Genomic DNA, 57,671 nt, shown 5'->3' on the forward strand with positions numbered 1-57,671 from the left:
ACCTCCCTTGCTGCGTCTTCTCATACTGCTTCTTGGCTTTGTAAGCGAAAATGGCGTACACCAGAATCATTGCCGGGATAACCAGCCAGATGAATCCCCGGAAGAAGGCGAAAGGCGTTTCGAACAGGAATGCCCGCCAAAAGGCTCCTCCGCTCATGTCCCACAGTCCCGGCGTGTAATACAGGAGCTTCGGCTGCACAAAGGCCGTTACATCAATGACATCCGTTGAAATCAGCACCGCAAAGAGCGGAATAAAGCAGCAGGCGAGCTGCAACCACATCTCGGAGATTCGTTTGTACCGCGCCGCTTTGGAATCGACATCGGAGAAAATATCCCCGCTTCCCGCCGTCCCGATTTGCCTGAAATACTGCGTGCCCGAGCTTTTCGTTCCGGCTACATGCATCCATCCGCTGTCCTCGAACAGCGCCTTGTAATCCTCAAAGTCCTGCCTGCTCTTAAAACTGCGGTAATCGATGCGGTAATTTGCCTCCTCCGGATGCGATGCCGCGAACTCGTATGTCATGGATTTTCCCACCAGCACATGGCCCTTCCTGGCCATCTCGTTCAGCCATTGTTCCTCATGATCAAAATTAGTAAAAAACTTCATCTTTTTCATGACGGCACCCCCGTTTCTATCTCATGATCGTATTCGTCGTCTCCAGCATATGGCGCATTCGTTCGTAGTCCTGCTGCAGGATCGCCCGTCCCGCATCCGTAATGACATACACCTTCCGGCGGCTGTCCTCGCTATGGACCGGCATGATGAATTTCTGCTTCAGCAAGTTCTCCACCGCCCCGTAGAGCGTCCCGGCGGCCATGCGCACCTGGCCCGCGCTCAGCTCCTCCACTTTCTGCATGATTAAATATCCGTGCGCGGGTTCGAGCAAAGCGAGCAGTATATAATACACCGTTTCGGTCAGCGGCAGATTTTTGTCCCTGTTCAATGCAAAAGCCTCCTTCAGTTCAGTGCCGCTATATATCGTGCAACTGTATAGTTATACTATATATAGTTAAACTGTATATTGCAACATAAAAAAAGCCAAAACCTTCTAAAAAAGGCTCTGGCCTATACTTGTACCTTCCTGTTCCCCGCATTTCAAGCTGCCCGATCATTTCTTGCTGTCTTCAAGACGCCCGCTTCAAGCTTACTGTTCGCTCAAATCCGCAGCCTCCACACGCACGGTCACGCACCCGTTCCCCGGCGGGATTTCCAGAACGATCAGCCCGCTTTCGGCGTCCGGATATGGACGGATCTCTGCCTCTAAACGCTCTGCCCCCGCAGCGTGGATCATATCTTTATGGATCTGGCCTGCGTGAGGATGATAGACAACCGTCCTGCCGCCGGACGGAATAAACGCCATAGTAAGCGTTCCGGTATCATAATCATAATGGTAATCTTCAAGATCGCCGCCGATCAGCTGCGGGTAAGCGCGGCGGAGCGCCTGGCTGTAAGGAGCCTCCCGGAACCCGTCACACCAGCACCAGTAAGTATTGCTCCATAAGTATTTCTCGAAGATAGCTACCAGCTGCCGCGTCAGCTCCGCCGTTGCTGGATGATCCGTAAAAGCCCCCCACTCCCCGACCAGAACCGGAACATCCAGCCGCTCCTGCACCTTTCGATGCGTTGCAAAGATGAGCTCGACCCGCTCCCGGTTATAGATTTCGTAATGCTCCGTATCAACCACCAGATCGTAGCCGTGGGGAGCAAAGACCTGCCCTGGAAGAGAGGCACCGTCCTTGCTCGCAAGCGTCAGGCCCGACTCCACACCCATGTTGGCAAAATAGCTCGTCGCAAGCATCAGGAATCCGTCCGGCACGGATTCGCGAATGGCGGCAGCCGTCTTATCGAAGAACGGTGCAAGCACCTCCCGTTCAAACCGCTGTGATGCTTCCCTAGCGCTGTCCACCAGCGCTCCGTAAATGGCCATGTCGGCCATGCCCGCGAGGACCTCCTGCTTCTTCTCCTCATCGAACCAGAGCGCGGCCAGCTCCTCCATTGCCGGTTCCTCCACGCCCATCACCTGCTGGGCGTAGGCGGCGATGATGCTGCCGAATACCTCCTGGCCCTGCGTGCCGGGATAAGGCTCGTTCATCATGTCGCAGCCGATGACATTGGGGCAGTCCGCGAAAAACGCCGCCGAATGCCGCCACATCGCCGCATAATGATCCTGAAGGCCGATCCCGTCCGGTGCCGGTGCATTCGCCCAAAACTGATCCAAGGAACGGTTCACCGCCGGGCTCTCCAGATAGGCATCGCTCCATAGGCTGCCCTCAGCATGGGGAAGACCGTCGGTAAGCGTCGCCCATGCCGGAGCTCCATCGCCGAAGAGCTGGCTGTACAGATCCTGATGCATATCCAGGAATACGTAAATGCCCTGCTGCTCCGCCCAGCGGACCTGCTGCTTGATCCGGCTTAAATAAGCGTCGTCGTATACGCCCGGCTCCGGCTCGACGCCGTCCCAGATCAGTCCGAGCCGAATCACGTTAAAGCCCTGCTCCCGGAACCAGGCGAACAGCCCTTCGTCACAAGGCGTCACATAGCCTTTGGACTTTTCCTTGCAGACCAGGTTTACGCCGCTCAGGATCACCTGCTGTCCCTCTTCATTCACGATACGCTGCCCGTCGGCATGCAGCTTCTTCATCATTGATCTTCCCCTTCCGTTTCCCCGGCTTCGGCCACGGGAATGTACATCTCGATATAATGCTTGTTGTACTGGTTATACAGATTGATCTCCAGCGAGTCTCCAGCGATGCATAAGCCCCGGCGGCGGATAAAAGCCTTCATCTGCTCGTAATGCCGGTCGAGCTCGGCATAGCCCTCTCTGCCGATAATGGCGCACTTTCTTGCGCAATAGCAGGAGGGCAGCCTCCGAAAGGCTCCGGCGCCCTCCATTGGAAACGTTGACAGGATGCCGTTATGCAGGTAGCTGTGATACTGTCCCGCCTCCAGATTCCCCTTCGAGACGACCGATATAATATGGCAGAAGGCCAGCCACTCCTGGTGGGCGCCAATGCTCCGAACCTGCTGCTGAACCCGGCTGCCGAGCTTCTTGTCTTCGCTTTCCATGACGGAATCCGTCAGGAGCGCCCAGTACGGGCCCCGGTTCACCAGCTCGATCATATCCGTGTCCTCGAAGCGCCGGAACTGCTCATCCAGCACATCCAGCTTGCGGGAAAGCTGCTTCAGAAACGTAAGCTGGCGGCCGATGTCCTGCCGCTTGTCGGCGATCAGCATGCGCACGTCGTCCAGGCTGTCACTGGTCAGCAGGGCCTGAATGCGCTCGATCGGTACATCCATGGCCCGCAGCATGCGGATGGTGATAAGCGAATCGAACTGCTCGAGATCGTAGTAACGGTAACCGTTGCCGTCCCGGTCGCCTGAAGGAAGCAGGCCGATTTTGTCATAATAGCGCAGGGTATCGATGGGAATATCCAAAATTTTCGACACCTCTCCAATTGTGAATTTCAGCTTCAGCAGCGGACTATTCATCTTTCGGACCTCCTCTTCTGGCAAAGTTGCTGAACGCGGATATCTCCTCCTCTTTTCGCTTGTCAAAAGGGTACAGCGCCATCGGAATAAGACCGATGAACACGGTGACCAGCGGGATCAGCCCTGTCGCCACCCGGATGCCGAGCACCGCGGATTCGCTTTGCACGGGGGCCAGCCCATCGTAGCCGAACGCCCCGATCACGCTCATGAAAATGACCGTTTGCAGGCTGGAGAAGGCGATTATGAAGATGGAGAACAGGCCGTTGAACAGCCCCGTTTTCCGCACGCCTGTGACGCGCTCGTTCTCGTCGATCAGCAAAGCCCCGACCTGCGAGGTTGCTGTCCGGAAGTAATTGACCGTAAACACGATCAGCACATAGGAGAAGGCGGCTGCCCAAAGATTGTCTGCGAGAAAGATTCCGCCGTATCCGAGCACCGCGAAGCCCGTACCCAGGTATACGCTTTTTTTCGTGCCGAACGTTTTTACGATATACCCCATGACGGGCAAAAACAGGAGCGCGATCACGTGCGTGCTCACATCCACGACCGTTGCCGTCAGGCCGTCCGCATTCAGCACATCATCCATGTAATACAGATAGGGCGTAAAATAAAACCCGATCGGGCCCAGCGTAATAACCGAATACAGCACATACGTCAGAAACGGGCGGGACTTGATAATCTGCCACGCCTCCCTCCACAATTCCCGCGAGCTCAGCGGCTGATGCTGCAGGGTCTCATGCATGTGGGCATCATCCGGTAGCCCGCGCAGGGCCAGCACGAAAAATATCGTCTCCGCCGCAATAACCGCAGTGAAAATCGGAATGATGATCTCGCGCCTTCCGTCGCCGACAAGCAGCAGGGTCGGAATGAGCGTAATCAGAAAGGACATCGCCTGCGAGATGTAGTTCTGAATGATGTTGACGTCGACGCGCTCTTCCTTGGTCGGTGCCGCGATCAGCGTATAGGACTGATAGGCCACGCTGTAAGCGGTTGCAGCCGTGTCGTAAATAAACAGCTCCACCGTGTACAGCAGGAAAATAAGCCACTGGCTCCAGTCCGGACTGGATAGCATCATAAGGAACGAGGAGACGATCATGAAAGGAACCGTCACACGCATCAGATAGACGTATTTGCCGCGGTTCGGGTGATTCCTCATTTTGTCGATCCAGACGCCGATCATCGGGTCGTTCAAGGCGTTCCAAATGTTGTAGATGATGTACACCCAGCCTACATAGGTGGGACTTAGCCCGATCATGTCAGTGTAATACTTGATGAACACGTTATGAATGAGCACGCCGCCGACGGACAGAATAGGGCCCGGCAGGGCCAGCTGCCACTTCTGCTTCAGGGTCAGCCCGGTGCCGGTAAAGCGAAACGCTCCGCGAACGGAGCCTGCCATCTTCCGCAAGATGATCAAATGTCCTTTCCTCCCCGCTTTTTTATTTCGCCCGAGCCCTGCTGATGGATTGATTTGCCCCTATTATAAAGGATGGAGTTACTCCAGATTAAAGGGGTTTTCGGAAATATTTTTTCTTGAAATAAGAGCAGCCTGTATGAAGCTTCATACCAAAAAAACTGCCCCCGGCAGCAAGCCGGAAGCAGCATATAAGTGATATAAGAAATGAATTCACAGGGGCGCTTGGCTGGAAACGGCGGTAATCTTCCACCTGTGCTCGGATGGCTGCAGCGTAAAATACAGGCTGCCCCCCTCCGGGCCTCCCTCCACACGAATAAGGGCCCCGCTCCCTGTTTCGGACTCCGTTACATATGCGAGCTCGTCGCCGCCCTGGCCGAGATTCAGATGCTTTGCGGCCGGAAACGTCTGTGCCTGGCTGGTGGAGGCCAGCTGACGAATTTCGCTTTCCAGATAGTCTTGGTTTTTCATGTCATCAATCCAATTGCGCACGACATCCACGGCCGCTTCCGGATGCATGAACACACCCTTTTCGTTCTCGTATGACAGCTTCCACGTTTCGGGCTTCGAGCGGTTAAACGGCTCGTAAACGGTCACCACATGCTGCTGAAAATCATGGTACCGGTAGACCGATACGCTGTCGGATATCCCGTCGCCGTCCACGTCCTTCAGCAGCCGTTCCCCGCTATTGGTAGCATCCGGATAATTGTACATGACAAGCTCGGGCCGCCCCTTTACCAGCCGGTATACGCTGAAACCCCGGGCCTCATCCCCGTTTTCCGCGTTTACGACGATATAACGCTCATGTCCCTTTGTCAGCGGCTGGATCGATACGCTCACGTTCGCATGGTCGATCGCCTCGATCGGATCGGCGAGCTCTCCCGAGTTCAGATAGGCGTTCCCCTGCTGCTTCACGACATAATTTCGGCCCATATATGCGGCTATAAGTTCTTCCGTACCATCCCCGTCCAAGTCTCCGCGGGCCTTCACGTCCAGCTTCTCTGTTTTATTCGATGCCTTGGCCAAGTAAGCTGCGAAGCCGCCGTTTCCGGTTTCCCGGTCCTCTGCCGGAATCTCTCCCGCATCCTGAGCCAGCATCTTGCCGTTCACGACCGTACTTGCGATCGTTTTGCGGGTCCGGTCGCAGGCAACATCGATTTGCAGCTGCCTTCGCGTATCCATGATTCTGAAATCCCAATAGCTGTTAGCCCTGGCCAGTTCGCCGAGGAGCTTTAACATTTCAGCCCGGTTTGCGGCCTCCTTAGCGTCAAAAGGCAATTCCACATAGAAAACGGGATAGGTCCGATTCTGCTGCAGAATAACTTTTTCCATGCTCACGCGATGATTTGCAAATACGCTCTTCACGGGATGATCCCACGTGCCGGGGTCGGAAATGAGGACGTCCGGGCTTCCCTCCACCGGCGTCGTGCCTTTCTGCGCCTCGTCATGCTCCCGGCCGGTTTCCTGCGCAGCATTCCCCTGAACGGATTCAGCCCCCGCCTCCGCGCTCTTGGCGGGTGAGGGGCCAGTTGGTGCTTCTCCTTGACAGCCAGTCATTAGAAACAGTAGCACTGCGATACAAGCGGATAATTTTCTCATCGTTCTCCCTTTTTCATCCAAATGATTCTATTTCTATAATTCGTCCTTTCAGACGTAAATACCTTTACTTGGGGGTGATCGACGGCCATCCATTTGACCCGAAATCCGCAGCATCCGGACAGCCGGCAGACGCCCGATTTCGTGCCGTACCGCACGGTCCGATGACGGCATCGGCCCATAGGTAAGCCTTGAATCGCAGCAAGCGTCAGCAGCAGATGCTGAATCCAAATGCCCGACATGGAAGCAAGGCCAGAAGTGAACCTTCGTAAGCAGCAGCAAAAAGGACCTTTTCCTAGGGTCACCCGGGAAAGGTCCTTCGTATCAGGGACGACGTACTTGCTGAGAACAAACCTGCAATTCGCCCTCCGACCCGCTAATCGTTGATATACATCCGCTTCACCCTGCCGCCCAGGCGGCTCACGATCTCGTTGGTCACCGTGCCGCAGCGCTTTGCGATCTCGCCGGCCGTAATGGTTTCGTAGCCGTCCTGTCCGATCAGCGTCACCGTGTCCCCCTGCCGAACCCCGTTGATGAATGTCACGTCAACGGTAAGCTGGTCCATGCAGATGCTGCCGATGATATGTGCCCGCTCCCCATGGACGAGAACAGCGCCGCCATGCTCTGACAGCGATCGGGGTACGCCGTCGGCATAGCCGATGGAGACAGTCGCGATCCGGATAGGATCGGAAGGAACAAAGCGATGGCCATATCCGACCGGATGGCCGGCTTTCACTTCCTTGACCTGGGTCACGGTCGCCTTCAGCGAGAGCACCGGCCGCAGATCGGCGGGTACCCGTACTTCGTCGTCTTCTTGGCTCAGAAGCCCGTACAGCGCGATGCCTGGACGGGCGAGCTCATACCCGGCCTCAGGGTAATTCAGGATGCCGTAGCTGGCCTGGGCATGGGTCAGTCCCGGGTCGATTCCCGACAGCCTGAGCTGCCGGATGACATGGTCGAAACGCTGAAACTGCTCACGCGTGAAGTCGGTCTCTGCCGGGCCCAATTGATCGGACATCGACAGGTGGCTGAACGTCCCCGTGACCTTCAAATGCTCAAAGCGGTAGCAGTCCATGATCGATTGAATATCATCGTACGGCTCGCCCAACCGGTTCATGCCGGTATCGATTTTGACATGAACATGAAGGTCAACCCCGGCCGCCTCCAAGGCTCTGCCATATTCCCAGCTCAATAGCGTCTGGGTCAGACGGTAACGGGCAAGCTCGCAGGCAAGCTCCGGGGAGGTATATCCGAGGATGAGAATGTCGCCGGGAATGCCGTGCTCTCGCAGGCGAATCCCCTCCCCGATCTCCGCTACGGCAAAATACCGGATGCCGCCCAGGCTCAGCTCCTTAGCCGCCTCTATGCTGCCATGGCCGTAAGCATCCGCCTTGATTACGGCCATAAGGCGGGTCGTCCCGGGCAGCATCCGCTGCAGCTCCGCAGCATTGTGCATCAAATGCCCCAGATGAATCTCAGCCCACGCCCGCTGTCCGCCCGGAGCAGCATTCCGCTGTCGTCCGGATGGATGAACGGGTGCGTAAGCCGCGGGCGTCCTTTGATACCATGATCGCAGCTCGGGAAGAGAAGAATAGCCGGACAACAGCGGCACGACCCGTTTCGTATCATAACCGCCCGCCACGCCACGTCTGCTTTCCGAACCAAGCACCGCAAGCAGGATTAAGCCGGGCACCATGACCGACAATCCTCCCATAAGCATCAGCGCGAGATACCCGGTCATAATCCGTTCCCCGCTCCGTGTCGGTGAAACATCGTAATGATGCACCCGTTCACGTTATTACCTGATATCTCCACATGGGTGCCCGGCTGCATCCGGAGCTTGATCTCCAGCTCTTCTTCCGGCTCCGCCAAGAACATTTCGATCAGATATTCCTTATGCTTCTTGAACAGATGCGGCCCGTCCGGCGTAAACTGCTGCATGTATTGCGTGTATTCCTCCAGGCACATGCCGTACTGTTCCATGATCGTTGCATGCGGAACGCCGACATAACGAAAATGCCAGGGCTCGCAGGCGATATGGGTCAGATGCTCTTTTCCCTGCTTGTAGCGCTGAATAAATCCGTAATCGGCAGCCAGCCGCCGAAAATCCGCGAATACCCCATGCTCCGGAAAAGAGGGGCAGAGATAGTCGACGCCGGTGGTCAGCTCGCCTACATCCACCGCAAGCCCTGTCTGGTGCTCGCTCTCATCGGGCCGTGCCACATAGCTCGCGGTAAAGACGGCGCCATTCTCGGCGTAAGACTTGTCGTATATCCGCTGCTGCTGCATCCGTGTGCGGTAGCCGCTTACGATGCCGATGCTCTTCTCCGCATGGCAGGCGGCAATCAGCGCCCTAAGCTGCCGAAGGCATGTCCGTTCCAGGCGCATTGGGTTCTCTTCCGTGCTGGCAGGCGTAATGTGTTCAACGGCAGCCAGGTTCTGGCAGGGCATGGCGAGCCGCAGCCGATGCTCGGCGTTGACCAGAACCAAAGGACCGGAATGAATCATCCCGGGGTTTATGCGGATCACGCTTCCGCCGGTATGCATCATCATGACGCCCCCCTCGCTAACGCAAGCCGGATCAGCCGGTCCATCAGTTCCGGGTACGATACATGGCTGGCGCGCATCATGTTCGGATACCGGCTCGCCGCCGTGAATCCCGGCATGGTGTTGACTTCGTTAAACACGATGCGGCCGTCTGTGCCGATGAACATATCGACGCGCGCCAGGCCGCTGCAGCCCAGCGTGCGGTAAATCCGCCTTGCGGTTTCTTTGATCCTCGCCGCGGTTTCTTCCGCTATTCGGGCAGGGAGATGAATCGTCGATGAGATCAGGGAGTATTTTTCGTCAAAATCGAAAAATTCACCCTTCAGCTCGATCTCGTCGATCTCCCCGATCAACGGATCCACATCGCCTAGAACGGCGCAGCCGACCTCAAAACCGGCAACGTTCTGTTCCACAATGACCTTCGTATCATGTGCAAAGGCAGAGCGAATGCCCTCCATCAGCTCCAGCTTGTCGTAAGCTTTGGTAATTCCGAAGGATGAGCCGGAACGGGCAGGCTTGATGTACAGCGGGAAGCCGAGCGGCTCGGCCTCTTTTACCGCCGTATACAGATCTTCTCCCTCATACACGGTGATGGACAGGGCTGTGTCCACTCCCGCCGCCTTCACAAGCTGGCTTGCGATCCCCTTGTCCATGCAAACGGCAGAAGACAATGAACCGCAGCCGACGAAGGGAATTCCGGCCAGCTCCAGCAGTCCCTGCACCGTTCCGTCTTCCCCATTCCTGCCGTGCAGCACCGGAAACACCACGTCGACCGGGGTCAGGCGATATTCCGTGCCCGCCAGCTCCACAATGCCCGCCGCCTCCCGGCTTGGCGAAAGGAACGCCGGAAGGCAGCTCGGATGCGTCTGCCAGCGGTCTTCACGGATGTCCTCCGTGCCACCGCCGTACCGGAGCCAAGCGCCTTCCCTCGTAATCCCGATCAGCACCAGATCATATTGGGACTCGTCCAAATGATCGATGACCGAAGCCGCCGATTTCAGCGATACCCCATATTCCGTCGAGCAGCCGCCGAACAACACCGCGACCGTTTTCTTCTGTATGTTTAGCATCTGTTATCTCCCCAGTTCATACGGGCCGGACCTTGCACATCCCTGGACCGGCACCAAGATAACCTGATTATAAAGAAGGGAAATTAAATAATTTGAAACGAAAAATAAACGATGGTAAAGGAAAGCTAAAGAAAAGTTAAAGGCAGCTGTTCCTTCACGATATTCCCGCATTCGAACAAAAAAATACCGTCAGCGTGCTGACGGTATATCTTCGCCCTATGTGTTCGACTTATTGAACTAATGATCGGCAGCCTACCAAGGTCACCTGCTCCCGCATACCCTCCGGTACACGCACCTCAACTTCGACGCTGCTTGGCGCAGCTACGCGTACATGCATCGTATCACCGTTGACGCTCCAGCTCACGTCGATTCGTCCGCCCTGCGGCAAAGGCACGCTGCCGCGGGCCCAGGCCAGGTCGCACGGCTGCGGCTCGACGAGAACGCGGGTCCAGCCGGAGCCGGCACGCTTGACCCCGAGGATGCCTTGGCCCAGAAAATAGCCCGGCGCTGCCGACCAGGCGTGGCAGTGGCTGCGCGTCAATTGCTCCGGATTGGCCCGGTTCTCGGAGAAATTCGGGTACATCTCCCAGCAGGTTGTCGCATCATAGCGGAGCATTTGGCCGAAATTGAAGCGGATGTCGCTTAGCAATTGTTCGTACCGCCCCGCCTCCGCTAACGCTTCATAATAGAAGAAGGACATGAATGGGCTGCCGATTTGGACAAATGCCGCAGGAGGGCTCAGCAAGTACGAGCCGATAACTTCCTTGCGTTTATCCGAGGCAACCCCCGTAAGGAATGCGAGCACCTGGGTCTGCATGCTGATAATATCCGACCGTCTTCCGTCCGCATGAATGCAGTCCAGATACGCCTGCTGATCCTCTTCCCACAGATGAGCATTGATGGCAGCCGCCAGCTTTTCACCTGCGCCCTTCATACGCGCGATATCCGCGGCCTCTCCGCCTGCGATTCGCGCAAGCTCTGCCGCCTTGTTCAGCGTAAGCACGAGCATCAGGTTCTGGTGCGTGACGATGCCCTCATTCGGCTGGTCGATCGGCGCCCAGTCGAGCAGATTCCAGCCCCGCATGTCCAGGAGGCCGTCCGCATTCAGCTTTTGCAGGTAATGCTCCAGCGTGTAACGCACCTCCAGCCATATTTTCGCGGCGAATTCGGTATCGTTCGTGTGCTCCACGTATTCCAGGCAGGCGATGGCCCAGAAGAAGGTCCAGTTCGGAATGACGCTGCTCCAGCCGCTTGGCACCTGATCGATATACAGCGGCGACATCTCTTTCGAGCCGGGGACAAGGTTCAGGCAGCGTTTGACGATATCCAGCGACCCAAAAACGTAATAGTTGACCAAAGCCTCATTCCGGCTGTCCCCTACCCAAAAGACCTGCTCGTAGGACGGGCAGTCCACGAACGTATCTTCCATGCACAGCCTCGTCGTATGACGGCTGATGTTCCATATTTCATTGAGCAATGGGTCGGAGCATTGAAAAGCTCCTGCATTCGTAACCGGATACGTGCTTTGGTTCACGTACACCTCATACAGCTTCACCGGAACAACCGCCTTGCGCACCGTCAGCACCAGGTAGCGGAACCCGCGGCGCACCGGCGACAAATACCTCTGCCGTCCCTCCCGGCAGATATAACGGATCGTATTGTCCAAACCATAGGTATGCTGCCGGTAATCATCCCGCATATATTCAAAGCCGTACACATCCATAATCGTTCCTGCGGCAGCTTCCACTTCAAAGCCGATGAACCCCGATGTTTCTTGGCCCACGTCGATCACGATTTCACAATCCCCGGCTTCGTTCCCGAACATCGGCAGCACGGCCGGCTCCGGCGTCGGCAGGATCGCCCGCTCCAGCTGCGACGTTACGCTGTATGCCTCCGCCCCTATTGTCCAGACATTGGCGCCGAGCACGTCCTCCTCGCTGTACAGCGCGGCCGGAAACGGCTGAATCCATTCCGCCAACGCCTGAAGCTCCTCCATGTCGGCAGCACCCGCCGCCTTCAGGTAATCCGGATGATCCATCCGCAGAGGCTTCGGCTCCTGGTGGTCGATATGGACCGTCGTATCGAAGGGCCCGATGAGCATGAGCGGCGTGCCGGCTGGCTGCGGCCCAGCTGCTGCAGGCGTCTTCCACTTCAGCGGTACCTCGGCATGCGCCGCCAGGTGGAAGCCTCCTCCATGATCCCATGACGTCACGTCGATCAGCACAAAATGCGTACCCGCCGTGAGCTCCAGCGTGCAGTACCGTTCCGGCGAATCCCCGGACCAATCCGTACACAGCCTGCCATCCACCCACATCTTCTCCGTCCGCCGACCGGCCGGGAAGCCAAAGGTGACTGCGCCGGCTTCTTTCAAGTTCAGCTCGCCCGCCAAATACCCGACAAAGCTCACCGGATTGGCGTGCTCGACACTATCCGGCATCATGGCCGCGCGGAGATCCAGCACGGCGGACCATGCGGGGGCCCCGACCCGGCGTAATGACACGATGCGGGATGGATAGATTGTTTCTTCCGTCAAAAAAGGAATATCCCTTGGCATAAGCCGCTTCCACGGCTCGACCCCGGGCGGCCCGATGACCTTGGCCTGCTCCCAAACCGGGCCCGGGCCCTCCTCGCGATAGCTCACCGCGGTCCAGCGCTCATCCCACAGCCGCGCATCATACAGTTCGGCGAAGCCCTGCTGGCAGGACATCCGCGGCGATCGCGGGCTTTGGGCCTGCAGCCTGGAGGTCGCCCATGTCCCGTCCGTTCCGATCTGCAGGATGGGATTCCGTTCAGCAGCTTCGGCCTCCATCGAACGTACTCCATACTCCAACTCGGCGAGCAGTCCGCCCCGCCCGCGAATATAATAGAAATTCGACACGCCAAAATGCAGCACATGCACGGCGATCACGTTCTTTTCCCCGGCACGAAGCAGATGCTTGACCTCATACGAATCATAGAACTGCTCCTCTTTCCATGACCGCACCGGTCCCCGGCCCACCCTTTCGCCATTCACGTAAAGTACATACCGGGAGTCGGCAGCGATATGCAGCCAGGCCTCTCCCGGGGCCTCCTCCTCCGGCAGCACGAACACTTTCCGAAAGCAGCGCCATTCATTGCGCGGGCTTTCCTCCTCGCCTCCCCAAATCCACTGCGCGTTCCATGATCTCGAATCCATTCTGCCGATCAGCTCCCATCAAGCATATTGTAATCGCATTCATGACTACTCTGCTCTTACGTTTCACCGGCGGCGGGCCCCTTTCCTGCCGGAAGATTGAATTTAAAATTTCTATTCTTTCGGTGCGACAAAAAGACCGGATTCTCCTGAACCCGGTCTGTAAAGATGAGCCTTACTCGTTCCGCTACTTTCCAGCCTGCTGCTGCAGCTGTTTAAAGATTTCCTTCGTCCGCTCCGGATCCTTTTCATTATAGAAAATGTACCCGTTCCCCAGCTTGATGCGGATATACGGCGGGTTGTCCTTGAAAACATACAATCTCGTTTTGCCCAGTTCCTTCAAGCGGAAATGCCCCCGCGCATACTGTCCCGTGGCTTCGCCGTTCGTTTTGGCCCCGGAGGGAACGCTGTCAACGAGCGACAGTTCTTCAATATCACCGATATCAAAATCATAGGAATACATTGGATACTGAATGTCTACCCTGTGATTATCCGTCACGGCAAGCGTAGGCGATGTGAGCTCTGACCGGATCAGCATGAACGAGACCCCAAGGATCACCACGGCCGTCAACGCCGCCGTTCCCCATACCAACACTTTCCCGACCGGGGTCGCGGTATTGACTGTCGAGCCGATGCCTACGCGTTTGGGCACGAAAATGCTTTTGTCATGCGGGTTATGGTAAGTGAAGCCGTTCGCCCAATATTCATCCTCATCGGTATACACGATTTTTCCGTCCTGGGATAATACCTCCTGCTCCAAAATTCGGATTTTGCGGTACACGTAAAACACACCGCCGACCGGCAGCGCCGTGAACAGAAGCATGATCGCCAGCCAGATGCCGTCCATGGCCGTATTTTCATTGAGCAGGAGGATGTAAAGGAAGCCCAGGTGGATACTTTCGGCAATCGCCAGCCACAGCCACAGATAGGAAAGCGATCTTCGTCTCGCCTGATTCAATATCAGGTTGACCTCGGTGTTCATGCTGTATACTTTCGCCTTCATCCGGCGCATATGCAGCGAGATGCCGAGGAAGAGGGCCGTCAGAATGAACCCGCTCGCCGCGATGCCGGCAAGCTCCGTATCCTTGCGAATCGTCCACAAGAGCAAACCCGCATTCATCGCAAACGGAACCACATAAAGCCATAATGAAGCTGAACGCTGATTTTTGAGCTGAGCCACCCGCAGATCCGTCCAAATCACGCTCTTCTGGCCGACAAACCATTCATGTTGGCGCTTTAAGGCCAGCGTCTCCCGGAACGCCCTCCGAAAAGGAACCACCATGATGATCATGAATACCGTTAACCACACGAAGAAATAAAGAATTTGGTAAGGAAGCCAGCGATAAAGGACGACAAAGGGAACCAGCCCGATCGCAAGTCCAATGCCGGCCCGGGTTAGCGAGGCTTGAAATCGGACCTGTATGCGGCGGATTTCCGCGTGCTCCAGAGCCTCTTCGGGCAAAGTCACGGCAAACAGCATGCCTCCCCGGTACTTGGCCTGCGGCTTATACGTTGCAAGCAGCACGATATAACAGATCACGGCCGTGAATAACAAAATAAACGTTAACATTAGCAATCCAAACACCTCAATTCAGTCGTCGTTTAGGGGTGCCGATACATCATCGTGGAGAAGATCTGCGAGCAGAGCTTCTGGAACCTCGACTCGTTGATTCCCTGAATCGCCGCCTGCGCGATCAGGAGCTGAAGCTGATCCTGAAGCTCCGGGGACGGCTCCGACTGGTTCCGCGCTGATGGCGGACTCACTTTGGCCCCATGCCGGCGATCGATGACGATGTACCCTTCCTGCTTAAGCAGTGTATAGGTTTTGTTGACCGTCATCGTGTTGATTCCAAGCTCTTCCGCCAGTTGGCGCACGGTGGGCAGCTTCTCTTCCGGCTCCAGCTGACCCGTGGCAATGCCGATCACGATTTGGTTCCGCAGCTGCTCATATAAAGGCGTATCCCCATCCAGTTGTAAGGAAATCACCATCCACTTTTTCACTCCCTTGCCTATTACAATATCTCATTAAGTATTATATATTATAATACAAATAATACTTAAAGTCGAGGCGCCCGTTGCCCCATGCAGGCCCATATGATCCTTCTGGTGTGAACAAAAAAAGACACCGACATTCTGTCAGTGTCTTTGCACAGCATCTTTCGCCACAATCATTTGACGGTACCAAGCCAGGCGTTTTCCGCGCCGATCTAAAACGCGATCCATACTCCCGATTTATCGTCGGACACTTTGAACCTTGGATACCGGATGCACTCCGCATCCTCCTTCTCCAGGTCCACCAGCCACCTGGCATACGGCTCAAGCCCGTCCGAAGCGACGCGGCGCAGGAGCTTTTCTTCAAGTCCGTCCTGAACTCCCGGTTCAGCTGCCGGCCACTCTTCCGGATAAAACAGCCCATCCGTCACAAGCAGCACCCCCGCCAATTGGATGCGGTTGATTTTACCGCTTTCCAGATAGCGGTCTGCGTCCGGCAGTCCATTCAGCACGGAATATCCTTCATCGGTATTCATAACATCCTTGTTGCCGACAATTTGCGGAAGCACCTGCTCCCAGAGGGCCGCTCTGGTCCGGATGCCCGATGCGATGCCCTCTTTCCAGGTTGCCATGGACACTTGGCCCATATGCGAAACATGATCGCGCGTAATCGTCCGTACCTGGCCGTCCCGGTATAAAGCCATGATCATGCAGTCGCCTGCCTGCACATATTCGATATGGTGATCCGTAATCCGGATCAAAGCGGCCGCCGCCGTCCAAAGCTCGCTTTTACGATCCGTCCGAATTCCGCTGGCTCGCATCGCCTCCCCAAGTCTGGCATTCGCCTCGATCGTCAGCTCTTCCAGGCTGCGTTGATCTTCGCCTGGAAGCTGCTCGAAATATTGTTTAAGCAGCTGCGAAGCCAGCCTGCCGCCGGTCTCCCCGTCTCTACCCCGATAAGGCACCAGTGAGGTGGCACCGTCGATGACGCCGTATAGCCGCTGCCCCGGGTGGATGACGACGGCATCCTCATTCCATACTCCGGTCCCTTGGATGGAAATCTGATCTACTTTCATGATGGAATCCTCCTCGCCTCGCGCATGTTCCGAAATCATTCCGTCTCTTTGTCTAATGCACATGGTAGCACGTCTCCCCTTATTTGGAAAAGGCCCGTTCATCAAGGAACAGACCTTTATGAGAGTATTCCTATCCGCCAAAAGCTGTAAATGACGGATTTGCTCACAAAAGAAAAAACCCGATCCTCATGCGGAACGGGTCTTCACGGTGGAAACGAATCGTGGATGGCATATCTACAATTCGCCGCCGTTAAGGGCTTTTATCTTTATTTCTTGGACTGACTGGGGCTATTGTTCGTCAACACCGTCAGCATTCTTTGATCTTTAACCATTTTGGAATGACATTGGGGGCATACAGGCGCTTCGGAGAAAGCGAAATTATCCCGCATCCATCCCTTGCAGTTCTCGTTCGAACAAGACCATATATCCGTGAGTTCTGTAGGCAGATCTTCCAATGGTTTTTTTCGTGAGTTGTACATATGCATCCCTCTTTCTATCCAGTATAGGTTACGGCAATAAAACAAACGGTTGATGAGTGCGACCCAACTCTTGCAAAGAGAACTAAAAAAATGACCCCGAACAAATCTGTTCGGGGGCACCAAGCTCTAAATTAGAGTTTTACGACATTCTCGGCTTGTGGTCCGCGGCTGCCTTGCACGATATTGAATTCTACGCGTTGGCCTTCGTCCAAAGATTTGTAGCCGTCTCCAACGATTGCGCTGAAGTGTACGAATACGTCGCTTCCGCCTTCAACTTCGATGAAGCCAAAGCCTTTTTCTGCGTTAAACCATTTTACTGTACCTGTTTCCATTACCAATTACCACCTTTAATTTTATTATATGGCATTCTTATTCTTAAATAAAAATCACATATCGTACAAGGTTATTATGATCGCGAATAACCCTCTACGCTATGTGAATTCGTTAGGTCGCTATTACAATATCCTCATTATACCACAGTTTTATACGAATAGATACTTCCAGAACGTGTAAAATTAAAAAAAATTTTTTATGCCCGTTTTTCCGGCTCTTTTCGGGCTTGCATCAAGCTGTCCAGGGTGCGGCTGTACTGTACTCATGTATATCATCAAAAAGGATTAAACATGCGGCATCCAACAAAAACTGCCCCGATGTTTAATCCCTTGTCAAAATCTTCATTCGCCGCTGGATACGCAATACCCCACGAGGGCATAACGAAGGCCTTGCGCCAAACTCCCTAGCAGGAGGTCAGCTTAGCTTCTGGCCGCAGTTCGGGCAGAAGTTGGCCCCTTCGTTTTTCGCGCCGCAGTTCGGGCAGAAGTTCAACTTCTTGCCGCCCTGGGGGGCTGCGGTCTCCGATGATTCCGGATTTTTCGGAGCTTGCGGCTTTTGATCCTGATTTTGTTTTTGATTCTGATCCTGATTTTGATTTTGATTCATGTTCTTCATCATTTCGTTCGCCATGTTCATGCCCATCATCATACCCGCCATGTCCGAGGCCGCCCCTCCGCCCTGCAGCTTGCCGGAGGACATCGCGTCGGTCATGCTGACCTGCTGATATTTCTGCAGGTTGCCAATCATCTCATGGGAGGCCGTCTTCGTAATCATATCCTGGATTTCCTGCGGATAATTGAAGCTCATCACCTGGAAGCCCGTAATCGTCATGCCGTGACCCATCACTTCCATATCGAGGTCTTCACGGATGCCCTTGGCAATTTCGAACGCGTTCGCCTGCAGGTTGAACATGTCCTTGCCTTCCCGGCTGATCCACTTCATTAATAGCTGGTCGAGCACGGCCGTGATCCGGAGCTTCAAGTCCTCCACGAGATAGCTGTCCTTGATGCCCGCAACCTTATCAATCAGCGTGACGTAATCATTCACTTTAAAATTGAACGTGCCGTTGGCACGGATCGGCATGCCGCCCGGCAGTTGAGGCGTCGGGATCAGCACCGGATTTTGCGTTCCCCAGCGGACCGTGAATTCCTTCGTGTTCACGAACAGCACTTCCACCCGCATGCCGCTGTTAAAGCCGAACTTAAACCCTTTGAGCGTAGACAGGAACGGGATAATGTCCGATTCGATGCTGTACTCGCCCTCGTCCTCGAAAATCCCTTCGATCTTGCCGTTATTGAGGAAAATCGCGTCCTGGCCGGATCGGATGATCAGTTTACTTCCCTTTTTGATCTCCCGGTTGCTCCATTTCCAGAAAATCATGTCATCCCTGAACTCTTCCCACTCCACTACATTCGAAAACTGGTTTTTGAAAAATCCCATACCCTATCCCTACCCTTCTCTTAAAATGATCCTCTGCTGCCGCTGTGCGAATGGCCGCCTTTGGTCGTGCCGCCGCCACCTGAGCCGCTGCCCGTGTTCTTCTCGATTTTGCGTTTCGTCGTCGTCGTGCGGATGTACCGGTCCTGATGGTCCAGAACGCCCGACGTGCCGCTATCCTCATACGTCCGTCCGCTGACCGTGACACGCCCGCCGGAGCGAAAAGCCATGATGCCGACGATGATTCCTGCGATTGCCGCCGCTGCTCCAATTTGAAACCAGATATTGAACAGGATGTTGTCCGGGTTCACGCCCGGCTTATAGCCCATATATTTGTACGTCGTCTTGATGTATTTCCCGAAGGCGAGCCGATAATCTCCCTCCGATAAATCCGGGGTGATTTTGCTGCGGATTTTATCCAGTCTGGCGTCATCCAGGTACTGCTCCGCTTTATAAAACCCGGCGAGATAGATATCCCTATGGTACAGGTCCAGCGTTAATATCACGGCATTGCCGTGGGCTTTGTCATACCCCGGTGCCTGCTCGTCATAGAATTCCTCCGTCATTTCCTGCACGTCCCTGCCTTCGGGATTATCGGAAGTAAAAATGATGATGTCCGTTTCCCGTTTGGCGCCGTACTCATGAGCCATGGCGTTCAGTTCGGACCTGTCTTCCTGGCTGAGCAGCCCGGCTTCATCATAAATCAGCTGGTTGTCATTCGCTGCATGCGCCATTGGAAAAGGAAAAACGAGATACGCCGTGAAAATTATCGACAAGGCGAGCAAGCCGAGGCCCGCAAGACGCTTTTTCACAAAAATCCGCCTCCCATCATCCACGAAATCAGCTTCAATGACAGGAGAGAAACCCCGAAGATGCCCGCGAACCAGGCCGCCACCTTCGCCTTGCTGATCGGAGGCTTGCCTACGACCTTGCCCGTCTGCCCGTTCATGGCAAACATGTAATCGGATTTGCGGTAGTCGTAGTGGACCATGTAAACCGGAAGCAGACAATAGTCGGCTTGCTTGTTCTTCGTATCGATCAGCTTATCGGTGTAGCTGACGGCGGTATAGCCTGAGACGGTGGAAGCGATGTACGCATCGATGAACTCCCTGACCTTATCCTTCGCCCGCGGGAGCAGCGCCTCGTCGTCATAGCTGTATCTCTCGGCCATGTAGCCGGCAAGATACGGCGATTTGAATTCCTTCAGTCGCTCATAAGGAAACGGCTCCAATTTGTCCATCAAGGCATCGTTCATTTTTTCCGACGCGTCGATCGGCACCTTTACGTAATTCAAACGGATTTTCCGGTAAAAGTCGAAATGCTGCGTTTCCGTATACTCGTAGTCGCCGCTCGTGTAGACCCTCACTTTCGTGGCATGGCCGTGAACCTCAACATTGTTATGTAATTCATATAACCAGAATGGCACGTACAGCCCGGTGATGCCCTTGATCCGATCCGCGGACATGAACCCGCTTGGCGTCAGCAGGCCGTTCCTGCACCATTTCTTAAAAGCCTTCACGGCTTCTTCCTTGCCAACCGCGAAAGGAATGACCAGCGCCGGAGCCAGCTTTCCGGTCAGCCTGTCGCCGAGAACCACCGCGGAGCCGCAGAAGCTGCACACCGTGGCGCTTGTTTCGGGATCGGCCACGATGACGGCGCCGCAGCTCGTGCAGTGGTACTCTTTGGACCCGTCATCCACAGTCGCCTGCTGCTCCAGCGGATCGGGAATTTGCTCGATGTTGTCCTTTCGTCCGCAGCTGGGACAGGACAGCATTCCCGTCGCGCTGTCAAAAACCATGCCGCTGCCGCAGTTCGGACATTTGTATTCGATAACCGGCATCTGCTCACCTCAAGTCCAATTCAGAAACTTATTGTTCCTTCTTATTCATCTTCGCTTTGATCGCCGCCAGCTCATCCTCGGCATTCGTCGCCTCGCCATGGCCTGTATCCGCAGGCTTGCCCGAATCCTTCTCCAGCTGCGCGATCAATTCATCCAGATCGTCCTCTTGCTTCCCTGCCCGCAGCTCGGCCAGAGCCTCCGCCTCGTTCAGCGCCTGGTTAGCCTTGGCCTCCATCGCTGCGAATGAAGCCGAGACCTTACCCGATGACGAGCCCGATGGCACGCCTTGCTGCAGCTTCGCCGCCGCCAGCTTGCCTTTCAGCTCCAAGCGCCGCGCTTCAAGCTGCCCAAGGTCCGACACCAGCTTATCCTGCATGTGCTGCATCTTGGCTGCATTGGCCGAAGCCTGGTCGTAAGCCGCTTGCAGCTCGCCCCGCTTTCCGGCCAGCTTCACCTTTTTCTCCAGGAATTTGCGGGCATCCGCTTCATTCCCCGCCTCGACCGACTTCTCGGCATAACGCTGCAGCTTGTTGATCTCGTCTTCGCACTCGTCCAGCGCTGCCTTGGCTCTGCGCTCGCTCGCGAGCAGCGAAGCCGTCTCGGATTTAACCGTTCCCAGATCCCTGTTCAAGCTTTGCATGTATTCATCAATGGTCTTTTCCGGGTCTTCCGTCCGTTCCATCAGTGCGTTGATATTGACCTTCATAACATCCTTGAACCTTGATAAGATTCCCATGATGAGCTGCCTCCTCGACTTTTACGTTTTAACCTATAATACCTTAATTACGGGGGAAAGGTTTCATTTAAAGATCTGCTGCAATAATGACGGATCCAGCTAACACGTGATTCCGTTCTTTTTCGGCATCACTGGATAAAAGCTGTTTCAGACTATAGGCATATATGGTGACAGGCCTTCTCCCCAATTCATATGCTGAATGGAATGGAGGGGTATGATGAGATACAAAAGCACGTCTATCAAAAGTAAATGGACCAAAACCAAATGGCTCGTGCAGCACGCGAATTTAAGCAAACACGTTCCATCCACCATGTTATTTAATAAACATAATTTAAAGTCCATGCTTTCTGCGTATTCCACGGTCTATTTCAAACCGACCACCGGGTCCGGCGGAGCGCGTATCATTCGGATTAAAAAGATTGCGCACGGGTATCAGACACAATACAATGCGGATAAAGAAAACCATCCTACCCTTGAACGTTTATACGTTCATCTGAATCGTTTTTCCAACCGCCGGTCTTATTTGCTGCAGAAAGGGATTCGTTTGGCCCGAGCGAACGGCAAGCCTTTTGACATCAGAGTCATGGTTCAGAAAACGAACAGCGGTAAATGGAAAAGCACTGCTCTTTTCTTGAAACTAGGAACAGGCAATAAAATCGTTACCAATTATAATCAGGGCGGAAAAATCGGGAACTTCCGTTCAACGCTGTCCGGAGCAGGCTTCGATACCGCCTCGATCCATCATATAGAAGCCGAATTAAAGCGGATGGGCATCTCCACCGGGAAACACTTCGATCGTTATCAAAAGGGCTTCAAGGAATTGGGGCTCGATGTAGCCCTGGATTCCCGAAGAAAACTTTGGATTCTTGAGGTAAATACGAGACCTCAAATTTATCCCATCAAAACTTTAAAGGACCGGACGCTGTATCAGCATGTCCTCTCCTATGCGAAGCAGTATGGAAGAAGGAATTGAAACGGCGAGCAAGCCGAATAGGCCACCCGTAAGCGGGCAGCCTATTCGGCTTATTTCCGTCTTTACACTTAGACTTGCTTGAATTCGATCCAGTCGATCTGCAGGCCCGGTTTCACGAAATCCAGCTTCAGTTCGTACAGGCCGGCTTCGAGCTTGACCTTGACGAGCTTTTGCTTAATCCAGCGGCCGTCCGTGCCGTTCGTCTGAATGGTGGTCAGCGGCTCATCGTTCAGCGTTACGTTGCAGGCGCTTTGCGCGAGCTCCGATTCCGGTGACATGATGCGCACGATGATCCGGTACTCCCCGGCCTGATCGACCTTCACGATGGTGGATCCGGATGCGGCTGGCTTCACCTGGGCGTTATCGGACAAGGCCTTCGCTTCTGCGTCAGAAAGGGTCGGCTGGGCCGCGAATCCGGCAACCGCCTCTTCAATGACCGGCTCACGGGAGAATACGGGCGCGTGCATGATGAATTCGCAAATGTTGATCGCGCTGCGCTGCAGTTCGCCGCGGGTCAGCGTGCCGTTCGCCAGGGATTCCAGCGTATTGTCCTCCCATGCGTTGATTTCCGCGCCGTAGTTCATGACGACCATATACAGATCGTTTTGCGCACGGACCATCCAGTTCGTATATTTCCGGTCCGCAGGTCCGCCGTTTACGACGTCGTTCATGATCGCCCACCAGTCCGTCATCACAATGCCCTTGAATCCCCACTCCCCGCGCAGGATCGTCGTGTTCAGATCGTAGTTCGAAGCCGCCCAGTGGCCGTTCACCGGGTTGTAGGAGGTCATGATCGAGTTCGCTCCACCCTCTTTGACCGCGATCTCGAAGCCTTTCAAGTAGATTTCGCGCAGGGCACGTTCCGATACGACGGCATCGACCTTGCTCCGGTGCTTCTCCTGGTTGTTGCAGGCGAAATGCTTCAGCGTCGCGTTCGAGCCGCCCTTCATGATGCCGCGCGTGCATGCCGCAGCAAATGCCCCGGAAACAAGCGGGTCCTCCGAGAAATACTCGAAGTTGCGTCCGTTCAGCGGACTGCGGCGGATGTTGAGCCCCGGTCCAAGAAGCGTATCCACGTGGTACCCAAGCAGCTCCCGGCCTTCCATGACATACAGCTCCTCGACCAGCTCCGTGTTCCAGGTCGCCGCCAGCAGCGTGCCGATGGCAACCTGCGTCGCTTTCTGGCCGCTGTCCATGCGGATGCCGGACGGGCCGTCAGCCGTGCAGGCCACCGGAATGCCGTAATGGAGCAGGCTGTCGCTCACACCGCCGAATGCGGATGCCGTACCCGGGGTTACCAGCGGGCTGCTCATGCCCTCGCCGCGAACGATGACCGCCAGATCCTGATCGCTCAGCTGCGCGATAAAGGTTTCCATGCTCACTTTTCCTTCATGCACATCCCGCAGTTTGTAGCCCTGATCGCCGGTTTGCGGAAGCGTCTGCGGCAGATTGTTCTCAATCCGGTCCGCCATGGAAATGCTGCGCGTCGGCACGTCGGCATACACCAGCTCATACGAGCCGTCTGCCTTGCGGACGCCAGGCTTCAGGCGCTTGAAGCTTTCAGTCGGCGCCATCGCCTCCTGCAGCTGCTTCACGACCTTGAGCTCCTCCAAGACGTAACCGGTCTGACCTTCGACGCCGATTGCCGTCAGACTTCTGACGCTGGTTCCTGCAAACAGGCGATATGTCCCTGCTTCAAGCACATAAGCGGAAGGATGTCCCGTCACGCCGGCGTCATCGTACGAAGCCATGGCATCCACCGGGAAGCAGATTGTGAGATGCTGCGATTCGCCCGGCTGCAGCTCCTTCGTCTTGCCGAATGCGGCCAAAGCCTTGGCCGGCTGGCCCAGCTTGCCCTGCGGAGCTTCCACGTAGACCTGGACGACCTCTTTTCCCGCAAACTCGGCCCCGACGTTCTTCACCGTGACGCCAATCTCCAGATGCTCTTCGCCATCCTTCGTTACCCGCTTGGCTTCTCCCGCTTCCATGTTAAAGTCGGTATAGGATAAACCGTATCCGAATTCAAACTGAACCTTGTCCGGAGCAAACGTCTCAAAATAACGATATCCGACGTAAATATCTTCCTCGTAGAAATTTTTGAACTCATTGCCGTAATTGCGCGTGGACGGATAGTCCGCGATCGAGTAAGCGATCGTATCCGTCAATTTGCCGCTTGGTGTCACGTCACCGACCAGCACATCGGCAATCGCGTTGCCGCCTTCCATCCCGCCCTGCCAGGCATAGATGACACAAGGAATCGGGTGAGCGTAATCCGCGTCGTGAAGCCAGCTCATGTCGATGATGTTGGAGACGTTCAGCACGACCACGGTTTGCTCAAAATGGGAGGTCACCTGCTTCAGCCTCGCCTTTTCCTCGTCCGTCAGCAAATAGCTGCCCGGCTCGCTCGCGTTATCCTGGTCTTCACCCGCCGTACGCCCGATGACCACGATCGCCTTCGATGATATTTTTCTCGCTTCAGCCACCAGCTCATCCGTCAGCGGCATTTCCTTCTGATGCCACGGCTCAGCTGCCCAGCCGCCTCCACCGTTATCGAATGGGTTTTGTTCAATCCATTGTTCATATACAGCCGCTAACGCCTCGTTCACGCGAATGTTTGGTTTGCCGCGCAGGCCATCCAGCAGGTTCGTCGTATGCGTCACATGAACGCTTCCGCCGGATCCGGTACCGCTCCGATAGTAGTTTACCTGCGTCCGGCCAAAAACTGAAACGTTTTCGGTTTGCTTAATAGGAAGTACTTGTCCTTCGTTTTTCAACAGCACGGCACCTTCTGCGGCTACCTTTCTGCTGAATTCGGCGAACCCTTCCAATGGTGCTCCATGACTTTGTGTGCTCAAATGATTTCCCTCCTGGATGATGAATCTATTATGATGTAAAGCTATGAAAGAACAACGTCTATCGACGTACTCTCAAAGTAGACAGACCGCCATCTTTTATTCCAATTTATATAGTATCATAGCAACAGAACGGGCAGAAGCCAATACAATCCGTTACAAGATTTCACGAAATTTAAAACAAGCTGTAACGAATCCCGCCATTTCCGGATATATCGCACAAGGAGGTGAATGGATGCGGGACACCGAGGAGCTTTACAGGGAATATGCGGCCCAAGTATACAAGTTCGCGTTCAGTATGTGCCATAACCATTTGCAGGCGGAAGAGATCACCCAAGAAACCTTTTACAGAGCGGTAAAATCCATACATAGATACGATGGAACGTGCAAAGTGTACGTCTGGCTGTGTCAGATCGCCAAGCATGTGTGGTACCAGGAGCTGGATAAGCAGACCAAGAGACATGCCGAGGAGTTCACCGATGTATCCCTGGCGGATCATGCTTCCCCGGAGTCCCGGTTCATTCTGGCCCAGGAGAAAATGGAGCTGTTCAAGCAAATGCAGTCCCTGGAACCCGCCATGAAGGAAGTAATGTACCTGCGCATAACCGGAGAATTCAGCTTTCGGGAGATCGGCGAAATTCTCGGAAGGGACGAAACATGGGCCAGGGTGACCTTTTACCGCGGAAAGCAAAAATTAATGAAGGGAAGAATCTTATGAAATGCGATATGATCCAGGATCTGCTGCCTTCCTATGCCGACAAATTAACCTCTTCCTATAGCAACGAAGAAATCGGAAAGCATTTGAGTGCCTGCGAGACTTGCCGGCAGTATTACCAAGAGATGACGGAGCCGATCGCAACGGGCCTCCCCGTTCTGGACGCAGAGGAAGCCGGAAAACTCGACTTTCTCAAAAAGATAAGGACGAGGAACATTCGGACGATCATCCTGTCCATCGCGGGTGTGCTCGTGCTCGCTGCCGTGGTGATCGGGCTGTTTGCCATCGGCATGCCGGTGTCTTCCAAAGACGTCAACATTTCTTATCAACAAGCAGGCGATCGCTTCGAGGTCCATTTAACGCTGGAAAACGGCAAGGACTTAATCTTCTCGAATAAAAGCAAATTCATTTACGATGAACAGCACCGCGTCATAGGACATGAGCTCCGTTACAAGCTGAAAGGCGTCGTTCACAATCCCTTTGATAATGTGGGCAAAGAGGTGACGCTGGGTACGCAAACTCACGCCTCCCCGGATTACGACAATACCTTCATTCTGGAGTTCAAAGATCAAACGATGATATTCGTGGATGGGGTTTTAGTAGAAGGAAAGAAATGAAGCAACCGGTCACCGGATTCGATCCGATGGCCGGTTTTTTTATTTACGGCAATCGTGCAATCATCTCTGAGCTATGTCTCCCCCCAAGCGCCTGTCATCACTCCTTCATTTCGCGCTTTTCCGGCGACCTCACTCACCCATTAACAATTTTGAATAAATATTCCGAAATATTATTTAAATCTATCTTTATAATTTTGAAATTTAAAATCAGCAGGACGAGCAACAAACAGATATCCAAGGGGGAAAGGGTCATGAAATGGATTGCCAATCAAAAGATATCGCTTAAGATCAACAGTTTAATCGTGCTTTCTTTACTTTTCCTGGCTGTCATCGGAACGATCGGGTTTGCGTCCGTACAGGCCGTCAATGCCAATGCGAAGGAAATGTACGAAGACAAAATGCTGCCGAACGAAGCTCTCAGCCAGCTCACTACGATCAGCACTCAAATCGACACTTATCAAACCAAGCTGATTCTCGGCGATGCCAGGGTGGATCGGGACGGCACGACGGCGAAGCTGGACGACCTTAAGGCGCAGGACGCGGCAACGAGAAAGCAGCTTGAAGGTTACGGGCAGGAGGCCGTGGACCAGGATCTGTACAAGCAGTATCTGAAATTGGTTGCAAGCGGCGAAGAGCATTATGCGCGCGTAAAGGAACTGCTCAGTCAAGACAATGCAACAGAGGCCTATGTATACTATGATTTGAATTTTCGGACGAATATCGAAAGCATCGTCACCGTGTTAAGACAAATGAAGTCCATGAATCTGGAGGTCGCCGAGCAGTTCAATGATATGAACGCGGCACAGGCCCGGAACATCATGGTCATCGAGGTGGTTGTCGTGCTGGCTGCGATCTTGCTCTGCGGTGCGGCGGGGATTCTCATTTCCCGCATGATTAACAAGCCGATTCAAGGGCTGCAGAAGGTGATGGCCATGGCAGAGTCGGGCAACCTCGCGGTCAAGGGCAGCTATCAATCGAAGGATGAACTAGGACAGCTCACGAAGAGCTTTAACGGGATGATTGGAGCGATCCGGGACATGATCTCCAATATGACCGCGCAATCCTCCGTGATTGCCGCCAATACCGAAAAGCTGCTGTCTAACGCCGAAACGGTGACCAAGCACTCTTCCCACAATGCCGAGGAGCTGCAGGAGGTCGCCTCCCAGGCGGTCATTCAGTCCCACAGCATTCAAGAGAGCAGCAGAGCCGTCGAGGAGGTCGCTGCAGGGATTCAAAAGATTACGGAAGCCACGGCGGCCGTTGCCGACTTTGCCAATCGCTCCTCCAGACAGGCGGATACGGGCAGCGAGCGGATTGAGCGCATTCATAACCAGATGAATGCCATTCTGCACAGCTCCAAAGAGACAGAGGAAGTGATCCGCAGCTTTCACCAGCAGACCGGCGAAATCGGGAAGGCCGTGCACACGATTCAGGAGATTGCGGAAGAGGTCAACATCTTGTCGCTGAACGCTTCAATCGAAGCCGCGCGCGCAGGGGAATACGGAAGGGGCTTCGCCGTGGTGGCGGAGGAAGTGAAACGGCTCGCAGACCACTCCAAGCAGTCCTCGCTCGATATCGTAACCATCGTAAACCGGATTCAGGAACGCTCCTCGCATGCCGTCATGCTCGTCGACAAGGAGCAGCAGGAGGTTCAGCGCGGCATGACGGAGATGCACGTGACCAAGCAGGCTTTTGAAGAAATCAATGCTTCCGTGCAGCAGCTGACCGAGCAGCTGCACGAGGTATCCGCCTCGGCGGAGGAAATCTCAGCAAGCACGGAAGAAGTAACGGCTACGCTCCTCCATTTGAATGGTGCACTCGAGCAATCATCGGGTCAAACGGTGCACGTGGCCCAGTCGACGAACGACCAGGTCTCCGTTATTCAGCATATGAAGGACGATGTCCATGACCTGAGCGGGGTTGCGGTCGAGCTTCAGGGGCTGGCACGGAAGTTTAAGCTATAGACAAATAAACAAAGACGCCTGCGAAAACCACATACGTGGAATCGGAGGCGTCTTTGGCTATGTGTTCATACGCAATTATACGAATATCATGCAGCCTTTCGCTGCTTCATCGCGCAGCATTCCGGAGTCGATCAAGGGAGGGGTTATCATTTAATCCGGCCGGACCGCCTGTTACAATAGAAGAAGACATGATTTCGGAAAAGGAGAACCCTCAAGCATGGCTAAGGAAAGCTTTGATAAGGAAATACAGTTTCTGCGGATGCTGGTGCTGACAAGCGGGGCCTATAACCGGCAGCAGTTTGCCAAGAGGCTGGGGATTTCCGTGAACACGTTCGATAAAACGATCCGCCGCCTCAAAGAGATCGTCCAGACGACGTATCAGCAGCTGCCGGAAGATCAGGGCAAGGAATTCAGCGAAGGAATGCGGTATAACTACTACGATTCGGCGGACCCGATGCTGCTGTTCCTGTTCCGCGCCAAGTCCCTGAAGGAATCCGAAAGCGAGCGGCTTTCCCTTCTGCTCGGTGCACTCGGGACACAGTCCCTCACGGTGCTGGAGCTGCTGGACTTCTGCACGAACGCCCTTCCCTCCACTCTTCCGCTGCCGGACGAGAAGACGATCCGCAAGGACCTGAAATACCTCGAAGAGGTAGGCGTCATCCGCAAAGAAGGCGGCACGCGTCCTTACAAATACGCCATCCGGAACGAGCTTGCCCGGGAGCTGTCAGAGGATGAGCTGCTGGACTTGTATGATTTCGTAGATGTCATGGCGAACACCCAAACCCCATCCGTGCAAGGCTATCTGCTGCGGGACGGACTGAAAAAGCAGCTGATGCGAAGCCATGCGGAGACGGCCACGCCCTTTTTGTATAAATATCACTATCACTCGAGAATATTGGACGAAGCCCACTTGTACACCATTCTGGATGCGATTCGCAGACACCGGAGGGTCCGGTTCCTGTATTTCTCGCCCAAGACGGAGAAGAGCTACGCCTCCAAGAATACCAATCCCCTCTTCGAACGGGAGACGCAGGGCAAGCTCGAGAAGACGCTGCCGCTGAAGGTCGTGTACGACCATCAATACGGCCGCTGGTACCTGCTCGCTTATGGCCGGGAAGGCATCCGGAAGTACCGGATGGAAGGGATTACGCAGTTTGAAGAGGCGGAAGAGGCAGACCCCGCCTGGTTCGAGGCGAAGCAGCAGGAGCTGCTGGAGAAGCTGCGCTTCAGCTGGCTGATAGACACCGGCGCTCCGGTCATTGTCCGCGCGAAATTTTATAACCCGGAGGTCGGTCCGAATTTCGTTAAGGAGCGGGTTCTGCTGCAGGGCCAGTGGGGACAAATCGTCCAAGAAGACGACGAATCCTTCATCTACGAAATACCCGTGAACGGAACGACGGAGATCAAGCCATGGCTGCGAAGCTTCGGTTCCAGCTGCGAGGTGCTGGGGCCGATCCGGCTGCGCCGCGAAATGATCGCGGAATGGAAGGAGATACGCGCCTACTATGAATCTGTTCGAGAAAATTTTTAACTACCAAATCATTTCGCGTCTCGAAGACTCCGGCACCTTCATGGTAACTTCCCACGAACGCGCCTGGCTGAAAGCCGCGCTGGGGCATCCCGCCGCCTCCGCGGCTTTTACGCCCGAAACGCTGATCAAGCTGGAGGCGCTGCTGGCCGAAGATGAACCCCTGGATACGGGCTCGCATTTGATCGAGAAAGCCCAAAGCCGGGAAAAGCAGGTGTACCACCCTCTTCTGCGGCCGCTGCGCCGCCTGATCATGAACCGGAGCGGCATCCGGATCACCCACTGCCTGAAGGGCGGAAAGGTCTACTCCAACCAATTAGGCGTGCCTTACCGGCTGGAGTATTCCATGGTGAAGCGGGAATGGTACCTGCTGTGGCATCATGTCCGTAACCGCGCCTTCATGAGCACGAAGCTGGATAAAATTCTCTCGGTCACCGGGGAGGAGCTGCCGCTGCCGCGCGTAAACGATATTTTGGAGAAAATCAGCCAGACGCTGGAGAACCGCAAGACCGAAGTTATCATCGAAATTATTCCGCAGTATAACACGGAGCTGTCGCGGATTTTGTATGCGCTGTGCTGTTTTGATAAAGAGGTGCAGTACGACGCCTCCAAGGATACGTATACGGTGAAGGTGTGCCTGCTGGGGGAAGAGAAGGAGTTTCTGCTATCCAAGCTGCGTTTTCTGGGGAAGCGGGTCCGGGTGCTCGAAGGGGATTACGTAAAGAAAAGAATGCTGGAGGCTTCGGTAAAAGCGCTGGAGCGGTACGGGGCAGGGGATGGAATCAGCTCTGCTTCCCTTCATAAGGCCTCGCAAGACTTGGAACGGAATGATGAAGTGCTGGAGGGTCTTCACGACCGCTAAACCGCCCATCTCCTGCTAATGCATCTTCCCTCCATTTCCAGCGAATACTAACGGCGATAGTGAATTTCTCAGTCGTTAGGAGTTATCGCGATGAACAGCCAGGAAAAGCATAAGTACCATTGGCCGCGGATCGGCAAACGGCCGAAGCCCAAGCTGCATCAAGACGACATTACCATCGTCGACGCAAGCATGGCGAGAAAAGCCGTGGTCGCAACGGCCCTCGGCAACGCGATGGAATGGTTCGACTTCGGCATCTATTCTTATCTGGCCGTCGTGATCGGGAAGGTGTTCTTCCCGTCCTTGAGCGGTTCCGTACAGCTCATCTATACGTTCGCCACATTTTCCATCGCCTTTATCGTCAGACCGTTCGGGGGATTGTTCTTTGGGCGCCTCGGAGACCGCTGGGGCCGCAAAAAGGTGCTGACCATTACGCTGCTGATGATGGCGATCTCGACGCTCTGCATCGGCCTCATTCCGAGCTACGCATCGATTGGAGTGACCGCCTCGGTCCTGCTCTTGCTGGCCCGGCTGGTGCAGGGCTTCTCCACCGGGGGCGAATATTCGGGAGCGATGACCTTTATCGCCGAATCGACGCCCGACAAAAGGAGGGGCTTCTTAGCAAGCGGACTGGAAGTGGGAACCTTGATCGGTTACATTGCCGGGTCCGGGCTGGTCACGCTGCTTACCTATCTTCTCGGTTCCGAGCAGATGGTGGCTTGGGGCTGGAGAATTCCTTTTTTCGTTGCGGCGCCGATCGGCCTTGTCGGGCTGTATCTGCGCAAACATTTGGAGGAAACGCCTGCTTTTGAAGCGATGGAGAAGGCCAAGGATGAGAACAAGCCGAAGGAACCGCTCAGGGCGCTGCTCTCGAAGCACTGGAAGGTCATGCTGATCTGCACCGTGCTGGTCTTTTTCTTTAACGTCGTCGATTATATGGTGCTGTCCTATATGCCTTCGCATCTGACCGCCGTGCTGGGTTACGGGGAAGGTGAAGGACTGCTGCTGATTCTGATCGTCATGTTTATCATGATTCCGATCGTGCTGGCCATGGGCCATTTCAGCGACCGGTTCGGCAATAAACGGATTATGCAGATCGGGCTGGCGGGACTGCTGGTTCTCTCGCTCCCGGCATTTCTATGGATCGGCAGCGGCAAGCTCGGGCTCGTGTTTCTGGGGCTGCTGATCCTGGCCGTGTTCCTCACCTGCTTCGAAGGAACGATGCCTTCCGTGCTGCCTGCGCTCTTTTTTACCGATGTCCGGTACGGCCTGCTGGCGATCACGTACAATATCTCGGCTTCCTTGTTCGGCGGAACCACACCTCTCGTGATGGCCTGGCTGATCAATCTGACCCAGAACAATCTCGTACCAGCCTATTTCCTGATCGCTACGTCCATCATCGGCTTGGTCGTCGTGACGTTCTGGTTTACCGAAACCTCGGGCAAAGCGCTGCGCGGCTCCCCGCCTGCCGTTGCGGAGAAGCATGAAATCAAAGAGCTTCTGGAGGAGCCGGAGGAAGCGCTATGGTGGCATGAGGAACATGTCCTGATTCAGGAGTCTGGAACGGGGGCAGAGGAAAGGAAATAGATCGGTTGCTTCGAACGGTTTTCGAACGGTTTGCGTGGCTGCGGTATCCTTCCTGCTCCTGATTGGCGCCATAATGATTCGCACACAAGAAAAAACCACCGTCCCTCTTCAGGTAAAGAGAGCGGTGGTTTTTTATACAGACAGATGTAAATATGAAAATATAATGGCTGCTTTCAAATCATGATCTTACTTTTTGTCGAGCTTGATGCTGAATGAAGAACCGGCGTCACCCGCGAAAACAATCGTTCCGTCCTTAGGCAGGACGACTTGGTTCGAACCGCTTACTTCGCTCATATTCACGCATTGGCCTGCGGCGTCATAGACGACGAATCCGCCTTCGACCGGCAGCTTCACGGTCATGGTCTTGCCCGCTGCCGCGGCAGGTACTGTAAACCATCTTGCGTAGCCGTCCTCTTTTACTGTTACCGCCGAATGTTTGCCATGATACAGCGGCTTGACCAGATCCTCACTGACGAACAGGCTTCCCGCACTTTCCAGGTATTCGGCGCCATCCTTCTGGTAGAAGCTGTATCCCGCCGTATCCCGGCCTCCCATGCCTGGGACCTGCAGGACGCTTACCGCCGTGTCCGGCCCGGTAATTTGCTTATCGTTCAAATACCCCGGAAATTCCTTCGTAAGCTTTATTTCGAGCGTCGGCTTCATCAAGTACATGATCGACGTGTATTTTTCACTGACCGGGTAATAGGTTCTGCCTTCCCTCTTCAACCAAGCAGCTGCCGTTTCCTTCGTCAACGGGTTGCTGTCCAGCTTCTGGACGAGGTAATGGGACATCGCCACTTGCCCGAGCTCAGGTACCGTGCTGTATTGGCGGACCCATAGGTACGTGAGTCCATTCGTTTCTTTCACGAAGCTGAGCTTCGCCGTCCCCGCTTCGTCCACGAACGTTCCGTCTGCCGTGTATACGTATTTCTCCGCCGGGTACTCCGGCACATTCGGCACCGTGACGGACATGATTCCTTCCTTCAGATCAACCTTGACCAGCTGGCCCGTCGATCCGTAGTATCCGGCATACTTGTTCATGTCCTCCGGGAGACTGGCCGGTACGGGCTTGCCGAACGATTTGTCCGGCTTGATCTCCTTGACTGCTCCCTTTTCCTTCAATGCCTCCAGCAGAATCTGGGTGGCCAGAAGCTGGTTCGTCGAGCTGCTGCCGCCCGAGGATAACACGGCCGCAGCCATGTCCTGCTCCGGAAGGACGATCAGCGAGGCATGGTACAGGATCGTGTCTCCGCCCTTTGCCACCGCCTGGATGCCGTAATCGTTGAACGGATACAATCTCACGCTGTCCCAGCCGAGGCCATAATCAAAGGAATTGTCCGAATCTTTAGGCCAAAGTCCCTTTTTATATTCGGACTGTCCCATGGCCTCTACAGCTTTGGCAGAGAGAATGCTCTTCTCGCCGGTAAATATTTGCGCGAACCGCGCCAAATCCTCCGCCGTGGAGTAAATGCCTCCCGCGCCGATGACATTCGCCGTTTCATTCGGAAGCTGCTGCGGAACCCCTGGATAATACAGGCCGGCTGCTTGGGCGGAATCCACCATGTCCTGCGAGGTCTTGGTATTCTTCATGTCTAACGGCTCAGTCATATATTGATGAACGAAAGCGGTAAACTTCATCCCGCTTACGCGCTCCACCAAAATTTCCGCCAGTGTGAAGCCGTCATTGCAGTAGACCGAAAAGGCGCCAGGGTCGGCCTTCAAGCTCTGCGTGGACAACTGCTGCAGAAGCATATCATGGGCGTAAGGGTCTGAATCCTCGAACAAGAACGCGTTATTCAGGCTCGAGCCCTGAAGTCCTGAGGAATGGTTCAGCAGCATGCGCGGGGTAATTTGCTTATAACGCTCATCCTTCATTTTAAAATCCGGTATGTACTTCACCACCGGGGCATCGAGGTCGATTCTGCCCTCGTCAACCAGCTTCATGACGGCAGCGGTGGTAAACATTTTGCTCGTGGAGCCGATGCCGTACAATGTGCTTGGGGTAAGCGGAATTGTCCCTTTCTCATCATTTTTCCCGGTTTGGCCGGACACCTTGATGCTCCCGTGATCGATGAGCGCGTACTGAACGCTGGTCGTTCCGTACTGCTCGGTAAGCAGTGCCGCCTTTTTCGCGGCGAATGTTTTCAGTCCCTGGGCGGGAACCGCTGACTCCGTGCCGGACGCCATCGCCGCGGTTGGAACAAGCGGCGTCAATGTCAGCGCGGCGGCCAGAAGCCATGCCATGCTTTTCTTCATGAATGAACCTCCTTTAATTATATAAAATGAACTGAAGATCAACCCTCTTCTTTAGTTCATTTTATACAGGTTATACTGTAGTACGTTTTGGACCCTGATTTGGTTCAGTTTTCCAATAAAAAGGGAACTTCGTCTCATTCTGTGGTTCAAACTAGGACCAGCCGTCTATTGTGGGGAAATAATCAAATTCGGGCGGACGGCATTCAAAAAGGCAGCCACCCGGAAGGGTAGGCTGCCTTAACTTAATACACCCGAAATTCCACCAGCTCCGCGCAGGGAGCGCCGTTCGTTTCCTCAATGACGACACGTACCGCATCGGCCAAGACCGGCTCCTCCAGTCGGATGCGATTGCTTCTTCGCCGATTGTCCTTAGCGGAGTATACGGTTCTCCACTGCCCTTGGACCCGGGCCTCAATCCGGTACGATTTCACCAGTTCCGGGATCAAATCGAATGGTGTGCGGTGATGGTGAAGGTTGATCAGATCCTCATTCACGTCGTCGTTCCACGTCAGAACGATTTCCTCCATTGATCTCTCGTGCTCCCACGTCAATTGCAGCCAGGCCTCATCCTGTGGTCCGATCGGTTCGGATACCCACAGATTCGGCCCGCCGAACGGACGCTTGTATCCACCAACGGCCTTCTCCGGCGCATAGGCTCCAGTGGCCCCCTGGACCTTGAAGCAGAACGGCCGGCGGACCAGCGCCTTCATGCTCCAGGCCACGACGGGCTGATTCTCGTCATGATCCTCCAGATTGGACGATGCATTCGGGACCGCTCCGTTCTCGAAAGCGAGGACGCCGGTGAACGGTTCGGCCGCCTGGTACAGACTGACGCCCGGATTCTCGCGGATAATGACAAAAGCGTTCTGCGGAGCATCCGGCTCCCAAGCGAGGGGCAGGGATACCCACTGCGCTTCTCCCTTCGGAACGGCGGCCTCGGCTTCAGCCACTTTCGAGTGCGGCACGTAGTTCTCCGGCCTTCCGGTATGCCATAACTCAACCGTAAGCCGGGTATCCTCATCCGCGTCCACAAGCAGCTCCAGTCCTTGCATCGCGGGCTCCACAGGAAACAGGATCGCAGCAGCACGCTTCAGACGATAGGGTTCATGCGGTGTATCCACGCCGATAGTGCTGCGGACCGACGAGGCCGAGACCCGCGCCAGGCGGGCCAGGTCCAGATCGTCTTCATGCCGCAGGCCGATGACGGAAGCGTCCTGGCGCAGCAGCGTCTGCTGCAGCTCTTGCAGATGCGAGCGGTAAATCTCACGCGGCGATACGCCCTTCGCGGCGCACAGCGCGGCCGCGGTACCGGCCGCTTCCCCCATGACCGCGCAGGTCGCCATGACGCGCGTCGTGCCGAACGCCACGTGGGAGGCGCTGATGTTGCGGCCGGCGAACAGCAGATTTCCGGCGTTGGCCGAGTACAGGCTCCGGTAGGGAATATGATAGTTGCCGTCTGCATGCATATGCTTGGAACCGCTGGCTTCGGCATACATCCCCTGAGGGGGATGCAGATCGATGGACCAGCCGCCGAAAGCGACCCGGTCATGAAACGGCTCCTGCGCGATGATGTCGTTCTGGTTCAGCACATAATCGCCGACGAAGCGGCGGTACTCCCTTTTTCCCGGGATGGAGCCGACCCATTCCAAGGTCATGTTTTCGGCCTCAAATTGACCCGAATTTTTGATATAGTCCCAGATGCCGTAAATGACGGACCATAGCTCGTCCCGGATCACTTCGTTGTCATGAACCGTATCCAGCTCGCCGCCCCACTCGATCCACCAATAATGACAGCCCGAGTCGCCGCTGCGGATGACCCGCTTGATCGGGATCGGCGTCTGCGTAATGTCCTTCGCGAAGGAAGGCGGCACGAAACGGACCGGATGTCCCTCGTCCTTCGTATAGAACAGCAGCGTGCTTCCCAGGGTAATGCCGTCCGCTTCCTCGGGTGCCCATGCTTCCCCGTATTCATGGGCGGCCTCACGGCCGATCCGGTGCCGGGCCCCCGCCATAAAGCCGACGAGGCCGTCGCCGGTGCAATCCAGGAAGACCGGGCTTTCCAGGCGGATACGCCGCTCGGAGCCCATCATCCAGCCGGTCACCGCCCGAATCATGCGGTTCTCCTCCGGACCGTCCGCCTCGACTTCATGCACATCGGTATTCAGCAGCAGCGTAATGTTCGGCTCCGCCTTGACCGCTTCCAGGATAACCAGATCCCACAAGTACGGATTGCCGTCCGGGTTGCGGTACTGGTTCTCCACGAACAGCTCGCCCATAATGCCCGTCTCCCGGGCATACCGGTTGATGCCGTGCGCGGTCGCCCCGCACACCCATACCCTCACTTCGCTGCTCGAATTTCCGCCCAGGACCGGGCGATTGTTCACGAGCACAACCTTGCTGCCGAGCCTTGCCGCCGCAATGGCTGCGCATACGCCTGCCAGTCCGCCGCCGATCACGGTCACGTCGCTTCGCATCGTCTCGGTTTTCATCCTCTCACCCTTTCACCGCAGAGTTGGTCAAGCCTTGAATAATGTAACGCTGGCCGATCGCGAACACGACGATCATCGGGATGATGCCTGCTGATGCCGCAGCCATCATGCCGTTATAGTCCACCGTATTTTCTAGGATGAAATTTTGAAGCCCAAGCGGGATGGTATACAGCTTCTCGTCGATCAGGAAAACCAGCGCGTTCTCATAATCATTCCACTGCCAGGAGAAATCGATGATGGCCAGGGTGGCTAGCGCCGGTTTAGCCAGAGGCAGAATAAGCCGGAAGAAAATCCGGAAATGTCCCGCCCCGTCGATGAAGGCCGACTCGGAAATCTCGTGGGGAATGGACAGAAAGAACTGGCGCAGCATAAACACACCGAATATTGTGAACATGCCGGGCAGGATCAGCGCCCAATGCGTATTGTATATGCCGGCCCACTCAAACATGATGAACTTGGGCACGAACAGCACCTGTGGCGGAATCATCATCATGGATAAGTATAGCATGAACAGTGCGTTCCTCCCTTTGAATTCGACACGGGCGAAGCCGTATGCCGCGAAGGCGGACAGGAACGTGGCACAGACCATGCCGATGAGGGCGATTTTCAGCGAGTTCAGATAATAGGAACCAAAGCTCTTCGGTCCGGTCCATACCTTGAGGTGATGCTCCCACGTCGGATGCGAGGGAATCCATTCGATCGGGTATTTGAACACCTCTGCCGGGGTTTTCAGGGACGTGCTGATCATCCATAAGAAGGGCATAATCATCACGATGGCCAATGCCAGCATAATCAGCGTTACCAGCAGCCGGCCCGGTGTGCCGGTCAGCAGTCGTTTTTTGAGTTCCATGATGCCTTTAGGCCTCCCTTTCTCTAATAATGAACCCACCGTTTTTGACCGATCCATTGGATCGCGGTGATGATCAGGATGATGATGAACAGCGCCCATGATATCGTCGCGGCATAACCCATGTCGTAATACCTGAAGGCGTTCTGATAGACGTACAGGGACAGAATGGTCGTGCTGTTGCCGGGTCCGCCCTGCGTCGTCGCCTGAATGATGCCAAACGTCTTGATCGTCATGATCATGCCGGTCACCAGCAGCAGGAATGTGGTCGGGCTGACGAGCGGCCAGATGATTTTGCGGAGCAGCTGCGCTGGGCGGGCCCCGTCGATTTTGGCGGCCTCCAGTAGCTCTGGTGAAACCTCCTGCAGCGCGGCCAAATAGATGATCATGTTATAGCCCATCAGGAACCAGATCCAGATGATATCAATGGCGAACATCGAAGACGTCGTGGTCGACAGCCACCCCGGCGGATGCTCGATGCCGATGCCGCGGAGGAATCCGTTGATCGGTCCCTGCTTCGGCTGGAACAGCAGCATCCAGACGAAGGCGACGGCCACCCCGCTTGTGATGTACGGCATGAAATACAAAGCGCGCAGCAGCTTTTTCAAATAGAGCCGCTGGTTCAGAATGACCGCAACCACGAAGCCGAGCGCGATCGATACCGGTACCGCCACGAGGAAGAGAACGGTGTTCTTCAGCGACAGGTAGAACAGTTTGTCGTGCAGCATCCGGGTGATATTATCGAAACCGACGAACCCGACCTTGGGATTCATGAATTTGTAATCCGTGAAGACGAGGCCCAGGGAATATGCGGCCGGTATGAGAAAGAACAGGAGCACACCGATCATGCTGGGCCCGATAAAGACGTAACCCAGCCTGCGCTGCCTTCTCATCCAATGGTTGTTCATGCGTTTCCCCTCATTTCTTGATTTGATGTCCTCAGTCTAGCAAGACGGGGCGGTGCGCGAGAAGGAACAAAACCACCGTCTTCATACCACAAAATGATGCAAAAAAAAGCGCCGTGCAGACAGCCGCATGGCGCTTGGTCATCAAATTGTTCTATCGATAGCTGAATGACGTATTTCGCTCCAGCACAACGGGAGAACCGGAACGAAAAAGAACGGCCATCAAGCGTGGCCGTCCCTTACCTTTAAGGCGTATGTCCTCCCGCATCCAGAGCAAAAGGTTACTTCTGCGGATTGGATTTCAAATACTCGTTATGCCGCTTGACCATCTCCGCTACCGTCGCGTCCAGGTCCTGGTCTCCCAGGAAGTACTTTTCGTATTCCTGCGAGCGCAGATCCATCACTTCCTGCGGAACGGTACGGACGAAGGTCGGCGTCTTGTTGTCGAACATGACGTACATCAGGGATTCCTGATCGTAGGTATCCCCTTTGTCGCCGAGCATGCTCTTCAGCGCGGCGTCCTGATCGGCATCCTTGGATGCTGGCAAACGCCCGCCCGCCGCCATCGGCGCCATGCCGCCGTCCGCGTACCATTTCAGAAACTCCCAAGCTTCCTTTTGATGCTTGGACTTGGCGTTGACCGAGATATAATCGCCCAAACCGCCGCGGGTCACATAGTTCGCCGCATCCTCTTCCAGTCTCGGCACCGGCGCGAACGCAATTTTGAAATCGCGCGGATAATTGGTGAAGTCATTGGAGCTGCGCAGCAGCCATGCCCCGATGTTCAGCATCGGCACCTCGCCGCTGAGGAACATTTGCTCGACCGGCATTTTGGATGTCAGCTGCTCGCCGAGCGGCGGCGTCGTTTTGTCATCCTTCATCATGCGATTCAAGGATTCCATCCATTTGCGCACCAGCGGATGATCCAGGTTGGACGTTCCGTCCGCTTTGGTGTAGCCCTCTTTGGCGAGGACGGAGTCGATCGGGTCGACGAACGGCTCGGTGTTTTGAATAAAGCCGTATCCGTCGCCCTTTTTCAGCTTTTTGGCGTAGTCCATCATCTCTTCCCAGGTCCAATCCTTTGGAACCGGAAGATTCGCCGCATCCAGGGCATCCTTGTTCAACGCGACGAAGAACGAGCTTTTCGTCGTCGGAACGCCGTAATACTTGCCGCCGATCTTCCAGCCTTCGGCTTCGGCCCCCATCTTCTCGTCGATATTATAGTCGGTGAACGTGCTCAAGTCGGCCGCAACTCCCGAGGAGACCCGTTTCGTCGCCTGCGAAGCCGAATAATTGACGAATAGGTCCACGTCCTGCCCGGTCATAATGGCCGTATCCAGCTTCAGGTTGCCTTCATCGTCGTTCACGTACCGCACATACTCCACTTGAATATCCGGATGATCCTTGTTCCAGGCATCCATGACTTCCTGCGGTCCGGCTTCCGGCGGAACGCCGCCCCACATTTTCAGCTTGATGGCGCCGCTTGTTGACGCGGACTTTGCATTGCCCGCCGCCCCTTCGGCTTCTCCCTTGCTTCCGCTGCCGGAGCAGCCCGACATCACGCCTGCGATCAGCGCAAGCGTTACGAATCCCGCAAGCCAACCTTTTTTTCTCAATTGAAGCCCCCCGCATCCCATAGGAATTGTTTGTTGCAGCTCAAGGATAGCAAAGCGGCAGGTCATGCCGTAAGTAACAGAATCATGATTTCCATGGAACAGATATACGCAGTTCAAGTGTCTATACCGTCCGGGGGAACCATTTTGTTCTATTGCTTCATCCGGTACTGGCTTGGCGTCGTCCCCGTCATCCGCTTGAAAATTTTAATGAAATAGTTGTCGTTCATGAACCCGACGTTCTGGCAGATCCGATTGACCGGAAGGTCCGTTGTCGTCAGGTATTCGATTGCTTTCTCGACCCTTGTCCGGTGCAGGTAGTGGATCAGCGTCTCGCCGGTTTTCTTTTTGAACAGGGCGCTGACGTAGTTCTCCCCCATCATGACGTAGCGGGCCAGCGATTTGAGCGTAATGTCCTGGTCGTAGTTTTGCTGGATATAGTCCATGATTTTGTTCACTTCGGGATGGGTGATCTTCTCCCTCGCCGCCGCGGGCAAACGAGCCGGACGCTCGGCAGGGGAACGCTGGGCCGCCAGCTCCGCGCTGACCTTCGCCAGCGTCTCCCGCAGATCCTTCACGCTCATGGACAGCTTCAGAATATAATTGGATGCGCCGTATTCCATGGCTCTGCGCATCGATTCGAAATCGCCGATGCAGGTCAGCATGACAAACTTGGAGCCGATGCCGGCTTTCCTCGTCTCCTGGAGGAGCTCCAGGCCGTCCATCTGCGGCATGACGATATCGCACAGCACGAGATCCGGCGGGTCATTCTTGATCATCGGCAGCGCTTCCATACCGTTGCTTGCTTCACCCGCCAGCGTAAAGCCCATCTCCTCCCACCGGATGATCTCCTTGACCGACTCCCGCACAAACGTTTCGTCCTCCACCAGCAGTACCTTCCACATATGCGTACACCCCTTATTCGCTAGATGATATCGGATTGCCGTGCATTTTCGTAAGGCTCGGACAGCAGCACCGGCAGATGCATGCGGCACAGCGTGCCCTGCTCCAGCGGAAGGATCTCAAGCTCCCCTTTATCCTTAAATAACAGGCGCAGCCGCTCCCTCACATTCTGCAGCCCGATGCTCGGACGCTTGCGTCCCTCGTCGCGGTGGCTGCTGGACTGCCCGATTCCGGCACCGTTATCCTCGACTTCCAGCACGAGCCGGTCCGGCAGCAGCAGATTCCGTCCCATCCGGATCAGAATCAGCCCGCCTTCCGCCATATTGCCGATGCCGTGCTGAATCGCGTTGTCCACGAGCGGCTGCAGGCTCAGCTTCGGTACCAGCGCGTATATCAGCTCCTCATCATAGCTGAACTCCACTTGAAAGCGGTTCCCATATCTCACCTGCTGAATATAAAGGAACGCGCGCGTGAGCTCGATTTCGTCACGGAGATGAATCAGATCCACGTCGGAGTTCAGGCTCGTCTCCAGCAGCTTTCCGAGGGAAAGGCAAATCTCCACGACCTCCTCGTTTCCTCCCCGAAGCCCGATCCACTTCATCGTATTGAGCGTATTAAGCAGGAAATGGGGATTCATCTGTGCCAGCAGCATTTGAAAATGCACCGCGTCCTTCTGCCGTTCCTCGGCACGCAGGCGCTGGACGAGTCCGTTCATGTCGACCATCATCGTATTGAACGTTCGGGTCAGCTCCAAAATCTCGCCCTTGTAACGTTTCTCGGGCAGCCGGATCCGAAGATCCTTGCGGACCGCTTCCTTCATCTTGCGCTGCATATGGGACAGCGGCCTGGTGAACGCATGGGCAATCATGAATGCAACCGCAATAAAGGCGGCGGTAATGAAGTAAAAGGTCACGAAATACTGCTTCTTCAGCGTTTCGATCTCCCCGAACAGCAGCTGGAGCGGAATCCGGTCCACGAGGTACCAATCCAGGGAAGACACATAGCTGTAGTTGACGAGCGCATCGGACTGCTGATCCGTCCAATGTCCGCTCTGCGCCAGGCTCGCAATTTCCCGAACGGCTTCCGGGGACAGCGTTGAATCGGGAATGGACCTTGCGATCAGCTCACCGGAACGGGTCATGATGAAGTAGGCCTGATCGCTTTCGGATTTTTGCAGCATGGATTGGAACCAGAACGAAAAATCGATGCTGATGCGCGCCAGGCCGTAAGCCCGGTTGCTGCGGTCCCGCAGTTCGGCGTACAGGGACAGCAGCGTCGGACTTCGGCTGATATCCCTGGATACGTAGTTGGTGTCGTCGGACACCCACAGGTAATTCGCCTTGGCCTCCTGCAGCGACTTGAACGACGGGCTTGAAGCAATTTGACCGTAATTCAGGGATTTATTCGGCGGATAAGAGGTGTACACATGGCCGCTGTTGTCGAGCAGCGTGAAATAGACGGACGGATTGTACAGGAAAAAGCTGTTGTTGAGACCTTTGAATTTATCCTCCATCATTTCCTTGTTGTCCAGAACCGAACGTTCCTCCGGCTTCTGCAGGATGCGCCGGATTTCCGAATCCTGCTCCAGGAAGATCAGCGTCTTGAATGCGATACTGAGCTGATCCTCCAGCGAGCGGTGCAGATTGTCCAGCTGCTCATGGCTCTGCTCGCTGATTTTATTTTGAACGAGCGATTCGATTTTTTGGTAGTTGTACAGGTTTAACACGCTGAACGGAAGCAAAATGACGAGGGCGAACACGGCAAACAACCGGTATTTCAGCTTGTGAGGGACGAGGTGGCTAAGCCATTTCCGCATCGCGAGGTCTCCTTTACTCTTGGTGCTCTCATTATATCTCACGCGATGTCCATAGATAAGAATGTTCGGGCAATACCATAAAAATGTAGCGTCCGGAGGCGGTCAAAAGCATCAAATCGTTCTATTGACACGAAAGGCGTTCCCTCGCTTATAAGAAAAACGACGCCTGTGGCGCCGCTTTCCAGTCTGCGTTATGTCCGGATCTCCTCCCGCCTCATGGACTTCAGTAACGGTCAGGATTCCGATCGATCTATCAATTCCTATTCATGACCTCTGCTACTCTTCAAACCAGCCGGGAAAATGCTTTCGCAAATAGTCCAGCTTGACCTCCGTATGGCCGGCGCCTCCGCCTTCGTGCCCGTTAAAAGGATAGATGACGATGTCTTTGCTGCTTGTGATGCGGTTATAGGTGGCGAAGTACATTTGCGGCGGACAGGTTTCGTCCTTCAATCCGACGCTGGCTAATACCCGGCACGTAATGCGATCCGCCAGGTTCATCGTGTCAAAATAACTCAGGTTATCCATCACAAGGTCCGTTTGCTCCGGGTGCTTGTTCAGGTATTCGGCTACCGCCGCGAAAGCGCCGTGATTGCCTTCGATTCGTCGAACGAGGTTGCTGTTGCTCGGCACATCCACCATCGAGAGCACCGGCCGGTCGTCCAGTGCCGATACCGCCGTGCCGAGCGCGCCGCCCTGGCTGCCGCCTTCTATTACGATTCTCGCAGCGTCGATATCCTCCTGGGCGCAGGCAAAGTCGATCGCCTTCAGCGCATCCATGTAAGCATACCGGTAGTAGTATTCCCATTTGTTATGTACGCCTTTGCTGGCTACATTCGCCGTATACCCGTGGGAGTAGGAAGCGTTGTTGCCCGTCCGTCCCCCCTGGTCGCGACAGTCCACAGATAATACAGCCATCCCCATCATGACCCAGTGCATGAGCTCGGAGGGCTTGCCTCTGCTGCCGTTAAAGCCGTGATAATGGATCAGGCACGGATACTTCTCCTTGTTCATAAATGCCGGGACGATCAGCCAGCCGTGAATCCGGGTCTCATCCATCCCGTAATAGGAAACTTCATATACCTTCGCATGGCGGGCCGGGTAATCAATACGATCCCTGCGCGGATCAAGCGGAACTTCCTTGGCCTGCCGGATGGTAGTCTCCCAAAACTCGTCAAAATCCTTCTGCTTGGTGAGAGGGGGAAGATAGCTGTACAGCTCCTTCGATACCTCGTCTATGTAGCCCATCGCGTCATCATCCTCCTTCATAACTAGCAGTATAGCGGATGAATATCGCGTTTGCATTGAACTTTTTGGTGATCATTTGTGTTTGATGAAGCCCTAAATATGTTAAAACGCTACTGACATGCTGTTGTCAGTAGCGCTTTTTTATAATCGGTTCTGTAAACGAAACCACCGCCCGGATCGACCGGAGCGAATTCGGCTTGGTCTTTAACTCTCCGCTGGAAACGGGCGGGGTTGTGGTTGGGAATGAGCTGACGATTGAGCTTAACATCGAGGCTCTGAAAGTGGACAAACGCTGATCCTATGCGGAGAAAGTGGAAGTGAGATCACTGCCCCGCCATCCCGCCGTTTATATTTCGCTTGGATAGCGGCCGCCCCATACGACCCGTCGGTAATGTTCCGGATCCGTATCGCCTTCGGTGCTGATCAGCAGCACGCATGATCGCTCGTTCAAGCCAAGCCGCTCTTTGGCTATAGCAAGCTCCGGTTGTGTCATGAGCATGCTCAAGGCGCCAGCCGTTACCGCGCCGGACTCCCCCGAGATCACGGGCTTGTCCATTCCGAGCGGATTGCCCAGAATACGCATGCCGTTCGCCGCCACGTAATCCGGGCAGGAGATGAACATGTCTGCATAGTCATGCAGGATGGCCCAAGCCGACGGGTTGGGCTCCCCGCAAGCAAGCCCGGCCATGATCGTGTCCAGCTCTCCGGTGACGTGACGCGGCTTGCCGTCACCGGCCGCAGCCGAACGGAACAGACAGTCCGCCTTGTTCGGCTCAACAATGGCCGTTATCGGCCGCTTGTCGCCGTAAGCGCTGGCGAATACGCCTTGCACGGCACCTGCAAACGAGCCGACGCCAGCTTGCAGGAATACATGGGTCGGCTTCTCAACGCCATAATCCCATAATTGCTCCATTGCCTCCAGGGCTAAAGTGGCGTAACCCTGCATAATCCATGCCGGGATTTGCTCATACCCCTCCCAAGCTGTATCCTGGATGACGATCCAGCCATGCTCCTCTGCAAGCCTTGCGCAATGCCGGACGCATTCGTCATAGTTCCACTCGGTGATATAAGCTTCGGCTCCGGTTGCCAGAATATTATCAAGACGAATTTGGGACGAGCCCTTCGGCATGTACACGACCGCATGGTGGCCGAGCTGCTGCGCCGCCCATGCCACGGCCCGGCCGTGATTGCCGTCTGTAGCTGTAATAAACGTCAGTTCTCCAAGCTCCTTCTTCACTTCGGGAGAGCGGAGGGCATCGAACGACAGCTCCGCCAAGTCGCGGCCAAGCCGCTCGGCTAGAACCATCCCTATTGCATAGGCGCCGCCAAGCACCTTGAACGCATTTAGTCCAAACCGGTATGCTTCGTCTTTGACATAGACACCCGCTAGGCCAAGATAAGCAGCCAGCTCCGGCAGGCTTCTCAACGGCGTCTCGGCATAGTCGTCAAACGTCTGATAGAACTGTCTCGCCTTACTTGCCTCCCCAAGGGTCAGGTAGCCCATGATATCGTCTGAAGCTGAATACGCGCCGCTGCGGGCACGCCCGCTGGCTACCCATCCAAACTCTATCAATTGGCTCAACGTATCCATCGCGATCATCTCCCTTCATTCGTGAAGCTTCATGGATGCTCTATGCGGCTAACGGGTAGATTCGTTATCGCTGACGCAAGCGCATAATATCCCTCAGCCGCTTGCATCAGTTGATCCAGCTCAATATATTCATCCACAATATGGGCCACGTGTTCATAAGACGGACCGAACCCGATCGTCGGCACGCCGGCCGTCCCGGCCGAATAGCTGCCGTTCGTGCAGAAGCTGTATACCGACAGTTCCGGGGCTAATCCGATGCTCTTCAGCGCGGATGCCGCCTCTTCGACAACCGGATGGTGCTCATCCATCATCCAGGCCGGAAAGAACCGTTTGCCCCCCAGCTTGTTTCCGGTATAGCATTCCAGTTCGGCTTCGGCCAAGCTCACCTCGTATTCTCCTTCCGCAGGCAGCAGGCTTTGGTATTGTCCGGTAACGAGCGTCTCGTCTTCGCCTACGAGCAGCCTGCGGTCGATCGTGATCCTGCATAAATCGGGCACAACCGATGCGCCCGGATAAGGCGAGGACAGGATGTCGGTCACAACCGAAATGCCCTGCCCCAGCTTATCGTGCTCACTCGGCGTAAGCGTCATGATACCAGCTATGACGGGGTTCATCGCATACACGGCATTCCGGCCCCGCGACGGATTCGAAGAGTGGGCAGATTTGCCGTGCGCCGTAATATTGACCTCGGCGCGTCCCCTCTGCCCGATATTGACGTTTAGTGCCGTGGATTCCATAATGACGACACAATCAGGCTTCACGGCTTCCATCACTTTGCCCAGCGCAACGCCCTCAAATAACTCCTCATAGACGGTGCAGGACACCCACACGTCACCCTTGGGCCTAACGCCCATATGCTTCGCCTTGCGGGCCAGTTCTCCTACGGCCACAACCGCGGCGCATACAGCGCCCTTCATATCGGTCGTGCCGCGCCCGTACATGACACCATCCACAATTTCTCCACCCAGCGGATCATGTGTCCACTTCTCCGGGCTATTGATCGGTACCGTATCGATATGCCCGTCGAACAGGACGCTCGTCCCTTCACCAATGCCGTTCACTTTTCCGATTACACTGCCGTAGGGATCGATCCAGACTTCGTCGTAGCCAAGCTCGATCATCTTGTCCTTAAGCAGGTGTGCAACTTCCTTCTCCTCGCCCGACAAGCTTTTCGTACGGATCGCCTGTTGAGTCAGCTCTATGACCTCATCCCGGTTAATAACCGGACTGTATATTCCGCTCATACCTGTTCCTCCCTTATGCTCTTCTCCTCGATGTCAGACTAATGCAGAATCCGGCTGAGAAAAGATTGCGTGCGCGCCTCCCGGGGACTGCCCAGCACCTCGTCCGGCGTTCCGCTTTCAATTAACCGGCCATGGTCCATAAACAATACCCGGTCAGCCACCTCACGTGCAAAGCCCATCTCATGTGTAACGACAACCATGGACATCCCTTCGGCGGCCAGCTGCTTCATGACGGCGAGCACTTCACCGACAAGCTCCGGATCAAGGGCCGAGGTTGGCTCGTCGAACAACATCACCTTCGGATCCATGGCGAGCGCCCTCGCGATCGCCACCCGCTGCTGCTGGCCGCCTGACAGCTTGGAGGGCACGTTATCCATTTTGTCCGCAAGGCCGACCTTGGCAAGTAACTCCGCCGCCAGCTCTCGCGCCTCGTTTTTCTTCATGCCCTTTACCCATATCGGACCCTCCATCACGTTCTCCAGTGCCGTCCGGTGCGGAAATAGGTGGAACCGCTGAAAGACCATGCCCACCTCCTGCCGGATAAGCCGAAGCTTCCGCGGGTCACGGAGCGACTGGCCGCAATAGAGCAGTTCACCCGACTGAATCTTCTCGAGGCCGTTCATGCAGCGCAGCACGGTGCTCTTGCCGGAACCGCTCGGGCCAATGATCACGACCCGCTCCTTGGGCTGAATGGTCAGATTGACATCGAACAATACTTGATGGCTGCCGAAACTTTTATTGACTTGTTTAAGCTCGATCATGTGCAGTCAGCCCCTTCTCTAATTTACTGCCGAGCAGCATCAGAATGCTTGTCATCACCAAATAAAGCGCTCCGATAACGGTATAGGTCTCAAGCGGCCGGAAGGTCGTCGTTATGACCATCTCGCCCGTACGGAACAGCTCCGTGATCGTAATCGTCGAAACCATGGATGAGTTCTTGATCGTCATGATGAACTGATTCACAAGCGGAGGGATGGCGATTTTGACAGCCTGCGGTCCGATAACACGAAACATCATGACTGTTCTGGACATGCCCAGTGAGACAGCAGCTTCACTTTGCCCCTTGTCTACGGCCTGAATGCCGGAACGTATGATTTCAGTTATATACGCGCCGGTATTCAGCGCCATCCCGATGAGTCCGGCTTCGTACGGATCGAATTTAAAGCCGATTTGCGCCAGGCCAAAATAAATGATAAACAACTGGACAAGCAGCGGCGTTCCGCGGAAAATCCACGTATATAGACCCGCAATCGCTTTAAGTACTTTCATGTTCGATGTTTTACATATTCCCCCGATCATACCAAGAACGAGTCCTAAGATAAGAGAGACGACGGAGAATTTAACCGTTATCCAAGCTCCTTCCAAAAACACCTGCCAAAATGGAAGAATAGACGAATAATCCAGCTGCATGCGCGAACCTCCTCTTTTGGTTGAAATACCTCCAGCCCGACTAGCTGCCGTTTATTTCAGCCATTTCTCATAAAGCGCGTCCGCTTCTCCGCTCTCCTTCATTTCCTTAATGACTTCGTTCGCCGCTTCAAGCAGCTCCGTATTGCCTTTTTGAACAGCTAATCCGAGACCGGCTTCCGTGAAAGGCTCTCCTACGATTTCAAGCCCGGCCTCGGCATGCTGCTTGTTGTAGCCCATTTGGTTCAAATAATCATTAAACGCCGCATCCACCCTTCCCAGCTGAAGGTCCATCAAATAGTCGGTTGTGTCCTTGTACGCCTTGACTTCCAGGTCAACCCCTTGCTTCTTTAGCTCTTCGGCCGCCACCTCGCTGGTTGCCCCTGACTTGACGCCCACGGCCTTGCCCGCTAAATCCTCTACGTTATGGATAGAATCGTCATCCGATCGTTTGACGAGCGACATGCCCGTTTTCATATAGATATCGGACATATCCACAGCCTTTTTACGTTCGTCCGTAATGTACATGGCCGCGATGCCCATATCGACCTGGCCGTTCTGCACGGATGGAATAAGCGCCGTAAATTGCATTTCCTTCCACTCTACCTCTACGCCCAGCTTCTCGGCGATTTTATGACCCAGATCAATATCGTAGCCGACCAGCTTCTGCGTCTTCGGGTCCAAAAACTCAAACGGATAGTAGTTGCCCGTCGCGATGACAAGCTTGCCTCTTTCCTTAATATCGGAAAGGGAGGTACCCGCAGCGGGAGATGCGGCAGCCCCCGTGCTTCCACCATCACTCGCTCCTTTGCCATCGGCTTCGTTGTTGCTGCCGCATCCAGCAGTCACCATTAGTACTGCTGCCATCAGCAGCGTCATCATTTTGCTCTTTGCGTTCACTTTCATCACAAATTCCTCCCCAGTATGCAGTCGATCGTCAACAGCCGTTTCAGGACATCCCGTCCCTTGACCCCAGGTAACCGGGGCATGTTAGAAGTAGCTTCTGCGCAAAACTTTGCCGGAAGGCAGGCGATGTTCGGCATTGCCTTCAACGACAACCTTGCCATTAACCATGACAAGAGCGATGCCATCCGAGTATGATCGCGGATTCTCATAAGTTGCCGTATCCTTAATGCGCGCCTCGTCGAATACGACCATATCGGCCTTCATCCCTTCACGGATGGTTCCCCGGTCCGTAAAGCCGATGATGCGGGCGGGCTGGGATGTCATGCGGCGAATCGATTCCTCCAGCGTAAACAGCTTCTCTTCCCGTGTATATTTGCCGAGCACCCTCGGAAAAGAGCCAAACGCCCGCGGATGAGGCTGTCCGCCAAGCAAGCCATCCGTGCATATCGTGCCTGCCGGATGCTGCATAATCATGGCGACGGACGCGTCATCCATAACAAAATCGACCATGCCAACCGCATTATGTTCCTCGAATATCAAATCAAGAGCCGTTTCGATCGGATCAGTGCAGCCCCGAGCCTCCGTAATTTGCTGGAGCGTGCGTCCTACGCAGCTTTTGTTATTCTCGCTTTCCACAGACGTAATCAGAATACCGTCCGGCCCTGCCCATGCGTACATGCTGTCCCATCCCGCAAAGCCTGTTCTCATATCCGCTGCCATTTTCTCCCGCAGCTTGGGCTCCTGCAGCCGCTCCATCAGTTTTGCCGCACCGCCCTCGTGCGCCCAAGGCGGCAGCGTCGCACTCAGCATGGTACTGCCAGCGGTGTACGGATATTGGTCGAAGGTCACTTCGATGCCCTGCTCGCGTGCTTGATCCAACTTGGCGAGCACCTCCGGTGTTTTGTGCCAGTTCAGTCGTCCGCACACTTTAAAATGCGAGAAGTGCAGATGGACGCCCGTACGTTCGGCAATGACCAACAGTTCGTCCATCGACTCCAGTATCTCGTCCCCTTCACTGCGCTGATGAACGATAAACGGCACCCCATACTCTGCCGCCACCTCGCATAACGCTTCGATTTCCGCATAGTCGCCATACATGCAGGGAAGATAGATGAGCCCACTCGACAAGCCGCATGCGCCTTGATCCAGCGCATCGCGAAGGAGCCTCGTCATCTCCTCGATTTCCTCCGCCGTCGCCGTGCGGTTGTCAAGACCGACGACCTGCATGCGCAAATTGCCGTGCGGAGCAAGATACGCGTAATTGCTGGCCGGCTGGGCGATTTGGATTTTCGTCAGGTAGCTGTCCACGTTATCCCAATCCCATTCAATGTCCGGCATGCCGTCGAGACCGGAAAGATTGTCCTGCCAACGCCCGATAAATTCCTGAGGCAGCGGTGCGGCGGAGATTCCGTCCTGGCCCAATAGCTCGGTCGTAATGCCCTGCCGGACCTTCGCGGATACAAACCCTGACTCCATTACGAACAGATCCGAGTGACTGTGCATGTCGATAAAGCCAGGACTTACAATAAAGCCGTTCGCATCAATAACCTTTGCAGTCCCCGTCTCGTTGATTTTACCGATGAGGGCAATCGCGTCTCCCTTGACGGCGATGTCGGCGTAATACCACGGGCTTCCCGTTCCGTCGACGATTTTGGCATTTTTCAGTACGATATCAAAGTTGTTCATGCGGATCACTCCTTTGTTATTAGGGCGAAAGCTTTGGCTAAGGCGTAATAGCCTTGGGCCGACTTCGCCAGCTGTTCGATTTCAATGTACTCGTCCACGGTATGTGCTTGCTGCTCCTCTGAAGGTCCGAAGCCGATGGTGGGTATATTCGCGATTCCCGCGCTGTAGCTTCCGCTCGTGCAATATTGATAACTTCCAATCTTGGCCGGAATGCCTTGTCCATGCAAAGCTTTCAAAGCGACGTTGACAACGGGATCGTCAAGCTGCATCAGCCATGCCGGATAAAACCGTCTGCCCCCCAAGCTGCAGCCTGTGTAGCATTCAATGGTCTGCTCAGCGATTTCAACCTTGATGGACGGGTCTATGGATCGGTACTGCTCCAGCACCTTCGCTTCCTGTTCTCCCGGCAGAAGCCTCCGGTCAATGGTCACCGTACAACGGTCGGGAATAACCGAAGATCCCGGATAAGGAGATGAGACGATATCCGTGATCACCGCAATACTTTGTCCCAATTGATCATGGGTCTGAGGAGGAATAGCGGTGGCCTGCTCCAGAAAGGCCAGCATTACATCCACGGCATTGCGGCCTGCTTCGGGATTGGACGAATGAGCGCTCTGGCCCATTGCCGTCACTCTAAGCTCCGCCCGCCCCCGCTGGCCAATATTCAGATTGAGTCCGGTGGCTTGTCCGATAATGACTACATCCGGCTTCACTTCGTCCATGACGGCCTTTAGGGCTACCCCCTCGAAGAGTTCCTGGCACACCGTTCCTGCAACATAGACATCTCCTTCCGGCACGATTCCAGCAAGCTTAAGCTGTGCAGCAGCATAAACCATAGCCGCAAGGCTTCCTTTCATATCTGAGGCGCCTCTGCCGTACATTTTTCCATTCCATATTTCTCCTCCGTAAGGGGGGCGCGTCCATTGCGAGGAATCGGCCGGGACCGAATCCATATGACCATCGAATAAGACAGTCGCACCTTGCCCCCGGCCTTTAATTCTTCCGATGACGTTGCCGAGACGATCTGTCCGTACTTCATCATAGCCAAGCGATGTCATCGTTTGCGCCAGCAGCCCCGCCATCTGTTCCTCCTGCCCGGAGCTGCTGGCCGTCTGAAGTAATCGCTGGCAAAAGTGAATCATTTCGTCTTCTTTGACGATCATGCCACGCCTCCTTCGATGAGCAGTGGGTAGCGCCCGGATATCTGTTCATTTTCATTATATGTCATGTTTTATTACATAAAAGTTCTTTAAACTAATAGTAAACTCCTATATTGCGTTAAACAAGTGTCGTTTTGAGACTGTTTTCTTGTAAAAATGTTATATTTCTTTACATAAATAAAAAAGTATCAAAATGATACGGAGGTATCATTTTGATACTTTTTAAGTTGAATCATAAATTTCTCATTATCCTCTATGGCCTGTTTAACCATTCAGGCCATATTGCTGAAGCTTACGGAACAAGGTTGCACGGCTAATTCCGAGCCACTTCGCCGCGCTCTCCTTTGGCTCACCACGCTCCTGTACGCTTGCCAACGCCCGCTCAATCGCATCCCTCTCCAGCGTCCGCAGATTAAATGTGTGGTCTCTTGATTGATTACCGCTTACCGCCGTAAGCTCAATATTGCGGATGGCCGCAGGCAAATGCTCCTTGCCGATCATGGTACTATTCGAAAAATTCACGGTGTACTCGATAATATTGGACAGCTCACGAATGTTACCAGGCCAGTGGTAGGTCAGCAGTATATTCTTCACATCCTCGCTCAGCGTGCGGATATACTTGCGATTGGCCTGGCTATGCTCCTGCAAAAAATGGTTCGCAAGCAGCAAAATATCCTGTTTCCGGGCTCGAAGGGGAGGTACGTCTATCGGGATAACACTTAACTTGTAGTAGAGATCTTGGCGGAACAGGCCTTTGCCGACCAGCTTGTCCAGCTCTTTATCCGTTGCCGCAATCAGCCGAACGTTAAGCGGTATCGGTTTGGTTTCTCCCGGCAGCCAAATGACTTTCTCCTCCAGTAAGTGCAGCAGTTTCAACTGGATTGACATCGGCATTTCGTGGACATCATCCAGGAACAGAACCCCCCCGTTGGCTTCGGCAATGATTCCGGGTTGCTTCTCGTCTCCAAACAACCGGTAATGCAGAACCTTTTCCGTCAACACGGCACAGTTTACCGTGACATAAGGCGCGCTCTTCCGTTCGCTGAAGTGATGAATGGATTCCGCTATAAACTCTTTGCCCGTGCCGCTTTCTCCTTTAAGCAAAATCGGGGAATAGCTGTTGGCCGTTTTACGCAGCAAATCCTTGAGCGCCTCGATCAGCGGATGATTACCGATAATCGTCTCGAATCCCTTATAGCTTTCCTCCGAATAGATCATCGCCATATCTGTCATCCTCTTCGGATCCGCCATGACGATAACGCCGTCCTGCTGGCCACCCTTTTCGTCATGGAAAGGGTGGTACGTCAGAAACAGATGTTTGTAACTGCCGCCACTTTTTACTACGGCGAGCTTCCCCTGGCCCTCAGAAGACCCGGAACCATTCAACCGGGAGGCTTGGTCCGGTTGAACGAAAGGATCGATACACTGCTCCACAATGGACACGTCCGGCAGTTGTCCCTCCGGCAGCTCCAGCAGCCTGCGCGCCGCCTGGTTCAAATAGGTGCACTCCCCCGTCTGGTTGATAAGCATCACGCCATTATCGATGTAGCCGATCAGCGTCGATACTTTCCGCTCAGCCAACAGTTGTTCCTCCAGCAGCTCAGACTCCTTCATCTTCGTGGCGATCAGCTCAGCCATTTTTTCCAGAAAATCGATCTTTGCATCCAGGTCAGCAAATAGCTGTTCACGTTGATCAGCCGAAAAGGCGATCAGCCCGATGACGCCAAGAACACGTCCGTCCAGTAATATGGGGCAGCACACCTCGCCATGCTCCTTGCAATTCCGATAATGCATGCAAGGCGTGCATAGCTCGTGTAAACCTGGTAGATCCACGATCACCGGCTTTCCTGTGTTTATACACTCCCGGTATACAAAATCCTCATTGTTCATTCTTTGCCATAACCCTGATTTGACGGCCCCCGTACCTGCAATGCGATAAAGCTCGTGATCGGCAATTTCCACTTCCAGCTTTAATACGGCCGATATCGCGACGCCGATCTGCTGTATTGTCGGCTGGATATTCTTCAGCTGCATTACGTCCACCCCCATGGTTCTGAAGCCATTATATTAATATGTAATATAAACTAACATGAAAAAGTTGACCATGTAAGAAATTTACTTTCCATCCATTCAGTCATTCATTTTGTAATTGATAATTCTGCGAAACGACAAAAAGCCAGTCATGGCTTATGCAACCTGACTAGCCGCTTATTTCTATTTCGAGACGTGAGCAATTGGCCCACTTGTTTGTGATGGTTCTTCACCGGGCCGGGGTGGATATTCTGGTCGGAACGGATGTCTTCCCCCGTCCCCGTTCTAAAACGATACTGCTATTTCTGATTCCTGCGCCACGCATCCAGCTGCTTCTGCACCTCTGCCCTGACCTCATCGAGGCCCGCCTGCCTCAGCTCCTGATTGAATTTCGGCAGCTCGGTGCCGACGTCGACGCTGCCTGTCATCAGGCTTGGGTAATACTTTTGCCAGACCATCTCGATGTTCTGCAGCTGAATCGGCATCATGGATAAATCGGGCGTAAAGCCGAGCACGCTTGACTTGATGGCCCTGGCGTTAGAGGCCCGGTACTGCTCCCATTTGTCCAAGGGATCCGGATTAGGGCCCCCCATCGTTTTCAAGATGAACCAGTTCCCCTGCGTGTACGTGACCCCTGCATACGTTGGCGATGCATCCGGAACCGGCTGCCCGTTCTCATCTTTCGGGGGAAGAAGGACCACTTGCCCATTCTTGTCCAGGACATAATGCACGCCTTCAATTCCGTAATTGAATAGATTGCGCACCTCGGGATCCGTATTCAGCAGGTTCAGAAACTTTACGCTCTCTACAGGGTGTTTCGTGTCGGAGCTGACGGCCATAATGCCTCCCCGCACGGATTCCGTCGTGACCAGCTCAGGCATGATGGGATTCGCCACGATTTTGTAGCCGCGGTCCTTACTCCAGCTATTTTCTGATAGAGGGCCTCCACCCGAGGCTTTCCAGAACACCTTGGCACCTCTTTTGAGCTCCTGGTTCTCCCGAAGTGCGGCATCTTCGTTGATGTAGCCGGCCTTGTAATAGCGCCGAAGCGTGTTCAGCACCTGCCGGGCCTCCTTGGTTTCGAATATATTTACCACCTTGCTGCCGGTATAGGAATGCACCATCAATGGAAGCTGCTTGTCCGTGATGTATTCGTAGCCGTACGAAGCAAAAAAGTTCTGGGAGTCCTTATCGAGCTCCATCGGCAAATAATCCGGCTCCTTCTGCTTGATCATCCGAAGCAAAGGCTCGAGCGATTCTAAGGTGTTGTATTTCGTAATATCGATGCCATACTTCTTCACCAGCTCTTCCGGATACATCCACTGCTGACGCACAGCCAGTTCCTTATTGGTCGGTATGGCGTAAATGCCCCCATCCTCCATACGGACGCCCTGCCAAAAAATAGGGTCAATGATGTCATACATCTCCTTGCCTACGCTGGAAAGATAGTCGTCCAGCCTGAGCCAAGCGCCGCGCTTCGCATAAGCTGCAAAGTTCGGTGTGAAAGCGACATCGAAGGGAGGACCTGCAGAGACCATCGCATTCAGTCGGTCCTCGTACTCCTGCCAGCCCACCTTGATATAAGTAATCGTAACACCGATTTTTTTGGAGAGCACCTCGTTGATTTTGTCGTTGACCAGTTGAAGGTCCTTATCCGGCTCACCAATCGTGTAATAGACCAGATTTACCAGGTTACCGCCCCCTTCGGGATCCGCATCCTGTTCTTGAACGGCGGAGGAGGAGCAGCCTGCTGCGAGCAGGGCAACCATGGCGATTAACGCCAAGTATAAGCTGATGCGGCCGAAAAAAGAGGGGTTCTTCATATTAGCCTCCATTCTCCCATGGGAACCTAACCTTTTTTTCTTAGTTCCGAAGGCGACATGCCAAAGTACCCTTGAAAATGAGTGTAAAAATAGTTCAGGTTCGGGTAACCCACTGAAAGCGAGATGCTGGAAATTTTCTCTTCCGTCGTAACAATGAGCTCACGTGCGTGAAGCATCCGATAGGCCATCAAATACTCTGAAAATTTCATCTGCGCTTCCTTTAGAAACAGCTGCCCGAGGTACGTACTGTTCATGCGAAAACGCTCCGCTACCGACTTCAGCGTAATGTTCTGGGCATATTCCGCCTTTACCATCACCAGGATGCGGTTGGTCAGTTTGGATAAACGGTCATAGGCAATCCCCAGGATCGGGTCTGTGTTCAGATCCTCGCTGCTCCGGCCGTCCAGCGTGCCGTGCAAATCCTCCACAATAATCTTCTCGATGACCATCTGCAGCTTGGAACGCTCGACAGGCTTGAGCAGATAATCCTTCACGCCGCAGCGAATGGCCTCTTGGGCGTATTCGAATTCGCTATATCCGCTCATAATGATATATTTTGTGGGAAGATGCAGCTCGTTCAGCTTACGGATGATCTCATAGCCGCGGTCCGTGCCGATGCATACGTCAAAGATCGCAATATCCGGCAGCAGCTCCACGGCTTTGGAGATCGCCTCCTCCCGGGTCTCGCTGGTCTCGACGAGGTGGAAACCGTAGCTCGCCCAATCCAGGGTCCGTTTCATCCCTTCCAAAATCTGCGGCTCGTCGTCTACGATCAGAAGCTTGTACATATGTTCATCACTCCTTTGTGATCATCACGGTAATCTTGACCCCTGCCTCCTCGTTGTTGGCGATCTCCATAGAGAAACCTTCGCCATAGAAAAAGTACAGCCTGGTATACACGTTGCGCAATCCAATGCTCTTCACCGGAGCGTCGTCCCGGCTGGATAGGTTGCGCTTGACTTCATCCAGACGCTCCTTGGAGATCCATTGACCGTTATCGACGAATTCGATCACATAGCTTTCCTCGGTCTCCCAGCCATTCACGACCAGCAAATTGAACTCGTGGCCCGGATTGAACCCGTGGACGAAGAAGTTCTCCGCCAGCGGCTGCATCCAGAACTTGACGGTCGATAACGGCATGAGCGCCTCATCGACGTTGAGCTGATAATAAAACCTCCCCGGGTACTTCAGCTCCATGATTTTCAAATATTGCTGCAATAGCTCCAGCTCGCTGCCGATGGAAATGATGTTTTCCTTTTTCACAATGTCCCGGTACAGCGTCCCCAAGGTCGCGATGGCATCGGCGGTATCCACGTCGCGGTTCATTAAAGCGGTGGAACGAATGGCCTCCAGCGTATTGTACAAGAAATGGGGATTGATCTGATGCTGAAGTGCCTTCATTTCCGTTTCCTGCTGCTTCAACTTCAGCAAGTATTCGGTACGGATATGCTTATCGAGCTGAAGGACCATAT

At 54.6% G+C, this 57,671-nt stretch carries 47 protein-coding genes (2 of these 47 running past the window's edge); 7 read left to right on the plus strand and 40 right to left on the minus strand.

Translation table 11 applies throughout. From position 1 onward, the window contains the following. The 20 genes from ACTHPM_RS20700 to ACTHPM_RS20795 form a co-directional block, all read right to left on the minus strand. Positions 1 to 616, minus strand: partial view of a DUF2812 domain-containing protein gene (locus tag ACTHPM_RS20700; protein WP_440396885.1) — the 5' portion only. The gene continues 2 nt to the left of window position 1, outside the view; 616 of the gene's 618 nt are visible here — the first part of the coding sequence; the start codon lies at positions 614 to 616; the stop codon is cut by the window's left edge — 1 of its three bases falls inside, at position 1. Between the two features lie 16 nt (positions 617 to 632). After that, positions 633 to 944, minus strand: coding sequence for a PadR family transcriptional regulator (locus ACTHPM_RS20705; protein ID WP_440396884.1), 312 nt, complete (start codon positions 942 to 944; stop codon positions 633 to 635). Between the two features lie 201 nt (positions 945 to 1,145). Then, positions 1,146 to 2,642, minus strand: coding sequence for a cellulase family glycosylhydrolase (locus tag ACTHPM_RS20710; RefSeq protein WP_440396883.1), 1,497 nt, complete (start codon positions 2,640 to 2,642; stop codon positions 1,146 to 1,148). After that, complete coding sequence (locus ACTHPM_RS20715; RefSeq protein WP_440396882.1) at positions 2,642 to 3,490, minus strand: MerR family DNA-binding transcriptional regulator; 849 nt, start codon at positions 3,488 to 3,490, stop codon at positions 2,642 to 2,644. Before ACTHPM_RS20715 ends, ACTHPM_RS20710 begins: the two co-directional genes overlap by 1 nt. Then, on the minus strand, positions 3,483 to 4,907 hold the full coding sequence (locus tag ACTHPM_RS20720) for an MFS transporter (protein WP_440396881.1): 1,425 nt from the start codon (positions 4,905 to 4,907) through the stop codon (positions 3,483 to 3,485). The genes ACTHPM_RS20715 and ACTHPM_RS20720 overlap by 8 nt, the downstream gene beginning before the upstream one ends. A gap of 210 nt (positions 4,908 to 5,117) precedes the next feature. Beyond that, complete coding sequence (locus tag ACTHPM_RS20725; RefSeq protein ID WP_440421662.1) at positions 5,118 to 6,476, minus strand: hypothetical protein; 1,359 nt, start codon at positions 6,474 to 6,476, stop codon at positions 5,118 to 5,120. Between the two features lie 23 nt (positions 6,477 to 6,499). Then, positions 6,500 to 6,742: a hypothetical protein gene (locus ACTHPM_RS20730; RefSeq protein ID WP_440421664.1), complete on the minus strand. Its 243-nt coding sequence runs from the start codon at positions 6,740 to 6,742 to the stop codon at positions 6,500 to 6,502. 134 nt (positions 6,743 to 6,876) lie between these two features. Further along, positions 6,877 to 8,241 carry a serine racemase VanT catalytic subunit gene (vanT, locus tag ACTHPM_RS20735; protein WP_440396879.1) on the minus strand — a complete coding sequence of 455 codons (1,365 nt, stop codon included), beginning with the start codon at positions 8,239 to 8,241 and terminating at the stop codon, positions 6,877 to 6,879. Continuing rightward, the gene (locus ACTHPM_RS20740; RefSeq protein WP_440396878.1) at positions 8,238 to 9,053 is read right to left on the minus strand and encodes a D-alanyl-D-alanine carboxypeptidase family protein; all 816 of its coding nucleotides are present in this window, start codon (positions 9,051 to 9,053) and stop codon (positions 8,238 to 8,240) included. Before ACTHPM_RS20740 ends, vanT begins: the two co-directional genes overlap by 4 nt. Next, the gene (gene vanG / locus ACTHPM_RS20745; protein ID WP_440397284.1) at positions 9,050 to 10,108 is read right to left on the minus strand and encodes a D-alanine--D-serine ligase VanG; all 1,059 of its coding nucleotides are present in this window, start codon (positions 10,106 to 10,108) and stop codon (positions 9,050 to 9,052) included. The genes ACTHPM_RS20740 and vanG overlap by 4 nt, the downstream gene beginning before the upstream one ends. A 238-nt stretch (positions 10,109 to 10,346) precedes the next feature. Then, a complete protein-coding gene (locus ACTHPM_RS20750) occupies positions 10,347 to 13,292 on the minus strand; it encodes a family 78 glycoside hydrolase catalytic domain (protein WP_440396877.1) in 2,946 nt (981 codons plus the stop codon). Positions 13,293 to 13,476: 184 nt separating this feature from the next. Beyond that, a complete protein-coding gene (locus ACTHPM_RS20755; protein ID WP_440396876.1) occupies positions 13,477 to 14,859 on the minus strand; it encodes a DUF5808 domain-containing protein in 1,383 nt (460 codons plus the stop codon). Positions 14,860 to 14,891: 32 nt separating this feature from the next. Further along, positions 14,892 to 15,278, minus strand: a complete 387-nt coding sequence (locus ACTHPM_RS20760; protein ID WP_440396875.1) for a GntR family transcriptional regulator — start codon at positions 15,276 to 15,278, stop codon at positions 14,892 to 14,894. Between the two features lie 218 nt (positions 15,279 to 15,496). After that, a complete protein-coding gene (locus ACTHPM_RS20765; RefSeq protein WP_440396874.1) occupies positions 15,497 to 16,357 on the minus strand; it encodes a protein phosphatase 2C domain-containing protein in 861 nt (286 codons plus the stop codon). A gap of 266 nt (positions 16,358 to 16,623) precedes the next feature. Continuing rightward, positions 16,624 to 16,836 (minus strand): cold-shock protein, encoded by a 213-nt coding sequence (locus ACTHPM_RS20770; RefSeq protein WP_440396873.1) that lies wholly within the window; start codon positions 16,834 to 16,836, stop codon positions 16,624 to 16,626. A gap of 131 nt (positions 16,837 to 16,967) precedes the next feature. Further along, a complete protein-coding gene (locus ACTHPM_RS20775) occupies positions 16,968 to 17,168 on the minus strand; it encodes a cold-shock protein (RefSeq protein ID WP_440396872.1) in 201 nt (66 codons plus the stop codon). A gap of 415 nt (positions 17,169 to 17,583) precedes the next feature. Then, positions 17,584 to 18,609, minus strand: a complete 1,026-nt coding sequence (locus ACTHPM_RS20780; RefSeq protein WP_440396871.1) for an SPFH domain-containing protein — start codon at positions 18,607 to 18,609, stop codon at positions 17,584 to 17,586. A gap of 20 nt (positions 18,610 to 18,629) precedes the next feature. Beyond that, the gene (locus ACTHPM_RS20785) at positions 18,630 to 19,418 is read right to left on the minus strand and encodes a TPM domain-containing protein (RefSeq protein ID WP_440396870.1); all 789 of its coding nucleotides are present in this window, start codon (positions 19,416 to 19,418) and stop codon (positions 18,630 to 18,632) included. Further along, entirely contained in the window at positions 19,415 to 20,446 is a 1,032-nt protein-coding gene (locus tag ACTHPM_RS20790; RefSeq protein WP_440396869.1) for a TFIIB-type zinc ribbon-containing protein, read from the minus strand. Before ACTHPM_RS20790 ends, ACTHPM_RS20785 begins: the two co-directional genes overlap by 4 nt. Positions 20,447 to 20,474: 28 nt before the next feature. Beyond that, entirely contained in the window at positions 20,475 to 21,182 is a 708-nt protein-coding gene (locus ACTHPM_RS20795; RefSeq protein WP_440396868.1) for a PspA/IM30 family protein, read from the minus strand. A gap of 217 nt (positions 21,183 to 21,399) precedes the next feature. Between ACTHPM_RS20795 and ACTHPM_RS20800 the strand changes: the two genes are divergently transcribed. Next, the gene (locus ACTHPM_RS20800) at positions 21,400 to 22,155 is read left to right on the plus strand and encodes a YheC/YheD family protein (protein WP_440421666.1); all 756 of its coding nucleotides are present in this window, start codon (positions 21,400 to 21,402) and stop codon (positions 22,153 to 22,155) included. 68 nt (positions 22,156 to 22,223) lie between these two features. Here ACTHPM_RS20800 and ACTHPM_RS20805 read toward each other — a convergent pair whose 3' ends face one another. Then, entirely contained in the window at positions 22,224 to 25,010 is a 2,787-nt protein-coding gene (locus tag ACTHPM_RS20805; protein WP_440396866.1) for a glycoside hydrolase family 3 C-terminal domain-containing protein, read from the minus strand. 232 nt (positions 25,011 to 25,242) lie between these two features. Here ACTHPM_RS20805 and ACTHPM_RS20810 point away from each other — a divergent pair, with 232 nt between their 5' ends. From ACTHPM_RS20810 to ACTHPM_RS20835, 6 genes are all read left to right on the plus strand, one after another. Continuing rightward, positions 25,243 to 25,725, plus strand: coding sequence for an RNA polymerase sigma factor (locus tag ACTHPM_RS20810; RefSeq protein WP_440396865.1), 483 nt, complete (start codon positions 25,243 to 25,245; stop codon positions 25,723 to 25,725). Continuing rightward, the gene (locus ACTHPM_RS20815; RefSeq protein ID WP_440421668.1) at positions 25,722 to 26,339 is read left to right on the plus strand and encodes a zf-HC2 domain-containing protein; all 618 of its coding nucleotides are present in this window, start codon (positions 25,722 to 25,724) and stop codon (positions 26,337 to 26,339) included. The genes ACTHPM_RS20810 and ACTHPM_RS20815 overlap by 4 nt, the downstream gene beginning before the upstream one ends. A gap of 251 nt (positions 26,340 to 26,590) precedes the next feature. Continuing rightward, positions 26,591 to 28,303, plus strand: a complete 1,713-nt coding sequence (locus ACTHPM_RS20820; protein WP_440396863.1) for a methyl-accepting chemotaxis protein — start codon at positions 26,591 to 26,593, stop codon at positions 28,301 to 28,303. Positions 28,304 to 28,520: 217 nt separating this feature from the next. After that, a complete protein-coding gene (locus ACTHPM_RS20825; RefSeq protein WP_440396862.1) occupies positions 28,521 to 29,834 on the plus strand; it encodes a helix-turn-helix transcriptional regulator in 1,314 nt (437 codons plus the stop codon). Further along, positions 29,809 to 30,693 carry a WYL domain-containing protein gene (locus ACTHPM_RS20830; RefSeq protein WP_440396861.1) on the plus strand — a complete coding sequence of 295 codons (885 nt, stop codon included), beginning with the start codon at positions 29,809 to 29,811 and terminating at the stop codon, positions 30,691 to 30,693. Before ACTHPM_RS20825 ends, ACTHPM_RS20830 begins: the two co-directional genes overlap by 26 nt. Before the next feature lie 90 nt (positions 30,694 to 30,783). Continuing rightward, positions 30,784 to 32,277, plus strand: a complete 1,494-nt coding sequence (locus ACTHPM_RS20835; RefSeq protein WP_440396860.1) for an MFS transporter — start codon at positions 30,784 to 30,786, stop codon at positions 32,275 to 32,277. 186 nt (positions 32,278 to 32,463) lie between these two features. Here the strand turns inward: ACTHPM_RS20835 and ACTHPM_RS20840 are convergent, their stop codons facing one another. From ACTHPM_RS20840 to ACTHPM_RS20930, 19 genes are all read right to left on the minus strand, one after another. Then, a complete protein-coding gene (locus ACTHPM_RS20840) occupies positions 32,464 to 34,533 on the minus strand; it encodes a serine hydrolase domain-containing protein (RefSeq protein ID WP_440396859.1) in 2,070 nt (689 codons plus the stop codon). A 242-nt stretch (positions 34,534 to 34,775) separates the two neighbouring features. Further along, complete coding sequence (locus tag ACTHPM_RS20845) at positions 34,776 to 37,022, minus strand: FAD-dependent oxidoreductase (protein ID WP_440396858.1); 2,247 nt, start codon at positions 37,020 to 37,022, stop codon at positions 34,776 to 34,778. A 4-nt stretch (positions 37,023 to 37,026) separates the two neighbouring features. Further along, on the minus strand, positions 37,027 to 37,872 hold the full coding sequence (locus ACTHPM_RS20850) for a carbohydrate ABC transporter permease (protein ID WP_440396857.1): 846 nt from the start codon (positions 37,870 to 37,872) through the stop codon (positions 37,027 to 37,029). Positions 37,873 to 37,895: 23 nt separating this feature from the next. After that, complete coding sequence (locus ACTHPM_RS20855) at positions 37,896 to 38,777, minus strand: carbohydrate ABC transporter permease (protein WP_440396856.1); 882 nt, start codon at positions 38,775 to 38,777, stop codon at positions 37,896 to 37,898. A 278-nt stretch (positions 38,778 to 39,055) separates the two neighbouring features. After that, a complete protein-coding gene (locus ACTHPM_RS20860; RefSeq protein ID WP_440396855.1) occupies positions 39,056 to 40,390 on the minus strand; it encodes an ABC transporter substrate-binding protein in 1,335 nt (444 codons plus the stop codon). Positions 40,391 to 40,539: 149 nt separating this feature from the next. Next, the gene (locus ACTHPM_RS20865) at positions 40,540 to 41,292 is read right to left on the minus strand and encodes a response regulator (RefSeq protein ID WP_440396854.1); all 753 of its coding nucleotides are present in this window, start codon (positions 41,290 to 41,292) and stop codon (positions 40,540 to 40,542) included. A gap of 20 nt (positions 41,293 to 41,312) precedes the next feature. Then, a complete protein-coding gene (locus ACTHPM_RS20870; protein WP_440396853.1) occupies positions 41,313 to 43,106 on the minus strand; it encodes a sensor histidine kinase in 1,794 nt (597 codons plus the stop codon). Positions 43,107 to 43,382: 276 nt separating this feature from the next. Beyond that, complete coding sequence (locus ACTHPM_RS20875; RefSeq protein WP_440396852.1) at positions 43,383 to 44,372, minus strand: acetylxylan esterase; 990 nt, start codon at positions 44,370 to 44,372, stop codon at positions 43,383 to 43,385. A 325-nt stretch (positions 44,373 to 44,697) separates the two neighbouring features. Then, positions 44,698 to 45,933 (minus strand): diaminopropionate ammonia-lyase, encoded by a 1,236-nt coding sequence (gene dpaL, locus ACTHPM_RS20880; protein WP_440396851.1) that lies wholly within the window; start codon positions 45,931 to 45,933, stop codon positions 44,698 to 44,700. Positions 45,934 to 45,971: 38 nt separating this feature from the next. Next, a complete protein-coding gene (locus tag ACTHPM_RS20885) occupies positions 45,972 to 47,186 on the minus strand; it encodes a YgeY family selenium metabolism-linked hydrolase (RefSeq protein ID WP_440396850.1) in 1,215 nt (404 codons plus the stop codon). A 38-nt stretch (positions 47,187 to 47,224) separates the two neighbouring features. Further along, a complete protein-coding gene (locus ACTHPM_RS20890) occupies positions 47,225 to 47,947 on the minus strand; it encodes an amino acid ABC transporter ATP-binding protein (RefSeq protein ID WP_440396849.1) in 723 nt (240 codons plus the stop codon). After that, complete coding sequence (locus tag ACTHPM_RS20895; RefSeq protein ID WP_440396848.1) at positions 47,934 to 48,596, minus strand: amino acid ABC transporter permease; 663 nt, start codon at positions 48,594 to 48,596, stop codon at positions 47,934 to 47,936. The genes ACTHPM_RS20890 and ACTHPM_RS20895 overlap by 14 nt, the downstream gene beginning before the upstream one ends. A 51-nt stretch (positions 48,597 to 48,647) precedes the next feature. Next, on the minus strand, positions 48,648 to 49,499 hold the full coding sequence (locus ACTHPM_RS20900) for a basic amino acid ABC transporter substrate-binding protein (RefSeq protein WP_440396847.1): 852 nt from the start codon (positions 49,497 to 49,499) through the stop codon (positions 48,648 to 48,650). An 84-nt stretch (positions 49,500 to 49,583) separates the two neighbouring features. Further along, complete coding sequence (locus ACTHPM_RS20905) at positions 49,584 to 51,185, minus strand: N-acyl-D-amino-acid deacylase family protein (RefSeq protein ID WP_440396846.1); 1,602 nt, start codon at positions 51,183 to 51,185, stop codon at positions 49,584 to 49,586. 5 nt (positions 51,186 to 51,190) lie between these two features. Next, positions 51,191 to 52,348, minus strand: coding sequence for a YgeY family selenium metabolism-linked hydrolase (locus ACTHPM_RS20910; RefSeq protein ID WP_440396845.1), 1,158 nt, complete (start codon positions 52,346 to 52,348; stop codon positions 51,191 to 51,193). A gap of 261 nt (positions 52,349 to 52,609) precedes the next feature. Then, positions 52,610 to 54,379 (minus strand): sigma 54-interacting transcriptional regulator, encoded by a 1,770-nt coding sequence (locus ACTHPM_RS20915; protein WP_440396844.1) that lies wholly within the window; start codon positions 54,377 to 54,379, stop codon positions 52,610 to 52,612. Between the two features lie 296 nt (positions 54,380 to 54,675). Then, positions 54,676 to 56,199: an ABC transporter substrate-binding protein gene (locus tag ACTHPM_RS20920; RefSeq protein WP_440396843.1), complete on the minus strand. Its 1,524-nt coding sequence runs from the start codon at positions 56,197 to 56,199 to the stop codon at positions 54,676 to 54,678. A gap of 26 nt (positions 56,200 to 56,225) precedes the next feature. Continuing rightward, positions 56,226 to 56,987 (minus strand): response regulator transcription factor, encoded by a 762-nt coding sequence (locus ACTHPM_RS20925; RefSeq protein WP_440396842.1) that lies wholly within the window; start codon positions 56,985 to 56,987, stop codon positions 56,226 to 56,228. 7 nt (positions 56,988 to 56,994) lie between these two features. Continuing rightward, on the minus strand, positions 56,995 to 57,671 hold the end of the coding sequence (locus tag ACTHPM_RS20930; protein ID WP_440396841.1) for a sensor histidine kinase. 1,051 nt of this gene lie beyond the right edge of the window; only the last 677 of its 1,728 coding nucleotides appear in the window; its start codon lies off the right edge, out of view; it ends in the stop codon at positions 56,995 to 56,997.

Origin of the sequence: Paenibacillus sp. SAFN-054 (assembly GCF_051966755.1) — a bacterium.
GTDB lineage: Bacteria > Bacillota > Bacilli > Paenibacillales > Paenibacillaceae > Paenibacillus_AQ.

Coding starts and splice junctions, on each gene's coding strand:
- ACTHPM_RS20835 (WP_440396860.1), top strand. CDS start 30,784: ATGAACAGCCAGGAAAAGCATAAGTACCATTGGCCGCGGATCGGCAAA.
- ACTHPM_RS20770 (WP_440396873.1), bottom strand. CDS start 16,836: ATGTACAACTCACGAAAAAAACCATTGGAAGATCTGCCTACAGAACTC.
- ACTHPM_RS20790 (WP_440396869.1), bottom strand. CDS start 20,446: ATGCCGGTTATCGAATACAAATGTCCGAACTGCGGCAGCGGCATGGTT.
- ACTHPM_RS20780 (WP_440396871.1), bottom strand. CDS start 18,609: ATGGGATTTTTCAAAAACCAGTTTTCGAATGTAGTGGAGTGGGAAGAG.
- vanT (WP_440396879.1), bottom strand. CDS start 8,241: ATGACCGGGTATCTCGCGCTGATGCTTATGGGAGGATTGTCGGTCATG.
- ACTHPM_RS20865 (WP_440396854.1), bottom strand. CDS start 41,292: ATGTGGAAGGTACTGCTGGTGGAGGACGAAACGTTTGTGCGGGAGTCG.
- ACTHPM_RS20775 (WP_440396872.1), bottom strand. CDS start 17,168: ATGGAAACAGGTACAGTAAAATGGTTTAACGCAGAAAAAGGCTTTGGC.
- ACTHPM_RS20825 (WP_440396862.1), top strand. CDS start 28,521: ATGGCTAAGGAAAGCTTTGATAAGGAAATACAGTTTCTGCGGATGCTG.
- ACTHPM_RS20920 (WP_440396843.1), bottom strand. CDS start 56,199: ATGAAGAACCCCTCTTTTTTCGGCCGCATCAGCTTATACTTGGCGTTA.
- ACTHPM_RS20845 (WP_440396858.1), bottom strand. CDS start 37,022: ATGAAAACCGAGACGATGCGAAGCGACGTGACCGTGATCGGCGGCGGA.
- ACTHPM_RS20760 (WP_440396875.1), bottom strand. CDS start 15,278: ATGGTGATTTCCTTACAACTGGATGGGGATACGCCTTTATATGAGCAG.
- ACTHPM_RS20885 (WP_440396850.1), bottom strand. CDS start 47,186: ATGAGCGGAATATACAGTCCGGTTATTAACCGGGATGAGGTCATAGAG.
- ACTHPM_RS20855 (WP_440396856.1), bottom strand. CDS start 38,777: ATGAACAACCATTGGATGAGAAGGCAGCGCAGGCTGGGTTACGTCTTT.
- ACTHPM_RS20850 (WP_440396857.1), bottom strand. CDS start 37,872: ATGGAACTCAAAAAACGACTGCTGACCGGCACACCGGGCCGGCTGCTG.
- ACTHPM_RS20905 (WP_440396846.1), bottom strand. CDS start 51,185: ATGAACAACTTTGATATCGTACTGAAAAATGCCAAAATCGTCGACGGA.
- ACTHPM_RS20900 (WP_440396847.1), bottom strand. CDS start 49,499: ATGAAAGTGAACGCAAAGAGCAAAATGATGACGCTGCTGATGGCAGCA.
- ACTHPM_RS20810 (WP_440396865.1), top strand. CDS start 25,243: ATGCGGGACACCGAGGAGCTTTACAGGGAATATGCGGCCCAAGTATAC.
- ACTHPM_RS20840 (WP_440396859.1), bottom strand. CDS start 34,533: ATGAAGAAAAGCATGGCATGGCTTCTGGCCGCCGCGCTGACATTGACG.
- ACTHPM_RS20755 (WP_440396876.1), bottom strand. CDS start 14,859: ATGTTAACGTTTATTTTGTTATTCACGGCCGTGATCTGTTATATCGTG.
- ACTHPM_RS20800 (WP_440421666.1), top strand. CDS start 21,400: ATGAGATACAAAAGCACGTCTATCAAAAGTAAATGGACCAAAACCAAA.
- ACTHPM_RS20715 (WP_440396882.1), bottom strand. CDS start 3,490: ATGAATAGTCCGCTGCTGAAGCTGAAATTCACAATTGGAGAGGTGTCG.
- ACTHPM_RS20765 (WP_440396874.1), bottom strand. CDS start 16,357: ATGAAAGTAGATCAGATTTCCATCCAAGGGACCGGAGTATGGAATGAG.
- ACTHPM_RS20830 (WP_440396861.1), top strand. CDS start 29,809: ATGAATCTGTTCGAGAAAATTTTTAACTACCAAATCATTTCGCGTCTC.
- ACTHPM_RS20890 (WP_440396849.1), bottom strand. CDS start 47,947: ATGATCGAGCTTAAACAAGTCAATAAAAGTTTCGGCAGCCATCAAGTA.
- ACTHPM_RS20870 (WP_440396853.1), bottom strand. CDS start 43,106: ATGCGGAAATGGCTTAGCCACCTCGTCCCTCACAAGCTGAAATACCGG.
- ACTHPM_RS20910 (WP_440396845.1), bottom strand. CDS start 52,348: ATGATCGTCAAAGAAGACGAAATGATTCACTTTTGCCAGCGATTACTT.
- ACTHPM_RS20795 (WP_440396868.1), bottom strand. CDS start 21,182: ATGGGAATCTTATCAAGGTTCAAGGATGTTATGAAGGTCAATATCAAC.
- ACTHPM_RS20750 (WP_440396877.1), bottom strand. CDS start 13,292: ATGGATTCGAGATCATGGAACGCGCAGTGGATTTGGGGAGGCGAGGAG.
- ACTHPM_RS20925 (WP_440396842.1), bottom strand. CDS start 56,987: ATGTACAAGCTTCTGATCGTAGACGACGAGCCGCAGATTTTGGAAGGG.
- ACTHPM_RS20740 (WP_440396878.1), bottom strand. CDS start 9,053: ATGATGATGCATACCGGCGGAAGCGTGATCCGCATAAACCCCGGGATG.
- ACTHPM_RS20915 (WP_440396844.1), bottom strand. CDS start 54,379: ATGCAGCTGAAGAATATCCAGCCGACAATACAGCAGATCGGCGTCGCG.
- ACTHPM_RS20730 (WP_440421664.1), bottom strand. CDS start 6,742: ATGTCGGGCATTTGGATTCAGCATCTGCTGCTGACGCTTGCTGCGATT.
- ACTHPM_RS20710 (WP_440396883.1), bottom strand. CDS start 2,642: ATGAAGAAGCTGCATGCCGACGGGCAGCGTATCGTGAATGAAGAGGGA.
- ACTHPM_RS20895 (WP_440396848.1), bottom strand. CDS start 48,596: ATGCAGCTGGATTATTCGTCTATTCTTCCATTTTGGCAGGTGTTTTTG.
- ACTHPM_RS20875 (WP_440396852.1), bottom strand. CDS start 44,372: ATGAAGGAGGATGATGACGCGATGGGCTACATAGACGAGGTATCGAAG.
- ACTHPM_RS20815 (WP_440421668.1), top strand. CDS start 25,722: ATGAAATGCGATATGATCCAGGATCTGCTGCCTTCCTATGCCGACAAA.
- ACTHPM_RS20820 (WP_440396863.1), top strand. CDS start 26,591: ATGAAATGGATTGCCAATCAAAAGATATCGCTTAAGATCAACAGTTTA.